This is a genomic window from Burkholderia vietnamiensis LMG 10929, assembly GCF_000959445.1.
Lineage (GTDB): Bacteria > Pseudomonadota > Gammaproteobacteria > Burkholderiales > Burkholderiaceae > Burkholderia > Burkholderia vietnamiensis.
This window is the reverse complement of the sequence record NZ_CP009632.1, coordinates 401,696-456,435: the sequence shown is the minus strand read 5'-3', so window position 1 is coordinate 456,435 and position 54,740 is coordinate 401,696. Positions and strand designations below refer to the sequence as shown.

At 66.5% G+C, this 54,740-nt stretch carries 57 protein-coding genes and 2 pseudogenes (1 of these 59 cut by a window edge); 32 read left to right on the top strand and 27 right to left on the bottom strand.

The genetic code is table 11. The features are described from left to right. Positions 1-427: the 5' portion of a response regulator transcription factor gene (locus AK36_RS26905; protein ID WP_011880051.1), read on the bottom strand. The gene continues 215 nt to the left of window position 1, outside the view; the window shows 427 of its 642 coding nt (coding positions 1-427); its start codon is at positions 425-427; its stop codon lies beyond the left edge, outside the window. 573 nt (positions 428-1,000) lie between these two features. Beyond that, entirely contained in the window at positions 1,001-1,954 is a 954-nt protein-coding gene (locus AK36_RS26900) for a GlxA family transcriptional regulator (protein WP_011880049.1), read from the bottom strand. A 393-nt stretch (positions 1,955-2,347) separates the two neighbouring features. Between AK36_RS26900 and AK36_RS26895 the strand changes: the two genes are divergently transcribed. Beyond that, positions 2,348-3,007: a carbonic anhydrase gene (locus AK36_RS26895; protein WP_011880048.1), complete on the top strand. Its 660-nt coding sequence runs from the start codon at positions 2,348-2,350 to the stop codon at positions 3,005-3,007. A gap of 141 nt (positions 3,008-3,148) precedes the next feature. Here the strand turns inward: AK36_RS26895 and AK36_RS26890 are convergent, their stop codons facing one another. Continuing rightward, entirely contained in the window at positions 3,149-3,718 is a 570-nt protein-coding gene (locus AK36_RS26890) for a lipocalin family protein (RefSeq protein WP_045579635.1), read from the bottom strand. 242 nt (positions 3,719-3,960) lie between these two features. Between AK36_RS26890 and AK36_RS26885 the strand changes: the two genes are divergently transcribed. From AK36_RS26885 to AK36_RS26825, 14 genes are all read left to right on the top strand, one after another. Further along, positions 3,961-4,572, top strand: a complete 612-nt coding sequence (locus AK36_RS26885) for a sigma-70 family RNA polymerase sigma factor (protein ID WP_045579634.1) — start codon at positions 3,961-3,963, stop codon at positions 4,570-4,572. Next, positions 4,569-5,300 carry an anti-sigma factor gene (locus tag AK36_RS26880; protein ID WP_045579633.1) on the top strand — a complete coding sequence of 244 codons (732 nt, stop codon included), beginning with the start codon at positions 4,569-4,571 and terminating at the stop codon, positions 5,298-5,300. The genes AK36_RS26885 and AK36_RS26880 overlap by 4 nt, the downstream gene beginning before the upstream one ends. A 155-nt stretch (positions 5,301-5,455) precedes the next feature. Further along, positions 5,456-6,286, top strand: a complete 831-nt coding sequence (locus tag AK36_RS26875; RefSeq protein WP_011880044.1) for a DUF1295 domain-containing protein — start codon at positions 5,456-5,458, stop codon at positions 6,284-6,286. Beyond that, the gene (locus tag AK36_RS26870; protein ID WP_011880043.1) at positions 6,286-7,386 is read left to right on the top strand and encodes an SAM-dependent methyltransferase; all 1,101 of its coding nucleotides are present in this window, start codon (positions 6,286-6,288) and stop codon (positions 7,384-7,386) included. The genes AK36_RS26875 and AK36_RS26870 overlap by 1 nt, the downstream gene beginning before the upstream one ends. 8 nt (positions 7,387-7,394) lie before the next feature. Beyond that, entirely contained in the window at positions 7,395-8,009 is a 615-nt protein-coding gene (locus tag AK36_RS26865) for a lipocalin family protein (RefSeq protein ID WP_011880042.1), read from the top strand. A 92-nt stretch (positions 8,010-8,101) separates the two neighbouring features. Next, positions 8,102-9,412, top strand: a complete 1,311-nt coding sequence (locus AK36_RS26860; RefSeq protein WP_011880041.1) for an NAD(P)/FAD-dependent oxidoreductase — start codon at positions 8,102-8,104, stop codon at positions 9,410-9,412. Continuing rightward, positions 9,409-10,263, top strand: coding sequence for a DUF1365 domain-containing protein (locus AK36_RS26855; protein ID WP_011880040.1), 855 nt, complete (start codon positions 9,409-9,411; stop codon positions 10,261-10,263). Before AK36_RS26860 ends, AK36_RS26855 begins: the two co-directional genes overlap by 4 nt. Continuing rightward, a complete protein-coding gene (locus AK36_RS26850) occupies positions 10,260-11,477 on the top strand; it encodes an SAM-dependent methyltransferase (protein ID WP_045579632.1) in 1,218 nt (405 codons plus the stop codon). Before AK36_RS26855 ends, AK36_RS26850 begins: the two co-directional genes overlap by 4 nt. A 1-nt stretch (position 11,478) precedes the next feature. Then, positions 11,479-12,015: a chalcone isomerase family protein gene (locus tag AK36_RS26845; protein ID WP_011880038.1), complete on the top strand. Its 537-nt coding sequence runs from the start codon at positions 11,479-11,481 to the stop codon at positions 12,013-12,015. Positions 12,016-12,109: 94 nt separating this feature from the next. Further along, positions 12,110-12,280, top strand: a complete 171-nt coding sequence (locus AK36_RS34680; RefSeq protein ID WP_080484387.1) for a DUF2256 domain-containing protein — start codon at positions 12,110-12,112, stop codon at positions 12,278-12,280. A gap of 543 nt (positions 12,281-12,823) precedes the next feature. Next, complete coding sequence (locus tag AK36_RS26840) at positions 12,824-13,624, top strand: hypothetical protein (protein WP_045579631.1); 801 nt, start codon at positions 12,824-12,826, stop codon at positions 13,622-13,624. Between the two features lie 93 nt (positions 13,625-13,717). Further along, positions 13,718-14,449, top strand: a complete 732-nt coding sequence (gene folE / locus AK36_RS26835; RefSeq protein ID WP_011880035.1) for a GTP cyclohydrolase I — start codon at positions 13,718-13,720, stop codon at positions 14,447-14,449. 113 nt (positions 14,450-14,562) lie between these two features. Further along, on the top strand, positions 14,563-15,270 hold the full coding sequence (locus AK36_RS26830) for a sigma-70 family RNA polymerase sigma factor (protein WP_045579630.1): 708 nt from the start codon (positions 14,563-14,565) through the stop codon (positions 15,268-15,270). Positions 15,271-15,367: 97 nt separating this feature from the next. Then, complete coding sequence (locus tag AK36_RS26825) at positions 15,368-16,414, top strand: NAD(P)/FAD-dependent oxidoreductase (protein WP_106919373.1); 1,047 nt, start codon at positions 15,368-15,370, stop codon at positions 16,412-16,414. Between the two features lie 208 nt (positions 16,415-16,622). Here AK36_RS26825 and AK36_RS26820 read toward each other — a convergent pair whose 3' ends face one another. Together AK36_RS26820 and AK36_RS33745 are read right to left on the bottom strand one after the other, a co-directional pair. After that, positions 16,623-18,152, bottom strand: coding sequence for a cryptochrome/photolyase family protein (locus AK36_RS26820; RefSeq protein ID WP_011880032.1), 1,530 nt, complete (start codon positions 18,150-18,152; stop codon positions 16,623-16,625). A gap of 66 nt (positions 18,153-18,218) precedes the next feature. After that, a complete protein-coding gene (locus AK36_RS33745) occupies positions 18,219-18,377 on the bottom strand; it encodes a hypothetical protein (protein WP_155625036.1) in 159 nt (52 codons plus the stop codon). A 26-nt stretch (positions 18,378-18,403) separates the two neighbouring features. Here AK36_RS33745 and AK36_RS26815 point away from each other — a divergent pair, with 26 nt between their 5' ends. Continuing rightward, positions 18,404-19,375, top strand: coding sequence for a MerR family transcriptional regulator (locus AK36_RS26815; protein ID WP_011880031.1), 972 nt, complete (start codon positions 18,404-18,406; stop codon positions 19,373-19,375). Positions 19,376-19,475: 100 nt separating this feature from the next. Here AK36_RS26815 and AK36_RS26810 read toward each other — a convergent pair whose 3' ends face one another. Continuing rightward, positions 19,476-20,435, bottom strand: coding sequence for an alpha/beta hydrolase (locus AK36_RS26810; RefSeq protein ID WP_043292622.1), 960 nt, complete (start codon positions 20,433-20,435; stop codon positions 19,476-19,478). A 477-nt stretch (positions 20,436-20,912) separates the two neighbouring features. On the opposite strand from AK36_RS26810, the gene AK36_RS26805 reads away from it, so the two are divergent. After that, a complete protein-coding gene (locus AK36_RS26805) occupies positions 20,913-22,430 on the top strand; it encodes a cryptochrome/photolyase family protein (protein WP_011880029.1) in 1,518 nt (505 codons plus the stop codon). 69 nt (positions 22,431-22,499) lie between these two features. Here AK36_RS26805 and AK36_RS26800 read toward each other — a convergent pair whose 3' ends face one another. Then, entirely contained in the window at positions 22,500-23,270 is a 771-nt protein-coding gene (locus AK36_RS26800; RefSeq protein ID WP_011880028.1) for a class I SAM-dependent methyltransferase, read from the bottom strand. A gap of 327 nt (positions 23,271-23,597) precedes the next feature. Here AK36_RS26800 and AK36_RS26795 point away from each other — a divergent pair, with 327 nt between their 5' ends. After that, positions 23,598-23,918: a hypothetical protein gene (locus tag AK36_RS26795; protein ID WP_011880027.1), complete on the top strand. Its 321-nt coding sequence runs from the start codon at positions 23,598-23,600 to the stop codon at positions 23,916-23,918. A gap of 140 nt (positions 23,919-24,058) precedes the next feature. Here the strand turns inward: AK36_RS26795 and AK36_RS26790 are convergent, their stop codons facing one another. Both AK36_RS26790 and AK36_RS26785 read right to left on the bottom strand, forming a co-directional pair. Further along, entirely contained in the window at positions 24,059-25,063 is a 1,005-nt protein-coding gene (locus AK36_RS26790; protein WP_011880026.1) for an SDR family oxidoreductase, read from the bottom strand. A gap of 94 nt (positions 25,064-25,157) precedes the next feature. Then, positions 25,158-25,424, bottom strand: coding sequence for a hypothetical protein (locus AK36_RS26785; RefSeq protein ID WP_011880025.1), 267 nt, complete (start codon positions 25,422-25,424; stop codon positions 25,158-25,160). 366 nt (positions 25,425-25,790) lie between these two features. On the opposite strand from AK36_RS26785, the gene AK36_RS26780 reads away from it, so the two are divergent. Next, positions 25,791-27,992: a hybrid sensor histidine kinase/response regulator gene (locus tag AK36_RS26780; RefSeq protein WP_045579628.1), complete on the top strand. Its 2,202-nt coding sequence runs from the start codon at positions 25,791-25,793 to the stop codon at positions 27,990-27,992. A gap of 72 nt (positions 27,993-28,064) precedes the next feature. After that, positions 28,065-28,202 (top strand): hypothetical protein, encoded by a 138-nt coding sequence (locus tag AK36_RS34040; protein ID WP_164716093.1) that lies wholly within the window; start codon positions 28,065-28,067, stop codon positions 28,200-28,202. Positions 28,203-28,407: 205 nt separating this feature from the next. On the opposite strand, the gene AK36_RS26775 is transcribed toward AK36_RS34040, so the two are convergent. The 3 genes from AK36_RS26775 to AK36_RS26765 all read right to left on the bottom strand — a co-directional run bounded on the left by AK36_RS26775 (position 28,408) and on the right by AK36_RS26765 (position 29,905). Continuing rightward, entirely contained in the window at positions 28,408-28,677 is a 270-nt protein-coding gene (locus tag AK36_RS26775) for a DUF2934 domain-containing protein (RefSeq protein ID WP_011880023.1), read from the bottom strand. 27 nt (positions 28,678-28,704) lie between these two features. Next, positions 28,705-29,130 carry a CBS domain-containing protein gene (locus AK36_RS26770; RefSeq protein ID WP_011880022.1) on the bottom strand — a complete coding sequence of 142 codons (426 nt, stop codon included), beginning with the start codon at positions 29,128-29,130 and terminating at the stop codon, positions 28,705-28,707. Between the two features lie 64 nt (positions 29,131-29,194). Continuing rightward, a complete protein-coding gene (locus AK36_RS26765) occupies positions 29,195-29,905 on the bottom strand; it encodes an MgtC/SapB family protein (protein ID WP_011880021.1) in 711 nt (236 codons plus the stop codon). A 197-nt stretch (positions 29,906-30,102) separates the two neighbouring features. Here AK36_RS26765 and hmpA point away from each other — a divergent pair, with 197 nt between their 5' ends. The 3 genes from hmpA to AK36_RS26750 all read left to right on the top strand — a co-directional run bounded on the left by hmpA (position 30,103) and on the right by AK36_RS26750 (position 33,212). Next, entirely contained in the window at positions 30,103-31,314 is a 1,212-nt protein-coding gene (gene hmpA / locus AK36_RS26760; protein ID WP_045579627.1) for an NO-inducible flavohemoprotein, read from the top strand. A gap of 319 nt (positions 31,315-31,633) precedes the next feature. Next, the gene (locus AK36_RS26755; RefSeq protein ID WP_011880019.1) at positions 31,634-31,918 is read left to right on the top strand and encodes a helix-turn-helix domain-containing protein; all 285 of its coding nucleotides are present in this window, start codon (positions 31,634-31,636) and stop codon (positions 31,916-31,918) included. Beyond that, positions 31,908-33,212 carry a HipA domain-containing protein gene (locus AK36_RS26750; protein WP_011880018.1) on the top strand — a complete coding sequence of 435 codons (1,305 nt, stop codon included), beginning with the start codon at positions 31,908-31,910 and terminating at the stop codon, positions 33,210-33,212. The genes AK36_RS26755 and AK36_RS26750 overlap by 11 nt, the downstream gene beginning before the upstream one ends. 201 nt (positions 33,213-33,413) lie before the next feature. On the opposite strand, the gene AK36_RS26745 is transcribed toward AK36_RS26750, so the two are convergent. Continuing rightward, on the bottom strand, positions 33,414-33,626 hold the full coding sequence (locus AK36_RS26745) for a twin transmembrane helix small protein (RefSeq protein ID WP_011880017.1): 213 nt from the start codon (positions 33,624-33,626) through the stop codon (positions 33,414-33,416). Beyond that, a complete protein-coding gene (locus AK36_RS26740; protein WP_043292619.1) occupies positions 33,623-33,973 on the bottom strand; it encodes a hypothetical protein in 351 nt (116 codons plus the stop codon). Before AK36_RS26740 ends, AK36_RS26745 begins: the two co-directional genes overlap by 4 nt. Positions 33,974-34,274: 301 nt before the next feature. On the opposite strand from AK36_RS26740, the gene AK36_RS26735 reads away from it, so the two are divergent. Together AK36_RS26735 and AK36_RS26730 are read left to right on the top strand one after the other, a co-directional pair. After that, positions 34,275-35,033: a YoaK family protein gene (locus tag AK36_RS26735; protein ID WP_045579626.1), complete on the top strand. Its 759-nt coding sequence runs from the start codon at positions 34,275-34,277 to the stop codon at positions 35,031-35,033. Between the two features lie 73 nt (positions 35,034-35,106). After that, positions 35,107-35,295 carry a CopG family transcriptional regulator gene (locus tag AK36_RS26730; protein ID WP_011880014.1) on the top strand — a complete coding sequence of 63 codons (189 nt, stop codon included), beginning with the start codon at positions 35,107-35,109 and terminating at the stop codon, positions 35,293-35,295. Between the two features lie 48 nt (positions 35,296-35,343). Here AK36_RS26730 and AK36_RS26725 read toward each other — a convergent pair whose 3' ends face one another. Continuing rightward, positions 35,344-36,180: a class I SAM-dependent methyltransferase gene (locus AK36_RS26725; protein ID WP_011880013.1), complete on the bottom strand. Its 837-nt coding sequence runs from the start codon at positions 36,178-36,180 to the stop codon at positions 35,344-35,346. 42 nt (positions 36,181-36,222) lie between these two features. Continuing rightward, a complete protein-coding gene (locus AK36_RS26720) occupies positions 36,223-36,567 on the bottom strand; it encodes a zinc ribbon domain-containing protein YjdM (protein WP_014725746.1) in 345 nt (114 codons plus the stop codon). Between the two features lie 258 nt (positions 36,568-36,825). Here AK36_RS26720 and AK36_RS26715 point away from each other — a divergent pair, with 258 nt between their 5' ends. The 3 genes from AK36_RS26715 (at position 36,826) to AK36_RS26705 (ending at position 38,436) form a co-directional block, all read left to right on the top strand. Next, complete coding sequence (locus AK36_RS26715) at positions 36,826-37,194, top strand: HPr family phosphocarrier protein (protein ID WP_011880011.1); 369 nt, start codon at positions 36,826-36,828, stop codon at positions 37,192-37,194. A 64-nt stretch (positions 37,195-37,258) separates the two neighbouring features. Beyond that, positions 37,259-37,483 (top strand): hypothetical protein, encoded by a 225-nt coding sequence (locus AK36_RS26710; protein ID WP_045579625.1) that lies wholly within the window; start codon positions 37,259-37,261, stop codon positions 37,481-37,483. Positions 37,484-37,881: 398 nt separating this feature from the next. Next, positions 37,882-38,436, top strand: a complete 555-nt coding sequence (locus AK36_RS26705) for a GNAT family N-acetyltransferase (RefSeq protein WP_172820471.1) — start codon at positions 37,882-37,884, stop codon at positions 38,434-38,436. A 10-nt stretch (positions 38,437-38,446) separates the two neighbouring features. Here the strand turns inward: AK36_RS26705 and AK36_RS26700 are convergent, their stop codons facing one another. From AK36_RS26700 to AK36_RS26690, 3 genes are all read right to left on the bottom strand, one after another. Continuing rightward, a complete protein-coding gene (locus AK36_RS26700) occupies positions 38,447-40,297 on the bottom strand; it encodes an efflux transporter outer membrane subunit (RefSeq protein WP_106919385.1) in 1,851 nt (616 codons plus the stop codon). A 50-nt stretch (positions 40,298-40,347) separates the two neighbouring features. Continuing rightward, on the bottom strand, positions 40,348-41,940 hold the full coding sequence (locus tag AK36_RS26695) for a DHA2 family efflux MFS transporter permease subunit (protein ID WP_045579623.1): 1,593 nt from the start codon (positions 41,938-41,940) through the stop codon (positions 40,348-40,350). Positions 41,941-42,025: 85 nt separating this feature from the next. After that, on the bottom strand, positions 42,026-43,435 hold the full coding sequence (locus AK36_RS26690; RefSeq protein WP_043292761.1) for an HlyD family secretion protein: 1,410 nt from the start codon (positions 43,433-43,435) through the stop codon (positions 42,026-42,028). Between the two features lie 163 nt (positions 43,436-43,598). Here AK36_RS26690 and AK36_RS26685 point away from each other — a divergent pair, with 163 nt between their 5' ends. Together AK36_RS26685 and AK36_RS26680 are read left to right on the top strand one after the other, a co-directional pair. Then, positions 43,599-43,811 carry a hypothetical protein gene (locus AK36_RS26685; protein ID WP_043292618.1) on the top strand — a complete coding sequence of 71 codons (213 nt, stop codon included), beginning with the start codon at positions 43,599-43,601 and terminating at the stop codon, positions 43,809-43,811. A 263-nt stretch (positions 43,812-44,074) separates the two neighbouring features. After that, positions 44,075-44,972: pseudogene (locus AK36_RS26680) on the top strand (manganese catalase family protein). Between the two features lie 727 nt (positions 44,973-45,699). Here AK36_RS26680 and tnpC read toward each other — a convergent pair. The 4 genes and pseudogenes from tnpC to AK36_RS32050 form a co-directional block, all read right to left on the bottom strand. After that, the gene (tnpC, locus tag AK36_RS26675) at positions 45,700-46,479 is read right to left on the bottom strand and encodes an IS66 family transposase (RefSeq protein WP_230681678.1); all 780 of its coding nucleotides are present in this window, start codon (positions 46,477-46,479) and stop codon (positions 45,700-45,702) included. Continuing rightward, positions 46,445-46,753: pseudogene (locus AK36_RS34770) on the bottom strand (transposase); the annotation flags it as partial. The gene tnpC and the pseudogene AK36_RS34770, both read right to left, overlap by 35 nt. Positions 46,754-46,916: 163 nt before the next feature. Next, complete coding sequence (locus AK36_RS26665; protein ID WP_011880000.1) at positions 46,917-48,731, bottom strand: sensor domain-containing diguanylate cyclase; 1,815 nt, start codon at positions 48,729-48,731, stop codon at positions 46,917-46,919. Between the two features lie 761 nt (positions 48,732-49,492). Then, complete coding sequence (locus AK36_RS32050) at positions 49,493-49,891, bottom strand: DsbA family protein (protein WP_224383411.1); 399 nt, start codon at positions 49,889-49,891, stop codon at positions 49,493-49,495. Here AK36_RS32050 and AK36_RS32045 point away from each other — a divergent pair. Further along, positions 49,875-50,692, top strand: a protein-coding gene (locus AK36_RS32045) for an IS5-like element IS402 family transposase (protein WP_144410680.1) whose coding sequence is annotated in 2 segments (ribosomal slippage) — positions 49,875-50,223 and positions 50,223-50,692 — 819 coding nt in all. Because the reading frame shifts where the segments join, the coding sequence is not laid out codon by codon here. The two genes, AK36_RS32050 and AK36_RS32045, sit on opposite strands and share 17 nt — an antisense overlap. An 8-nt stretch (positions 50,693-50,700) precedes the next feature. Here AK36_RS32045 and AK36_RS26660 read toward each other — a convergent pair. From AK36_RS26660 to AK36_RS26645, 4 genes are read right to left on the bottom strand one after another with little or no spacing between them, the layout of a single operon-like run. Then, entirely contained in the window at positions 50,701-51,069 is a 369-nt protein-coding gene (locus AK36_RS26660) for a DsbA family protein (protein WP_224383410.1), read from the bottom strand. Between the two features lie 29 nt (positions 51,070-51,098). Next, positions 51,099-52,010: an oxidoreductase gene (locus tag AK36_RS26655; RefSeq protein WP_011879999.1), complete on the bottom strand. Its 912-nt coding sequence runs from the start codon at positions 52,008-52,010 to the stop codon at positions 51,099-51,101. 29 nt (positions 52,011-52,039) lie between these two features. Next, positions 52,040-52,693, bottom strand: coding sequence for an NAD(P)-dependent oxidoreductase (locus tag AK36_RS26650; protein ID WP_011879998.1), 654 nt, complete (start codon positions 52,691-52,693; stop codon positions 52,040-52,042). A 4-nt stretch (positions 52,694-52,697) separates the two neighbouring features. Then, positions 52,698-53,315 (bottom strand): FMN-dependent NADH-azoreductase, encoded by a 618-nt coding sequence (locus tag AK36_RS26645; protein ID WP_011879997.1) that lies wholly within the window; start codon positions 53,313-53,315, stop codon positions 52,698-52,700. 109 nt (positions 53,316-53,424) lie between these two features. Between AK36_RS26645 and AK36_RS26640 the strand changes: the two genes are divergently transcribed. Continuing rightward, entirely contained in the window at positions 53,425-53,859 is a 435-nt protein-coding gene (locus tag AK36_RS26640; RefSeq protein ID WP_043292613.1) for a winged helix-turn-helix transcriptional regulator, read from the top strand. Positions 53,860-54,740 lie beyond the last annotated feature (881 nt).

The window sequence follows — 54,740 nt, the reverse complement described above, 5'->3', positions numbered from 1 at the left end:
GCTGCAGCCGCCGGCGCGTGCTGTCGTTCGTACGCCGAGCCGTATCGAGCGACAGCGCGAGGTTCACGGCGTCGATCAGCTCCTGGTCGGTAAACGGCTTCACCAGAAAATCGACGGCGCCGCCCTTCAGCGCCTTGCGACACACCTCGACGTCGGCGAAGCCGCTGATGACGACGATCGGCACCGGCGGCCGATCATGCGCCTGCTGGAACACCAGCCCGCTCTCGCCGCGCAGCCGGACGTCAAGCAGCAGACAACTCGACGCGTCCGCCCATTGCGTCGCGCGCAATTCGGCCGTGCTCGCAAACGTCGCGACGCGCATGCCCATCGAGCGCAACAGCGTATCGAGCGACGCGCGCACCGCGGCATCGTCGTCGACGATGTACACGACCGGCGTCGAACCGTCTTGCGTCGCTACCTCTGCCATATCCTGCGTCTCAACGGTCCATTCAGTCTTGGTTCAGTGCCGCGAATGCGGGCCGCGGCGCATCTCGCGCCGGCGTGTCCGACGGTGCTTGCGTCACCGGTGCTCGATGCTTGCCGCGGGCAATTGCGTGCGCTGCGCGGCGGACGAGCGCGTTCGCGCCCGAACCCGGCACGCGCCCGACCGACCGCGCCCCTTCGCCGCCGAACCAGCGAGCACGCCCGGCCGCAGCTCGTGCCCGACGCGCGGCCGGCCGTCGTGCGGCGAGCGTCGCGTCGAGGTTGGGGGGCCGCCATCGCTGGATCGGCGAGCACCAGCTTCGACGCCCCGTGCGCGAACGCAGCCGAGCACGGCACTGAAATCGGGTGCGGAAAGTTCGTCCAACTGGCGGGAACGATGTCGACGGGTTGAAGCGAGATCTGCTGGATGCGTCCCGTCGGCTGCGAGGCCCCGGCCGGCGGCATCCCGGAACCGATGCCATCCGGACAGCGCTCATTTTATTTATCAACGATGCGCGCGGAGGGACGCAGTTCCCTCGTTTCGCGCCATGCTGGATGCGACATCCGGCAGCACGCGTCAGTCGGAATCCACGGGCTCGGTCGCGGCCGGTCGCCGCAGCGCCTGCGGCGGCTGCCCGAACGCGCGCACGAAGGAGCGCCTCATGCGCTCCGGATCCGCGTATCCGGTTTCGCGCGCGATCGTGTCGATGGTCCATGACGAACTCGTCAGGAAATCGCGCGCCGTTTCGAGCCTGATGCGATCGACCGCCTTGGCCGGCGTCAGGCCCGTTTCGTCCTTGAAGCGACGCGTGAACTGGCGCTTGCTCATTCGCGCCACGTCGGCGAGCTTCTCTACGGTCAGTTCGGTGCCGAGATGCTGCCGGATGTAGGTGATGACCTCGTGGATCCGGTTGCTGCGCGCCGGATGCTCGAGCAGCACCGACGTCTGCGGCTGCGCGCCCGAGCGCCGCCACCGTTCGATCACGAGATCCTTGGCGACCTCCAGCGCGGCATCCGCGCCGAGATCCTCCTCGAGCATCGCGAGCGCCATGTCGATGGCCGTGCTCATCCCGGCCGAACTCCAGATCCTGCCGTCACGCACGAAGATGCAGTCCTTCTCGACGCTCACCGCCGGAAAGCGCTCCCTGAACTGGTCGACGTACGCCCAGTGCGTCGTGGCGCGGCGCCCGTCGAGCAAGCCGGCGTCGGCCAGCAGAAATGCGCCGAGGCAGATCGAGGCCATCCGCTCGACTTTGCCGGAGAGATCGAGCAGCAACTGGCGCATGCCGTCGGTCAGCGGCGGCTTCGACAACGACGCCCCGACGAATACGGTGTGCAGCTCCGCCGCGTGAGCCGGCCGGGTCGACGCGCACATGCCGAACGACGCCTCCACCGGGCCGCCATCCTCCGAGATGACGCTGACCTCGTACAGCGAGCGCCCGGCCCGCAGATTGGCGATGTCGAACACGGATAACGCTAGCAAACTCATCACCTGGAACTGCGGGACGAGGACGAGCCCAATGCGACGCATACTGACCTCATGTGAATCGGCACCGCCGGCCGACCCGGCATGACCGCGACAAACAGGAAAAAACCGGCTGGCAGCGGCGCTCGCTGCCTGCCCGCTGGCACGCCGGCGATGCTACAAGATTTTTCCGGCGCGGGAGAATGGCCATACGGCGAGCCGGGAAAACGGCGCCGAGTGCCGATCGGCACGCTTCGCGCGACCCTCTCGTTTTCGGTGCGACCCCAAAAATCCAGCGGAATCTGCGCAGCAGCATTTGCGCGCGAGCGTTCTGCCCCCACACGAAGGCTCGCGAAGGCGCGATACCACACCGGCTCGATATCGGGATAATATTGCGCGCCGCGCAGGGGCACGTGCCGCTTCTGCGCCGGCATCCGAACTTGAAGCCTTGGAGCAAGCATGCAAGACATCATCGACGGTTTTCTGCGTTTTCAGCGCGACATCTTTCCGCAACGCGAGGCGCTGTTCAAGCAACTCGCCACGTCACAGAGCCCCAAAGCGCTGTTCGTCACGTGCTCCGACAGCCGCGTCGTCCCCGAGCTGCTCACGCAGCGCGAACCCGGCGAACTGTTCGTCATCCGCAATGCCGGCAACATCGTGCCGTCGTACGGCCCCGAGCCGGGCGGCGTGTCGGCCACCGTCGAATACGCGGTCGCCGTCCTCGGCGTGCGCGACATCGTGATCTGCGGCCACTCCGATTGCGGCGCGATGGGCGCGATCTCGCGCTGCACGTGCCTCGATCATCTGCCGGCCGTCGCGAACTGGCTGCGCCATGCCGATGCCGCGAAGGTCATCAATGCCGCCCATGAATACGACACGCCGCGCGCCAAGCTCGACGGGCTGGTGCGCGAAAACGTGATCGCGCAGCTCGCGAACCTGCGCACCCACCCGTCGGTCGCACTCGCGCTCGAGCAAGGCCGCATGAACCTGCACGGCTGGGTCTACGACATCGAGAGCGGCGGCATCGACGCGCTCGACGGCGCGACGCGGCGCTTCGTCCCGCTTGCGGAATCGCCGTCGGTGGTCGCCGTGAACGCGCGCGATCGCGGGCAGGCTTAGTCGCTTACCGGCTTGCGCCGGCAGTGGCCCGGCGCGAGCCGGGTCGCAGGCCTGTCGGCACGCGCCCGCCATGCGCTTCGATCGGCCGCGTGCATGCAGCTTGCGTGTGCCGCCTCCCTGAGCCGACCTCGCGCGGCCGCCCTAATGCGCGGTGCGGCGCAACATCTTCGTGTCGTAACCGAGCGTGCGGACGCGTTCGATCAGCGCCGCGGCCTCGTCGGCAGAAGGCTTCGCGCTGCGTGTGAGGATCCACAGGAACCGGCCCGACGGCTCGCCGACGATCGACCATGCATAGTCGTCGGCGTGATCGAGCACCCAGTAATCGCCGAAGAAGAACGGCCCGAAGAACGACACCTTCAGTTTCGCGTCGCCGCTGCCGGCGACGATTCTCGCCCGCCCTTCGGAGCTCCGCACCGGGCCGTTCGGACCGCCTTCGCGGCAGCTGTTGCGCACGCCGATGAGGCCATCCTCCCGCTTCGCATAGTCGGCCGTCACGCCGTCGCATCCCCGTTCGAAGCGGTTTTCGTAGCGCGCGAATTCGTACCATCGGCCGACGTAGCGATCGAGATCGACGGGCCTGGCCGGTTGCGGCACCTGCGCATTGCCGCTCGGCCCGCCGGCCAGGCCGGTGCATCCGGCGAGCAACAGTGCTGCGCCGGCGACGACCATGCACACCGCACGCGCGGGCCTACGGACGATACTTTGCTTCATTGACTAGCTCTCCAGGCACGATGTCCGGCCATTTTGCACCCGACCGGCGGGATGCTGCAGCATCCCGCGAATGACGGCTGCATCTGCACGCGCGCGACGCTCGTATCTGACTGAAGATCCTGCGACGCCCGCCGGCCTGCACGACAGGCGGCGTGTCGACCGCGATCGCTCAACCGGTACGTCCGACAGTGCTATATTTCGCTCCACATTCAAGCCATGGCTCTGCGCGCCATTTTCTCCGCATGAACGACAGGCCGAAGGATGCCGGGCGCGTCGCTCCGTCGGCGTCTGCGCGCGACGGCGACGCGGACGCCGCGCGCCGCGAACACCTGAACCGCGTGACGTCGCAGGCGGCGCTCGGCGATCAGGCCGCTTTCGCCGAGCTTTACCGGCTGAGCGCGGCGCACCTGTTCGGCGTCATCGTGCGGATGGTGCACGATCACGGGGAAGCCGAGGATCTCCTTCAGGAGGTCTACACCGCCGCGTGGCGGCGCATCGATGCGTTCGACCCGGCGCGCGGCGGCGCGATGACATGGCTCGTCACGCTCGCGCGCAACCGGACGATCGACCGGTTGCGGCAGCATCGCGACGCGCAGCTCGACGACGAACACCGGCTGACGGTCCCCGACGACGCTCCGACGCCGGCCGCGCTCGCGGAGGCGAGTCAGCAGCGCCAACGCCTCGAGCGCTGCCTCGAGCGGCTCGATCCGCACCACGGCCGCGCGGTGCGCGAGGCGTTCTTCAGCGGTGCGACCTACAGTGAGCTGGCCGCGCAATTGCGCGTGCCGCTCGGAACCATGAAAAGCTGGATCCGGCGCAGCCTGATGCAGCTAAAGGTGTGTCTGGAGCAATGAATACGCCGCCCGATCACGATCCCGAACTGCTCTGCGCGGAATACGCCCTCGGCGTGCTCGACGCCGACGCACGCCGCGAGCTGGAGCAGTCCGCCGCACGCGATCCGATGTTGCGCGCCACGCTCGAGCGCTGGCAGCGCCGTCTCGCGCCGCTCGCCGAAGACGTCGCGCCGGTCGCGCCGCCCGCGCGCGTCTGGACGAAAATCCAGCGCGAACTCGACTTCACCGCTGCGCCGCCCGCTCACGGCGACGCACGATCAAGCGGATGGTGGAACAGCCTGCAACTGTGGCGCTGGGTCGGCATCGGCGCGAGCGCCGCGGCGCTCGGGCTGCTCGCGGTCAACGTGCTCCGCGTCGGCGAGGCGCCGCAGCGCGCCGCCGTCGGCACGCCCTACATGGCCGCCACGCTCGCGCGGCAGGACGGCGTGGCCGACTGGACGGCCACGGTCGACCTGCGGCGCGCGACGATGGTCGTCGTGCCGGCGAACACGCCGGCGATCGCCGCCGATCGCTCGACCGAACTGTGGCTGATTCCGCCGAATGCGAAGCCGATTTCGCTCGGCGTCTTCGCGCCGAACGCGCCGGCGTCGATGACGCTGCCCGATGCGATCGTCGCGCAACTCGGCGCGCGCGCGGTTCTCGCCGTGTCGCTCGAGCCGCGCGGCGGCTCGCCGACCGGTCAACCGACCGGGCCCGTGCTCGCCACCGGGCCGATGCACGCCGCATAACGCGCACCACATGACGCACGCCGCGCAACCGCGCGGCGCGCGACTACGTCTCACCCGCCCCTTCCCGACACCGCCGAACCGCGCTGCATCCTGCCTGCTGCATCCGTTCCGCCCACGGCTCCGTATATCGAAGACATCGCGTCCTCGGAGCCCGTATGCCCGCCGTCGCCGTTGCCCTGCTCGCTTTCATCGGTCTGTTCCTGTCGTTCACGGCGGTATGGATCGAACAATTGCATTCCCGCAACGCCGCAATGATCGACCCCGTCTGGGCCGCGACGCTCGGCGGCGTAGCCGTGTTCGTCGCAGCGCTCGGCACCGGCCTCGCCGCGAATCGCGCGCTCGTCGCGATCGGCGGCGGCGTCTGGGGCCTGCGGCTCGCGCAGCATCTGTGGCGGCGCAATCGCGGGCAGCCGGAAGATCCGCGCTATCGCCGGTTCCGCGAGCAATGGGGCGACGCCGCGCCGCGCAACATGTTCTGGCTGTTCCAGCTGCAAGCGCTGATCTCGATGTTGCTGTCGATCGCGTTCTTCGTCCCCGCCTATAGCGCGGAAGCGCCGTCGGGGGCGGCGCTTGCCGCCGCGGTCGCGATCTGGATCGCCGCCGTGGCAGGCGAGACGGCCGCCGACCGGCAGCTCGCGCGCTTCCTCGCCGATCCCGGCCACCGCGGCCAGGTCTGTCGCGTCGGCTGGTGGCGCTATTCGCGGCACCCCAACTACTTTTTCGAGTGCGTGCACTGGCTCGCGTACACGGCGCTGGCGATCGCGATGCCGTGGGGCTGGCTGACGCTGCTGCCGCCGCTGCTGATGGCCGTGCTGCTGGTCAAGATATCCGGCTTGCCGCTGCTCGAAGCGCGTCTCGTGCAAACCCGGCCGGGCTACCGCGACTACATGCGCACGACCAGCGCGCTCGTGCCGTGGCCGCCCAGGCCGATGCGCGGCACTTCCGCCGCGCCGACCGATCACCCCGAAGACCGGAGCTCACGCTGATGACCGCTACCACCTCGCCACCGTCGCCGGCCACGCTGCCGGCACCCGACGACTCCTGGCTGATCCGCTGTTGCGAGCGCGGCTGGCTGCCGGACCCGCTGATCCGCGCCGGAATGCGCTCGCTGATGCGCGACCGCCTGCGCGCCGAACATGCTTACGACGGCGAAGGGCGAGCGGCGGCCCATGACGCGCTGGTGCGCGAACTGAGCGCGAGCCCGATCGCGATCGACACGCAAGCAGCGAACACGCAGCACTACGAGGTGCCCGGCGCGTTCTTCGAGGCGCATCTCGGCCCGCGGCTCAAGTATTCGTGCGGCTATTACCCGCGCGGCACCGAAACGCTCCCGCAGGCCGAGGACGCGATGCTCGAGTTGTACGTGGAGCGCGCCCAGCTCGCGGACGGCCAGCGCATTCTCGACCTCGGCTGCGGCTGGGGCTCGCTGTCGCTGTGGCTCGCCGAACGCTATCCGCACGCGCAGATCGTCGGCCTGTCGAACTCGCACGGCCAACGGCTGTTCATCGAGCAATGTTCGGCGCGGCGCGGATTGACCAATCTGCGCATCGTGACCGGCGACGTGGTCGACTTCGATTTCGACGCCGACGACGCCGGCTTCGACCGCGTGCTGTCGATCGAGATGTTCGAGCACATGAAGAACTACGGGCAACTGCTCGCGAAGATCGCGCGCTGGATGCGCGACGACGGCAAGCTGTTCGTGCACATCTTCGCGCACAAGCTGCTCGCCTATCACTTCGCGGTGCGCGACGACACCGACTGGATGTCGCGCCATTTCTTCACCGGCGGCACGATGCCGTCGGCCGATCTGCTGCTGCGGTTCCAGGACGACGTGCGCATCGCCCGCCAATGGTGGCTCGACGGCACGCACTACGCGCGCACGGCGAACCAGTGGCTCGCGTCGCTCGACGCGGCGCGCGACCGGATCATGCCGATTTTCGACACCGTCTATGGCGCCGACGCGCGCGTCTGGTTCCAGCGCTGGCGAATGTTCTACATGGCCGTCGCCGAGCTGTTCGGCTATGCCGGCGGGCAGGAATGGGGCGTCGCCCATTATCTGTTCGACAAGCGCCGGGGGCACGCGTGAGGCCCGTCATGTCGCACGGCGCGGTGCGTCGCGTGGCCGTCGCGATGGCGATGGCGATGACTCTCGCGCTCGGCGCCGCAGGCTGCTCCGACGCTCCGCCGAACCCGAATCCGCGCGCCGGCGTTCCGCTGTCGACCGTTCCCGTCGACCTGCCGCGCTACATGGGCCGCTGGTACGTGATCGCGAACATTCCGTATTTCGCGGAACGCGATTTCGTCGGCAGTCGGGCCGAATGGCGGCTACGCGAAGACGGTCGGATCGACGACGCGTTCGTCGGCCGCAAAGGCGGCTTCGATCGACCCGAGACGCGCTACCGGTTCGTCGATTCGGTCAAGCCCGGCAGCGGCGGCGGCGAATGGCGCGTGCGGCTGTTCTGGCCGGTGTACGTCACGCAGCTGACGCTGTATGTCGACGCCGACTATCGCTACACGATCCTCGGCTACCCGGGCAAGACGCTCGGCTGGATCTTCTCGCGCGAGCCGACCATGGACGACGCCACCTATCGGTCGCTGCTCGCGCGGCTCGACGCGATGGGCTACGACACGTCGCGCTTCAGGCGCGTGCCGCAAACGCCCGACCAGCTCGGCCAACCCGGCTTCGCGTCGCCCGGCCGGCGCGATTGACGGCTTGCCGTGCATCCGCACGCGCGCGCGCCACGTATATCCGGACATGTCATTTCCGATTGCGCTATTGTGACTGACGGAGACCCTTCGCGATGCACCCGCAATACATCGGCTCGCTGCCGCGCGGACGACGAATCGCCGTCGTCGGCGCCGGCATCGCGGGCCTCGCAAGCGCCTATCTGCTGGCCCGCCGTCACCGCGTGACGCTGTTCGAATCCGCCGACTATCTGGGCGGCCACACGCACACGGTCGACGTCGAACTGGACGGAGCGCGCCACCCCGTCGACACGGGGTTCCTCGTATTCAACGACCGCACCTATCCGAACCTGATCGCGCTGTTCGACGAACTCGGCGTGGCGGCACATGCGACCGACATGTCGTTCTCGGTGTCGGTCGACGGCGGCCGGCTCGAATGGGCCGGCAGCAATCTCAACACGGTATTCGCGCAACGCCGCAACCTGTTTTCGCCGACGTTTCTCGGCATGCTGCGCGACATCCTGCGCTTCAACGCGGCCGCGCGCGATCATCTCGAAGCGGCGCACCGCCAGCGTCTGTCGGTCGGCGAACTGCTCACCGCCGGCCGCTACGGCGCGCCGTTCCAGCATCACTATCTGCTGCCGATGGCGGCCGCGATCTGGTCGAGCGCGGCCAACGACATCCTGCGTTTTCCGGCGGCGACGTTCCTGCGCTTCTGCCTAAATCACGCGCTGCTGCAGGTCAACAACCGCCCGCCGTGGCGCACGGTCGCCGGCGGCGCGCGGCAGTACGTCGAGCGCATCGCCGCGACGCTCGACGACGTGCGCGTCGGCACGCCGGTGCGCGCGATCCGGCGCGACGACGGCTACGTCATGGTCGCCACCGACGCGGCCGGTCACGAGCGCTTCGATGCGGTCGTGCTCGCCTGCCACGCGCCGACGAGCCTGCGGCTGCTCGCCGACCCGAGCAACGCCGAGCGCGACGTGCTGGGCGCCGTGCGCTATCAGCACAACGTCGCGGTGCTGCATACCGATACGGCGCTGCTGCCGCGCCGCAAGCGCGTGTGGTCGGCCTGGAACTACCTGAGCGGCCGCTCCGCGCCGGGCGGCGGCGACGCAGCGCCAGTGTGCGTCAGCTATCTGCTGAACCAGTTGCAGCCGCTGCCGTTCCGTTCGCCGGTGGTCGTCACGCTGAATCCGGTCGACGAGCCCGCGCCAGGCACGCAGTTGGGGCGCTACGACTACGAGCATCCGCTGCTCGATCTCGCGGCCGTCGACGCGCAGCAACGTCTGCCCGCGCTGCAGGGACGGCGCAACACGTGGTTCGCGGGCGCGTGGACGGGCTACGGATTTCATGAGGACGGGCTGAAATCGGCGTTGCGCGTCGCCGCCGACTTCGGCATCGCGCCGGTCTGGGCGCGCCCATGAACGCGCCGTTCGCCCGCGACGGCCATGCCGCGCGGCTTCTGGTCGGCCACGTGATGCACGAACGGTTACGGCCGGTGCGCCATGCGTTCACGTATCCGATCTTCCAGGTCTGCTGCGACGTCGAACGGCTCGACGAGATCGACGGCCGCTGGTTCGGCGTCGACCGCTGGCGCCCGCTCGCGCTCGCATCGCGCGACTACGGCCCGCGCGACGGGCGGCCGCTCGGGCCATGGATGCGCGATCTGCTCGCGCGGGCCGGCATTCCGGCCGACGGCCCGATCTGGCTGCAGACGATCCCGCGCATCTTCGGATACGCGTTCAACCCGGTCAGCTTCTGGTACTGCTACGACCGCGCGGGCCGGCTGCGCGCGCTCTACGCGGACGTGCGCAACACCTTCGGCGCGTACCACGGCTATCTGCTGACGGCGCTGCATCACGCGCCGATCGACGCCGGCACCGCCCTCGTCTGCCGAAAGACGTTTCACGTCTCGCCGTTTTGCGAGGTGGTCGGCAGTTATGCGTTTCGCGTGCGGCAGCGTGGCGACCGCCTGAGCGTCGCGATCGACTATCGCGACGACGACGGCCTGCTGCTGCGCACGGCGCTCGGCATGCGCGCCGAACCGCTGACCGCCGCACGCGCGTGGCGCGCGCTGGCTCGCCAGCCGCTGAACGCGGTGAACGTCGTCATCCGCATCCATTGGCATGCGCTGCGGCTGTGGCTCGCGCGCGTGCCGTTCTACGGCAAGACGCCGCCGGGCCATTCGGCCGGCGCCGATTCGTCCCTGTCCCGCTCGCCGGACGCGTCGTCACGCGGCCGCCCGGCGACGTCCGATCACGAGGCCCGCCCATGACCCTGCTGCGCCTGCTCTCTGCCGCCTCGCAAGCGGCGCTGCCGCTGTCGGCCCGGTTGTTCATCGCGCTGCTGCGACGCATCCACGACGGCCATCTCACGCTCGTGACGCCCGAAGGCGCACAACACGTGTTCGGCGATCCGCACCGCCAGCCGGCCGCGACGCTGCAGATCCGCGACTGGCGCGCCTGCCGCGCGATCCTGCGCGCCGGCGACATCGGCTTTGCCGACGCGTATCGCGCCGGCTGGGTCGACACGCCCGATCCGGTCGCGCTGCTGCGCGTCGCGATCCGCAATCAGCCGGTGATCGCCAAGACCGTGACGGGCGGCCCCTTCGCACGCGTGTGGTACGCGCTGCGCCATCGGCTGCGCGCGAATACGCGCGCGGGCAGCCGCCGCAACATCCACGCGCATTACGACCTCGGCAACGACTTCTACCGGTTGTGGCTCGACGATACGTGGACCTATTCGAGCGCATGCTTCGACGGCGACGACCGCCGCCCGCTCGCCGACGCGCAGGCGGCGAAGTATCAGCGCATCGTCGCGACGCTCGGCCTGCGCGCCGGCATGCGCGTGCTCGAGATCGGCTGCGGCTGGGGCGGCTTCGCCGTACACGCGGCGCGTCAGGGCGTCCGCGTGCACGGCGTGACGATCTCGCAGCAACAATATTCGCTGGCTCGCGAACGCGTTGCGCGCGAGGGGCTGGCCGATCTCGTCACGATCGAATTGCGCGACTATCGCGACGTCGACGGCCAATACGATGCGGCGGTGTCGATCGAAATGTTCGAAGCCGTCGGCGAAAAGTTCTGGCCCGTGTACTTCGACGTGCTCGTGCGGCGTCTGAAGCCCGGTGCACGCGCGTTGATCCAATCGATCACGATCGCCGAGTCGCAATTCGAGGCGTACCGCGCGTCGAGCGACTTCATCCGCGAATTCATCTTTCCCGGCGGGATGTTGCCGAGCGCCGAGCGCTTCGTCGACGCAGCGCGCCGCGCCGGACTCGCCGCCGCACCGGTGCACGCGTTCGGCGACGACTACGCGCGCACGCTGCGCACGTGGCGGGCGACGTTCGATGCACACGCCGATCTGGTGCGCGCGCAAGGATTCGACGAGACCTTCATTCGCACGTGGCGGCTGTACCTCGCCTATTGCGAAGCTGGATTTGCCGAGCGGCGTACCGACGTGATGCATTTCGTCGTGTCGGCGGGCCGCTGACATGACGCGCCGGTTCGCGGCCCTCGCGGCCGTTGCGGCGTGGGCGGCGTTCGCGATGCCGGGCGCCGCCGATGCAAATTGCGTCGACGATGTCGCGTCGGCGCGGCTGATCGGCTCGGGCCGCTTCTGCGTGTTCGCGATCTGTCTGTACGACGCGCAGCTGTGGGCGCGTCGCGCGCCCGGCGCGTTCGACACGCCGTTCGCGTTGTCGCTGGCCTATCGCCACGACGTGACGGGCGAGCGGCTCGTAGCGACCGGCATGGATGAAATCGAGCGCCTCGCGGCAGCGCCGCTGCCCGCCGCGACGCGCGACGCCTGGCGACGCGACATCGCCCGCGCGTTCACCGACGTGTCGCGCGGCGACGTGCTCTGCGGCGTGTATCTGCCCGAGCGCGGCGCACGCTTCTATACGAACGGTCGCCTCACCGCGGAAGTGGCCGATCCGGCGTTCGCGCGCGCGTTCTTCGAGATCTGGCTCGATCCGCGCACACGCGCGACGTCGTTGCGCCGCCAGTTGCTCGGCGACGATGCGCGCTGATTCGGCCGGCGGGCGCGGCCGGCCGAATACCGCACGCGGCCGCGTTGCCGCGTGATCGAACTTCGTGAGGATCGCTTTCAACGCGTCGTTCGCCATGGTCGACAAGATTCACTTGCCTCGAAAAACGTGTGCCGCCTGTGGGTTGCCTTTCAGCTGGAGAAAGAAGTGGAAGGCAGTGTGGGAGGACGTCCGATATTGCTCGGATCGCTGCCGGCGAAACCGGCGATCGACCGGGAGGGGGAAGTCGGTCGGTTCGCGCGATTGAGGTCGCGCTGGCTCGTCGCGCATAGCGCCGGGCCAATCAGGGATGAACCTCGTCGCGCGGTTGAGCGCTGTTGGCCCATGCGCGCCGTGCGTTCTCCACGGTTGACGCAAGTCGAAAGAGCTGCACGCCGGCTGTCCCCGTCGGTGTCCGGTCGAGATGGGCCAGCAGCAGGAGGTCGAGCGCATCACTGCGGCTGGATGAATCGAATTTGAGCTATTGACTCATCTATCTGAGTCATATCTTGAGTCAGACGCCCAACACACCCCCATCCCATTGGCTCGCATCCGTATGAATCGCATCGTTTTGCGTAGATTCATCACGAATAGCGACTCATAATTCCGCTTCAATAGACGCGAAATTGAAGCACATTCGGCTCGATAGTCCATATTACACGCATAATTTCACACGAATACCCCACACCGCAGAGGCAATGACACACTAAATTCGCATTTTCACAACTCTTGACTCGCTTTTCTGCTTCACATTCCCGAAAATTTGCATACAATCGAGCCGTGACGCAGGTATCGACCCAAGGGAGGCCCCGTGCCAACACGCAACGACCACATCAAGCTGAGCCGTCTCGCCATCCGTGCGGCCGCGGGCCGGATGCGTGCGGCCGCCGCCACCGCGCGCGCGCGCTCGCACCGTCCCGCCGCGAACGCCGACGAACCCGCTTCGCGCCAGCGGCTCGCGGCGCTGACGCGCGGGGAACGCCGTCGTCGCCCGCAACCACAGGCGATCGACCGATGCGCGCGCGCCGAAGCGACGTTCGTCCGCACTGACGGAACGACGCTCGCCGAAGCCGACCTCGGTACGCCCGCCTATCCGACGCTGCTGGTGATGGGCGACCTGTTCGCCGCCGACATGCCGGTCGCGCCGGCCGCGCCGCCCGGATTGCGCATAAGCGAGCGCGCCGAGTCGGTGTTCCAGGCGCTGCGGCATCCGGAGCTATTCGTCGATTCATTCGTCGCGCACGTCACGTGGCTGCACAGCGACGTTGCGCAGCTCCTCGTGTCGCTGGCGCACGGGCGTCGCGTCCGTGCGGCCGCGGTCGTCTACGAATACGGCAGCGTGCGCGCCGTCGAGCTGCTGCGTGTCGCCGGCTTCGATCTGTTCCGTGCGGCCGACGGTCAGGTCGACCGTCAGTTCGTGCTGGCGAAACTGAAACGCGCGGTCGCCGCCACGTTCGCGCCGGAACGAACCGACAGCGAACCGGAGTTGCCGCGCATGCGGCATCGCGACGACACGACGCCTGCCGCGCGACACCGCACATCGCACGCACGCCGCCGTCGCGAGCGCGCGGGCCGGCCCGGTCGGCAGGCACGCGCGCGCGTTCGCACCTGAGCCACGCGCGGCCGATACCTCTTCGGGCACGCACGGCATCGCACCGGATCACGATCTGCCGCACCACCATCCAACCTCGAGAAACGAACCGAAATGGGAAATGTAATCGACGCGCCCGAGCACACGTTGACCGCGATCGACGAGGGCATTCCTCTGTCGCAACTGATTCGTCGTCGGCTCGAACATGCGGGCGCGCGCTTTCATGCGAACGACAACATCGCCGCGCACCTGCGCGACGGCGAGCTCGACGCGCTGCAGAGCGAAGTCGCACAGCGGATGGAAGCGGTGCTGCGCTCGCTCGTCATCGACGTCGATCACGACCACAACACGCGCGACACCGCGCGGCGCGTCGCGAAGATGTTCGTCCGCGAAGTGTTTGCAGGCCGTTACGAGGCACCGCCGCCCGTCACCGAGTTCCCCAACGTCGAGCGGCTGGACGAACTGCTGATCGTCGGCCCGCTGCGCGTACGCAGCGCGTGTTCGCATCATCTCTGCCCGATCATGGGGCGGATATGGATCGGCGTGCTGCCGAGCGCCACGTCGAATCTGATCGGCTTGTCGAAGTATGGCCGGCTCGTGAACTGGGTCATGGCGCGCCCGCAGATTCAGGAGGAGGCGGTCAAGCAGATCGCCGACCTGCTCGAACGGCGCATCGCGCCCGACGGGCTTGCCGTCGTGCTCGAAGCCGACCACTTCTGCATGCACTGGCGCGGCACCAAGGACGACCAAGCGAAGATGACCAACAGCGTGATGCGCGGCAAGTTCCTCGCGGACGCGTCGCTTCGCCGCGAGTTCCTTGCCCTTCTGTCCGGCAAGGACGCGTAGGCCGGCACGGAACCACGCGCAATGAATCCACCGGCACGGTGTTCACTCATGATCGGCGTCCGCTCGCACCGCGACGCGCAAAAGCAGGAAGCTCACAGCATGCGGAGTTGCAGATGAACTGTTCGCACGAGTCACTCCGCCCGTCGTCGGCGCACGGGCGCGCGAAGCCGCTCCATTCGGCCAGACAGCAACGCCGCGGCGCCGCTCATTCCCAGTCGTATGCGGCAGGCGCCGACGCGTTCGCCGACGACACGGCGCAGCGCGAGCCGGACGAGCAAGCCGTCTGGCACGCGGCGCTCGACAGCCTGCTGTGTCGCGTCGCCGCCGGCGACGAGCAGGCGTTCGCGCAGCTGTACCGATTGACGTCGGCACGGCTGTACGGCCTGATCGTGCGGATGATACGTGACCGCCATGAAGCGGAAGATCTGCTTCAGGAGGTGTTCACGACGGCATGGCGGCGCGCCGGTGCGTTCGACGCCGAACGCGGCACCGCGATGACATGGCTGCTGACGCTCGCCCGCAATCGAACCATCGATCGGCTCCGGCAGCACCGTGACGCGCCGCTCGACGAAGAGCAGGCGCTGCTGATACCGGACGAAGGCCCGACGCCCGACGCGGGCGCTCAGGCAAGCCAGGAACGCCAGCGCCTGGAGCGCGGGCTCGCCCATCTCGGCGAGCGACAAGCCTACGTGCTGCGTGAAGCGTTTCACGGCGGCGCGTCGTATGCCGAGCTGGCCGAGCGCATGCAGGTTCCGCTCGGCACGATGAAGAGCTGGATTCGCCGCAGCCTGCTGCGGCTCAGGATTTACCTCGAGCAATGAGCCAGCCCGGTCGCAGAAGTTCGACGTCGAGTGCCGATGCCCATGCGGCACGCGTTGCGGCGATCTCCCGACGTACGGGGTTGCCACGATGAATCACATGCCGCCGTTTTCCGACTCATCGGCACATATCGCGATCGTCGGCGCCGGGATAGCGGGGCTGGCCTGCGCGCGCGTGCTGGCCGACGCGGGTCACCGCGTGACCGTCTACGAAAAGAGCCGCGGTGTCGGCGGACGCATGAGTACGCGCCGTACCGCGCTCTGGCAAGCCGATCACGGTGCGCCGTATTTCACCGCGCAACATCCGGCGTTCGTCGCCGAAGTAGCGCGCTGGGTGGCAAGTGGAGCAGCAGCCCCGTGGGAGGCGCGCGTGGCGTCGATCGGCTCGCTCGGCCCGCGCGCGTTGCTCGCGCCTGCGCTGCGGTACGTCGGCGTGCCGGGCATGTCGGCGCCGGCGCGGCGTCTGTCGGCCGGCATTCGAACGCTCTGCGAAACGACGATCGTCGAGTTGATTCGCGACGGAGATTGCTGGCGCGCGACGTCGGCCGAGCACGGCGTACTGGACGCGCACCACGACGCCGTGATCGTCGCCGTCCCCGCGCCGCAGGCCGTGCCGCTTCTGCGGCATGCGGAGCCGAGTCTTGCCGTCATCGCACAGCGCAGCGAGATGCGCGCGACGTGGACGGTGATGGCGCAGTGTCGCGGGCTGCCGGACCCCGGCTTCGACGCGGCCTTCGTCAACTCCGGGCCGCTCGGCTGGATCGCCAACGACACGTCCAAGCCCGGGCGCGCCGGCATCGACACGTGGGTACTGCATGCAACGCCCGACTGGAGTCACGCTCATCTGGAAGCGCGGGCCGAATGGGTGACCGACGCATTGTTGGCGGCGTTTCGGGACATCACGGGCGCGGGCGCCGAGTCGGCGACTGCCCATCGGTGGCGCTATGCGGAGCCGGCCGTTGCCACGGCCTCGACGCACGGCCGCTTTGCATGGCGGACGACGGCCGGCGTCGGACTGTGCGGGGACTGGCTGGGCGGCGGCAAGGTCGAAGGTGCATGGTTGAGCGGCAGCGGGCTCGGCGGCGCCGTGGTCGACGCGTTGGGCACACGGAGGTCGCGCCTTGAGACACCCCGGTCCGATCGTTGATCGATTCGTGAACGTCGGAGGGTGAGGCGCGCGCCAATTCCGCGATGCTCTCTGCTACTTAACGCATGCGGCGAGCGATCGCGCGGCGCCGCGGCAGTGCTCGACATGCGACACGGGCGCAACACACGGCGCCCGCGCACTTCGGCATTTCGACGCAAGCGGCGCTCCCCATCCGCCGCCCCTTCATACGCCCCGACCACAACCCGCCCTACAGCGACTCGATATCCCGCACCACGCCCTCCGCCTGCGCGCGGATCGCATCGAGCGCCTCGTCGTCGAAACGCGCGAGTTGCCGATAGACCATCGACAGCCGGTGGTTGTGTTGCAGCGCGCTGCGATGCCGGTCGAAAAAATCCCAGTACAGCGCATTGAACGGGCACGCGTGCTCGCCCGTGCGCGCACGATGGTCGTACGCGCAGCCCTTGCAGTAGTTGCTCATCCGGTTGATGTACGCGGCGCTGGAAACGTACGGCTTGGTCGCCATCGCGCCGCCATCCGCGTACTGGCTCATGCCGAGCGTGTTCGGCAGCTCGACCCATTCGAACGCATCGATGTAGACGCCGAGATACCACTGATGCACCTGACGCGGCTCGAGCCCGGCCAGCAGCGCAAAGTTGCCGATCACCATCAGTCGCTGGATATGGTGCGCATGCGCAGCGTCGAGCGATTGCGTCAGTGCATGCGCCATGCACGCCATGCGCGTGCTGCCGTTCCAGAACCAATGCGGCAACGCGCGCCGATGGCCGAACGCATTGCTGTCGGCGTAACCCGGCATGCGCGCCCAGTACACGCCGCGCACGAACTCGCGCCAGCCGAGAATCTGCCGGATGAACCCTTCGACCGCGGCCAGCGGCGCGGCGCCGGTGCGATACGCATGCTCCGCGCGCTCGACGACTTCGCGCGGATTCAACATCTTCACGTTGAGGGCGAACGACAGCATCGAGTGGAACAGGCGTCGCGCGTCGCGGTGCATCGCATCCTGAAAGCGTCCGAAGAAAGGCAGCCCATGCCGGATGAAGGACTCGAGGCACGCGAGCGCCTCGCTGCGATCGACCGGCCAGCGGAAGTCGTCGGCGGACGGCGCGCCGAAGCTGCGCACGCCGGCGGCCACGATCCGGCTCCACAGCGCGCGATGGTCGTGACGCGGACGCCAGTCGGGCGGCTCGGCAGGCGTACCGGACCACGCCTCGCGGTTTTCGGCATCGTAGTTCCATTGCCCGCCTGCGGGACGCCCTTGTGCGTCGAGCAACACGCGATGGCGTACGCGCATGCTTCGATAGAAGCGGTCCATGACCCACGTGCGGCTGTTGCCGAACAGGCTCGCGACTTCGTCGCGCGTCGTGTAGAAATGGTTCGTATCGAGCACTTGCACCGGCACGCGCGCCGACGCCGCATAAGCCTGCAGTTGCCGGTCGACGCGCCACTCGTCGGGCAGCAGATACTCGATGCGATGTGCGCCGTAGCGGTCGGCCAGCATGTCGAGGTTCGCCGCAATGGCCTGGCGATTGAGTGGATCGTCGATCTCGATGTAGTGGACGACGTGCCCCGCCTCGCGCAGCAACTCGGCGAAGCGGCGCATCGCCGCAAACACCGCAATGAGCTTCTGCGCGTGATGGAGCACGTAGTCGGTCTCCTGCCGAATCTCCATCAGCGCGTACACGATGTCGGGCTGGACCTCGGCGAACCAGGGGTGATGCGGGTCGAGCTGGTCGCCTAGAACGAGCCTCAAGGTGGTCATGGGATGCTTTGCGATCGCTTGTCGTTCATGAGGTGTCGAGGCGGGCGCATCGCGACGCCGGATGCGTCACGATCCTTCACTTACAACTTCGCGCACAACGCCCGCCGCACCGATACATTCTAGCCGCGCATGCGCTTCACGAACCATCTTTCCGACCAAAATTACGTACATTGAATCACTTTCCTGCTTCAAATTTCCGGCAAACTGCGTAAAATCCTGATACATCAGCCATCGACTTCAGGAGAGCACCGATGTCCGCTCGCAAGGATCGCGATACGCCGCACCGCTATCGCAGCGGCGAGGCCGCGCGCCTGGCACGCATGCCAGCAGCCACGCTGAGGATTTGGGAGCGGCGCTATGGCGTGGTTGCGCCGCCGAAGACGCCGTCCGGGCAGCGGATGTACTCGGACGACGACGTGCAGCGGATTCGTTTGCTGAAAGCCCTCGTCAATCAGGGTCACGCGATCGGCTCAATCGCGAGCCTGAGCCGCGACGAACTCGAGGCGTTGTCGTTGACCGATACACGCGGCGCGGCGCTGCCCGAAACGGGCGTGAGCCTAGCCGTCGTCGGCGCGCTGCCGATCTCGGCGTCCGCTATCGAGCGCATGGGCATCCATATCGCGGCGCGCATCGAATCGATCGACGAAGCGAGCCGGCACACCGGTACGTCCGCCGATGCGCTGATCGCGACGACCACGTCGCTTCATGAAGACGTCGTGTCACAACTGGCCAGCGCGGCGCAAGCGCTCAATGCACATGCGGTGGCCGTCATATACGGGTTCGGCACGGCGGAGGCCGTCGAGCTGGCGCGGCTGTCCGGGTTCGAGCTGTTCCGCTCGACGGAAGGCCAGACCAACTCCGCGTCGATCATTTCGAAACTCGCCCAGGCGGTCGTCAAGGCGCGACAGGCGAACGACACCGAGCGCGGGCTGTGGCTGCGCACGCAGCGCCGCTTCGACGAAGCGACGCTCGCGTCGCTGAGCGGCTTGTCGACGACGGTCAAATGCGAATGCCCGCGCCATCTGTCCGAACTGATCATGCAGCTCAGCGCGTTCGAGCGCTACAGCGACGAATGCGTGTCGCGCTCGCCCGCCGATGCGCTGCTGCACCGCCATCTCGGCGACGCGGCGAATCGGGCCGCCGAATTGCTCGAAACGGCACTCTCCGTCATCCTGCGCGAAGAAGGGCTGGACGCGGCCGCGCAAGCGCCGAAGTCGGTCTAGGGCGGCAATCGCCAGCCAGCGGTTGGGTTGCGTTGTGGCGTAGCGCGTCGTCGACGCGCGATGCGCGGCGACGAGCGCGCCCGTTCCATTTCACCACCGCTCACTGCGCCGAAACCGCCGACGCGACCGTCGCAGCGCGCGGCTTTGCGTCGCCGCTCGCGACTCCGGCGTTCGACACGCCGCCCGCGCGCTCGACGAATGCCGACAGATCGTCCAGCACCGACGCCGCGCGTCTGAGCGGCGCGCCCAGCACGCCGACCAGCGCGGCATGGCTCAGATGCCGGTAGCGCGTGACCACCACGCTATCGCCGGCGTTCTGCAACGCCCGCGCGAATCGATCGGTGTTGCCGGGCTCGACCACCGTATCGTTCTCGGCGACGGCCAACCACATCGGCGGCTCGCTGCCCCGCACGAAGCGGATCGGCTGGCTCGCTGCACGCTGGTCGTCGGGGAAGATCCGTTCGAGCGTCGCATCGCGCAGCGGCAGGAAATCGTATGGGCCGGCCAGCCCGATCACGCCCGCGATCTCGCTGCTGCGCATCTCGCTCGCGGCCAGATAGCGGCCGTCGGTGGCGAGCAGCGCGGCGATTTGTGCGCCGGCGGAATGCCCCATCAGGAACACGCGCCGCGGGTCGCCGCCGAACGCAGCCGCGTGCCCGCGCGCCCATGCGACCGCACGGGCCGCGTCGTCGATGAAGCCGGGAAAGGTGGTGGCCGGATAGGTGCGGTAGTCGGGCACCACGGCGACAAAGCCGCGCGACGCCAGCGCCTCGCCGACGAACAGATAGTCGTTGCGCTTGCCCGACTGCCAGCTTCCCCCGTAAAAGAACACGACGACGGGCGCGCCGGCATTCGGCTCGGTCGGCCAGTCGCGCGCCACGCGCGCCGGCAAGTAGACGTCGAGCACTTGGCGCTCGCCGGGCCCGTAGGGGATATCGGCGAAAAGGCGGAAGGTGTTGGTCGGCGTCAATGCATTCAGAAGCCGCAGCGGACTGTGCGCGGCCAGCAAAGCGGCTGCGACCAGCACGGACAGCACGGCGAGCGCGACCTTGAGGTTCATGCAAATCTCCAATTGTGACCACGCGGGTCGCACACCCGCGTATACGTAGTCAGGGCGCAGGCGGATGCAGGCGCGCGTTCCGCTCGTGTCGGCACGAGATGCATCCGTTCGCCGCGCACCGCCGTATACACATGAACCAACGAACGGAGCCCGCATGCCCGCCATCGCTCCCGATGAAGCCATCGTCCGCGAATCGCCCTATTTCTTCGGCGCTGCTCGGCTGCGCCCGCGAAGGACGTATTACGTTGCGCGCCGTGTCGAGATGCGACGTGTGCATCGCTGTGGCCACGGACGAGGTGGGCGCTCATCCTGCCGGCGGCGATCGCGATCGCAGCGCGTTGGGACGGCGTGACCGCGCCGGTCATCGCGGGCAATGGACGGCCGCGACATGAATAACGCGGCCATCGTTCGGATACGTCGCGCGGCTCGGCCCCATCCCGTTCACACCATGCAACCGCAACTCTTCACGACACACTCATGACCCGCTCCGACCTTCCGCACGAAGCTCGCCCCGTCGTCGTATGGTTCCGCGACGACCAACGGCTGGCCGACAACCCCGCGCTGACGCATGCGCTCGACACCGGGCACCCGGTCGTTTGCGTGTATGTGCACGACGCCGCGCCGAAACACGGTCGTGCGATGGGCGGCGCGCAGCGCTGGTGGCTCCATGAATCGCTGAGCAAACTCGACGACGCGCTCGCGGCGCATGGCGGCTCGCTGATTCTGCTGCGCGGCAACGAGCATGAAGCGATCACCGGTTTCGCCGCAGCGATCGGCGCGGCGATGGTCGTCTGGAACCGGCGTTACGCGAAGGCGCAGACCGGCACCGATGCGTCGATCAAGAGAGACTTGATCGACCGCGGGATCGCCGTGTCGACGTTCAACGGGCACCTGCTGCGCGAACCGTGGACGGTGACCACGCGCGAAGGCCTGCCGTTCCAGGTCTTCAGCGCGTACTGGAGAGCCGCTCGGCGCGACGATTTTTTCCCGCCGGTTCCGCTGCCGGCGCCGTCGCACATCCGGTTTTTTCCGGTTCCAGCCCACGCGACGCCACACGTCTGCACGCTTCGCGAGCTCGAGCTGCAGCCGTCGGCTCCCGACTGGGCCGGCGGGCTGCGTGAGACCTGGCAGTGCGGCGAGCAAGCCGCCAGCGATCAACTCGAAGCATTCCTGGAGAATTCGCTGTCCGACTATCCGACGCTGCGCGATTTTCCGGCCGCTCGCGCGACGAGCCGGCTGTCGCCGTATCTGCGCTTCGGCAACATATCGGTTCGGCAGGTTTGGTACGCGACGCTGTCGGCGGCCGATGCAATGCGAAGTGCGCGCATCGTGCGCGGCGTCGACTCAAAGGACGGGCCGTTGAGCAAGTTCCTCAGCGAAATCGGCTGGCGAGAATTCTCGTACCACCTCCTGTATCACTTCGCGCCGCTTCATCAGGTCAATTTCCGCCGGCAGTTCGATTCGATGCCGTGGCGCGACGACGCGAAGTCACTGCGCAAGTGGCAGACGGGCCGCACGGGCTACCCGCTCGTCGATGCCGGCATGCGCGAGCTGTGGCATACCGGCTGGATGCACAACCGCGTGCGCATGGTGGCGGCGTCGTTTCTGTCGAAACACTTGCTGATCGACTGGCGACAGGGCGAAGCATGGTTCTGGGATACGCTGGTCGATGCCGACGAGGCGAGCAATCCCGCGAGCTGGCAGTGGGTGTCGGGCAGCGGCGCCGACGCGGCGCCGTATTTCCGCATCTTCAATCCGGTTCTGCAGGCGCAGAAGTTCGATCCGCACGGCGACTACACGCGTCGCTGGGTGCCCGAGCTCGCGCAGCTTTCCGCAGACACCGTCCACGCGCCATGGGCCGCGTCGCGCGAGCAGTTGCAACGCGCGTCCGTCACGCTCGGGCGAAGCTATCCGATGCCGATCGTCGATCATCAGTGCGCGCGTGCACGCGCGCTGGAATCGGTGAAGCGGCTCGATTCGGAAAGCCATGCGTAGCATGGTCGTAGCGGCGGTGGATTGCGGTATGAACGCGGACGCCACGTAGCGCGTTGCGCGCCGCATCGTTCAGAAGAACTTCGACACCCACCGCGGCGCGGACGCGCGATCGAACACCACGTGCAGTTCCGGGCTGAACGATCCCAGTTCGAGCCCGTGCTCCGTCGCCAGCAGCGTGAGCGCCGCGCTCGTGTAGAACGAAATATGTCCGTTGCGCGGCACGCAGTACCACCACTGCTCGATGCCGCGCGCGCGAATCTCCGGCGTGATCAGCGAGGTCTGAAACAGCAGCGCGCCCGCGACGCCGCGATAGCGGACGATGTCGGCGAACAGGCGTCGCGGCTGCGGATGATGCTCGAACACCTCGAACGACAGCACCGCGTCGAACGTGCCGTGCGGCGCGACAGCCTGGCTGAACGGATCGTACGACGTGACGTCGCCGAACCCGCGCGCCGACAACTTGCGCTCGAGCAGCCCCAACCCCGAACCGAAATCGAGAATGCGGCCGTCGCGCATTTCCGGGAAGCTCGTGCAGATCAGGTCGGCATGCTGTTGCGGGCGATGCTCGAGATACTCGGGATCATGGCGCACGTAGTCGTCGTTGTAGACATGACGCGCGAAGTCGTCGTGCGTCCAATGGTCGAACGCCGGCGTGCACGTGAAGCCGCATTGCCGGCATGCGTAGTAGTAGATCGGCACACCGACGAACGGATCGACCTTGTTCCCCGCGATCATGTCGGCGCCGCAACGCGAGATATCGACCACGCCGCAGATGTCGGCTTCGGCAGCGCACACCTTGCATGCGATCGTCGTCGGATAGTGGGTGATGTCTTCGAACATGTTTCGGTCTCCCCGGGATCTTCGAGCGCGCTGCCGACAGCCGCGATGGCCGTCGAATCGGCAAGCTCGGTCATGCGTTTCGCCGAATCGAGCGGCCGACGCGCGAGCGTATTGTCGGGCCGAAGCCGCGCGCCGTCGAGTGTCGCGCGCATATGACGTCACGGCGCATCGGCGCTTTGTTAAATAGCGTGAGTCGCCGGCAACCGGCCGGAAAATTGCCTTAACATCGCGGCCACACGATCGACCACGGTCGTCGCCCGCTCGCCGCGATCGCTTTCTCATGTGACCCGAAGCGGGTGCGCAATTCCTTCGAACGGACCGACGCTCATGTTCCAAGCACCGGGAGACTCCTTCGTCGGCGGATCGCTGCTCGGCCTGTGCGTCGAGGTGCCGCTCGCCGCCGTCGTATCGCTGCTGATGCACGGCGTCAACTGGAACGCCGCTCGCATCGCGCTGCTGGTCGCGACACCGGTGCTGATCGCGTGCGCGTTGCTGCTCGCGCGCCCGCTCGTCTTCAGCACGGTATGGAAGCACAAGCGCTCGCCGTTCGAACTCGACGACAACGTGCACGCATCGATCTACGGCCGGCTGACCGGCATCGCGATCGGCGTGGTGTTCGGCATCATGATCGCGACCACGTTTTCGTAAGGGGATACGCGCGGCGTGGATGCCTGCATGTATTCAAGCCTAGGAGCCGAACTCGCCGTCGAATTCGACGCCTTGAAGATCAGTTCGAACGGCGCCTGATCGCCGGAGCGGTCCAGCCGATCGGCACTTGCGCCGCGCCGCTAAGGCTGCCCCGCGCCGCCCGACGCGCCATAGATCTGCCCCGTCACATAGCTCGCACGCGACGACGCCAGTTCGACATAGATCGACGCGAGTTCCGCCGGCTGCCCCGGCCGACCCATCGGCACCTGCTGGCCAAACGTCTCGACGTTCTTCTCGGTCTGGCCGCCGCTCACCTGCAGCGGCGTCCAGAACGGCCCCGGCGCGACGCCGTTCACGCGAATCCCGCGCTGGATCATCTGCTTCGCGAGCCCTTTCGTGAAGTTGGCGATCGCGGCCTTCGTCATCGCGTAGTCGAGCAGGTTCGCCGACGGATCGTACGCATTCACCGAGGTCGTGTTGACGATCGCCGAACCGGGCGGCATGTGCGGAATCGCGGCGCGCGTGATCCAGAACAGCGCATATAAATTGGTGCGCAGCGTCCAGTCGAACTGCTCGGTGCTGATGTCGAGGATCGAATCGTGGCTCTGCTGACGCGCCGCATTGTTCACGAGAATATCGAGCCCGCCCAAGCCTGCGACCGCCTGTTCGACGAGCTTGCCACACGCCGCTTCGGTGCGGATGTCGACGGGCAGCGGCACTGCCTTGCGGCCCGCACTGCGAATGTATTGCACCACCTCGCGCGCATCGGGCTCCTCGTCCGGCAGATAGGCGATCGCGACGTCCGCGCCCTCGCGCGCGAACGCGATCGCGGCGGCACGGCCGATCCCGGAGTCGCCGCCGGTAATCAGCGCCTTGCGGCCGTCGAGCCGGCCGCTGCCGCGGTAGCTGCGCTCACCGTGATCGGGCCGCGGCGTCATGCGCCCGGCGAGGCCCGGCCACGGCTGGTGCTGCTGCGGAAACGGCGCGTGCGGATACAGCGTGCGCGGGTCGTGCGGCGCGGTGTCGCCGACATCGGTCGCGCCGGCATTCTGCGCGACGGCCGGAATCGCGACGCTCGCGACCAGGCTGGCCGTCGTGCCCTGCATCCACTTGCGGCGCGATTCGGATACTTCGTCTGATGACATGGTGGGCTCCGGTGCGAGATCTACACGAATAGCGATGGATGCCGAAGTGCGCCGAGCCGCGGCTGCGGTGCGGCGCGTGCAACGCAACTGGCCATTACAGCGGGCGCGGCCGGTCGCCTGCGTCGTCGGGCGCGTCGTGCCCGTCGGGCCAGGGCTTGTCGGACGGATCGCGGGCGGCGGTCTGACGCGGATCGTCGGGCACGACCTTGCGCGCCTGATCGCCCGGAATCGAATCGAGCTCGCCGCCGCCGGGCGCGTGGCCTGGCGGCCGCGCCGGTTCGGCCTGCGTGCCGCCGTGCGGTTCCGGCGTGCGGGCCAGGCCGCGTGCGTCGCGATCGTTCGGTATGCTGGATTGGGTCATGGCTTTCTCCCGTGTGCGGATGGGCAGGCGCAACGCCGCTGCGGCGGTGCAGAACGCGCTCGAATCGCGGGCGCGCGGCGGCGTGCGACGACACCCGCCTTCAGCAAGCGCCATGCCGTCATGCGGCCGCGCAACATCCGTATCCATCCGACCATTGCACTGCAGAATTTACAAACGCAGCGCCGCCCGGCACCGCGCGCGCCCGCATGGCGGCGCGGCGACGCCCGCCGCACGGGAATCCGGGCGCGGCACGCAGTTTGCTCAGGCCGGCCGGGATAGGCCGGCCGTACCGGTTCGCCGGCTGCCTGCGGCGTCGTGGTGTCGTGAGATATGAAATCTGCCTCTACCCTGCTGAAATCCGCGCCGATGCGCACCGACCACTTCGTTCAGTTCTACGACTCCGACGAGCAGCTCGTGTCGGAAGTCGCATCGTTCTCGGCCGACGCGCTGCGCGACGGCGGCAGCGCGATCGTGATTGCACGGCCCGAGCGGCTGGCGGCCGTCTACGCGCGGCTCGGCACGCTCGAGCGAGCGAACGGCAGTGCGGCGCGCGACCGCGTCTTCATGTCGAGCGCGCAAGCACTGCTCGACAGCTGCATGGACGGCGGCCTGCCCGACCCCGCGCGCTTTCGCCGCTCGATCGGCACCATCGTCGAAGCGGCCGTGCGCGCGGGCCGGCCGGTACACGCGTTCGGCGAAATGGTCGCGCTGCTGTGCGCGCAGCATCGCTACGCGGGTGCGCTGCGGCTCGAAGCGCTATGGAACGAGTTAATCGAGCGATACCGCTTCTCGCTGTACTGCGGCTATCCGCACGACGCGTTTCCGGGCGCCGAGCAGTCGGAGATGTTCCGCCACGTGTGTGCGCTGCACCGGCGCATCCTGCCTTCGGCGTCGCTGCGCAGCGACGAGAACCAGCTGCATCTGACGCTCGCGCTGTCCCAGCAACGGGCGCGCGCGCTCACCGACGAGATCCGCCGCCGCGAGGATGCCGAGCAGCAACGCAACGGCGTGCTGATGCATGCGCCGCTGCCGATCGCGCTGCTGTCGGGCGCCGCGCATCGGATCGTGCTCGCGAATCACCGCTTCTCCGCGCTGTGCGGCCGAACCGACATCGTCGGCCGGCCGCTGACGTCGGTGCTGCCCGGCGGCGACACCGCGGCGATCGCGCGCGCGCTGGAAGCGGCGCGCGTGCAGGGGCGCTCGACGACGATCGGCGAGCACCACGACCGGCCCGATACCGACGATACCGACGCGGACGGCGCGCGCGTGTACCGGCTGCACTTCAATCCGCAACCGCTGGCGGACGGGCTCGGCGTGATCGTCAGCGCCGTCGAGGTGACGGAACACGTCGCGGCGCGCGAGAAGCTGGTCGCGGCCAACGCCGAGCGCGACCGGCTGCTCGGCGAGCTGCGCGACGCGAACCAGGCGAAGGACCAGTTTCTCGCGGTGCTCGGCCACGAGCTGCGCAACCCGTTGACGCCGATCTCGCTCGCGCTGGAGCTGATCCGCAATCGCGACGGCCAGGCCACGCCGAACGAGATTGCGATCATCCAGCGCCAGCTGGACCACATGGTCCGGCTGATCGACGATCTGCTCGATGTGTCGCGCATCACGCGCGGCAAGATCACGCTGAAGAAGGAAGCGGTGCGGCTCGCGGACATCGTCGACCGCGCGGTCGAGGTCGCGAGCCCGCTGCTCGAGCAGCGCCGCCACCGTCTGCACGTCGACACGGACCCCGAGGCGCGCTGCCACGGCGACCCCGTGCGCCTGTCGCAGGTCGTCGCGAACCTGCTGACAAACGCGGCGAAATACACGCTGCCGGGCGGCGACATCGCGGTGCACGCGCAACGCGGTGCGGACGGCAGCACGCTGATCGAAGTGCACGACAACGGCGCGGGCATTCCGCCCGACCGCCTTCAGAGCATCTTCGAACCGTTCTACCGGATCGACGGCGACAACAAGCAGGCGCACGGCGGCCTCGGCATCGGCCTCGCGCTGGTGCGCAGCCTCGTGAACCTGCATGGCGGCACCGTGCGCGCGGACAGCGCCGGGCCCGGCCGCGGCAGCACGTTCACGATCGTGCTGCCGGAATTCCGGCCGCGCGTCGGCGCCGCGGCCGCGCCGCAAGCGGAGCCCGGCATCCGCGTGGCCGCACCCGGCAGCGGCCGGCGCGTCATGCTCGTCGACGACAACGAGGACGCCGCATCGACGCTCGCGCAGTGGTTGCGCGACGCCGGGCACGAGGTCGCGGTCGTGCACGACCCGGTGACGGCGCTCGCCGCGTATCGCGCGTATCGTCCGGACGTCGCGATCCTCGATATCGGTTTGCCGGTGATGGACGGCTACGAACTGCTGCTGCGGCTGAAGGCGATCAACGAAGTCCCGCCGTGCATCTTTCTCGCGCTGACCGGCTATGGTCGCCACTCGGATCGCGAGCGCTGTCTCGCGACCGGATTCGCCGAGCATTTCGTGAAACCGGTCGACCCGGCCGCGCTGCATCTCGCGATGAGCCGCACCGGCGCGCAAGGCGGGACGCCCAACCACGACGGTCCGCAAGCCGGGCGCTAAGCCGCGGCACGGTCGATGCTTGAGATCGGCATGCCAGCCGCGCCGGCACCCTTGCGACCGAGGAGAACGATGATGAGCGACCCGAACGATCTGACACCCGACGACGACGAGCAAGGCGGCCATGCCGGCAAGCCGGGCCATCCGCAGCCCGAGCGTCGGAACGATCTGCCCGAGCTTCCCGATCCGACTGAAGTCGGGGAGGATGGGTGAGCGCGTCGATCGCGACGTAATGGAGGCGGCGCGGAGCCGGGCGTGCGCTGGTGAATGCGTGCTGGTGCTGCGCGGCGACTGCCGATGCTTCCGCAGCCGCCGCGCTTCTTCGAGTTCGTGCCCCCGCGCACGGCGGCGCCAGTGACGGCCACCGCCGTCGAGCAGCGCCCTTACGCCCGATGGCTGGCGCGCCCTATGCCGTGCCTTACCGCGTGCGCCGCTTCTCCCGCGCGACCTCCGCGGCCGGTACGGCATCCGTATCCTGCAGCGGCTCCCCCGGACTGCGACGCTTCGCCGACTGATCGATCGACACGTCCGCGGCAAGCTCGCCGCCGCCGTCCGTGTCGCCGCCCTCGGCGTCGAGCTGTCGTTCGGCGCGCTGCCAGTATTCGTCCGCGCGCCCTTCAGGCGCACCGTCCGCCTGCCACAGCCAGTACGCACGTTCCCTGATCTGCGTTTCCCTGTCTTCGTTCATCCGATTCTCCTGAGCTGATTGCACGTTCTATCGTTCCGGTTTCGACGGCGCCGACACCGCGCCGAGCGTCGACGACATCCCGCCGTCGGCCGACGTGGCCAGATCGCCCAGCGCGACGATGCCGACCAGCCGCTTGTCGCGATCGACCACCGGAACGCGACGAATCTGCGCTTCGGCCATCTTGTTCTGCACCGCGGAGATGTCGTCGTCCTCGTAACACCAGTTCGCCGGCCCGCTGACGACGCCCTCGATCGGCTCGTCGGGCCGCACGCCCATCGAGACGGCCCGCACGACGATGTCGCGGTCCGTCAGCATGCCGATGAGGCGCGTGCCGTCGCACACGGGCAGCGCGCCGACGTTCAGCGCGTCCATCATTTGCGCCGCTTCGCGCAGCGTCTGGGTCGGCGCGATGGTCGCCGCATCGCGTGTCATCACTTCAGATACAGAGGTCATGCTTCGCTCCTGTTCAAGCCGCCCACGGCGGCCTGCTGCCGGAGCATCGCGCGTTCCGCGCTGCTCAGCTCTGCGCCCAGCAGCGCGCGGACCCCAGGCCGGCCGAGGCAACGATCCGCATCAACTGCTGCAGCATCGCGTCGCTCGAAGCGGCTTCGCGCCACTGCACGATCAACTCTTCCTCGCGCACGTCGCGCCCCACCGTTTCGCAAAAGCCGTGCGTACGGCAGGTGAAGCCGGCCGCGCGCAGTTTCTCGTTCAGCTGTTCGCGAGCGGCCGAGTCGGGCGGATATTCGACCGTGACGCGTGCGGTCATGACGCGCCGCAGACGCTGCTCGACGAAGCGCAGCGGCCACACGACCAGCAGCGCGAGCACGAGCCCGAGCGCGCCGAGCAGCAGCTGGCCGCCGCCGATGCACAGACCGATGACGGTCACGAACCACAGCGTCGCGGCCGTGGTGACGCCCGACACTAGGCCGTCGCGATGCAGGATCGCGCCGCCGCCGATGAAGCCCATTCCGGTCAGGATGCCGAGCGGCAGCCGCATCAGGTCGAGCACCGAGAACGCGCCTTGCGGCTTGCCGGCCTGCAGCAGCAGCGCATTGACCTGCAGCATCGACAGGCACGCGGCCAGACACACGAGGATCGTCGTGCGCAGCCCGGCCGTCTTGCCCGACTCGCTGCGATCGAGCCCGACCAGCCCGCCCGCGACGAGCGCGAGCACGATCCTGGCGACGACGTCGCCCCACTGAAGTACGACGGGCATCGGCTCCATGCGCGCCTCCTTGCAAATCGTCGAGCGTCATGCGTCGCGGCGCGGCCGCCAGCGACGCCGCGTACGTCGCAAGGTTCGGACCCGCTATGCGCGTACCGGCCCGAGCACGCGGACCGTGTAGTGCGGCAAGCGCAATTGTAGAAACGGGCATCGGGCGCGCGGCGCTCGCCCGCACCTCGTCACGAAGGAGTTCGACCATGCTCACGCAGAAAACCAAGGACATCGTCAAGGCGACGGCTCCGGTCCTCGCCCAACACGGCTACGACATCATCACGTGCTTCTACAGGAAGCTGTTCGACGCGCATCCGGAACTGCGCAACGCGTTCAACATGGCGCATCAGGAGCAAGGGCAACAGCAGCAGGCGCTGGCGCGCGCGGTGTACGCGTACGCGGAGAACATCGAAGACCCCGGCAGCCTCGCCGCCGTGCTGAAGAACATCGCGAACAAGCACGCGAGCCTCGGCGTGCGGCCGGAGCACTATCCGATCGTCGGCGAGAACCTGCTCGCGGCGATCAAGGAAACGCTCGGCGACGCGGCGACCGACGACATCGTTTCCGCGTGGGCGCAGGCGTACGGCAACCTCGCCGACCTGTTGATGGGGATGGAGAGCACGCTGTACGAACGGTCGTCCGAGCGGCTCGGCGGCTGGACCGGCTGGCGCACCTTCGTCGTGCGCGAGAAGCGCCCCGAGAGCAGCGTCATCACGTCGTTCGTGCTCGAACCGGCCGACGGCGAACCGGTCGCGAACTTCGAGCCGGGCCAGTACGTCAGCGTCGCGATGGACGTGCCCGAACTCGGCTTGCAGCAGATTCGCCAGTACAGCCTGTCGGACATGCCCAACGGACGCACGTACCGCATTTCGGTGAAGCGGGAAAGCGGCGGCGACTATCCGCCCGGCTACGTATCGTGCCTGCTGCACGACTACGTCGAGGTCGGTCAGACGCTCGCGCTCGCGGCGCCCTACGGCAGCTTCCATATCGACGTCGAGGCGAAAACGCCGATCGTGCTGATCAGCGGCGGCGTGGGCCTGACGCCGATGATCAGCATGCTCACGCGCGCGATCCAGGATTCGCACCGGCAAGTCGTGTTCGTGCACGGCGCGCGCAACAGCGGCGTGCATGCGATGCGTGACCGGCTGCGCGAGACGGCCAGCACCCATGCGAACTTCAAGCTCGTCGTGTTCTACGACGACCCGCTGCCGCAAGATGTGGAAGGCGTCGACTACGACCTGAAAGGGCTGGTCGACGTGAATGCGATCAAGGACGCGCTCCTGCTGCCCGATGCCGATTACTACATTTGCGGCCCGGTGCCGTTCATGCGGTTGCAGCACGACGCGTTGAAGCAGCTCGGCGTTCCCGAGACGCGGATTCATTACGAGGTGTTCGGGCCTGATCTGTTCGCCGAATGAGGTGGCGCAACGGCTCGCGTGGGGATTCGGCGCGCGGCGGCCAGCGGCGCTGATGCGCTGATGCACGGCGCACGATGCCGATGGCCGCGCTCGCCGGCCCGATGCCGGCCGGGCCAGCGCCGCGCGAACGCGCGTACCCGAGCGGATACGGGCATCACCGTATAGGCATTCTTTGCTGTTGTTCCGTATTCGACCGGATACGAAACCTCGATTCAACTCCCGCAAATCGCCTTTTCGTTTCCGACTGGATACGAACCGCGGTTGCACGCCCGAATTGTGCAATACTGTTCCCGATCAGATACGAAGCACGGAGAACGTCATGTCGGAGTCCCAGTCCGTCGACACGCTCGGCGCGCTCGCCCATCTCATCCGCGCGGCCCGGTTGCAGCAGGGCTTCACGCGCGACGAGCTGGCGAATGCGACCGGGCTGTCGCCGAAATTCATCAGCCAGGTCGAAGCCGGCAAGCCGACCGCGCAGATCGGCAAGGTGATGCTGCTGCTCGGCGAGCTGGGCGTGCGGCTGTATGCCGAGTCGTCGGTCGAGATTTCGGAGGCGACGGCGCTGAAGGCCGCGCAACGCCGCAGGAGCAGCCATGGCGGCTAGAACGCTGGTCGTGTCCGCCAACGGCGTGCGCATGGGCACGCTCGCCGACGACAAGGGAATCTGGTCGTTCGAATACAATGCGCAATGGCTCGCGAGCGCGGCCGCGTGTCCGTTGTCGCCGGCGTTCGCGTTGCGCGGCGGCGCCTTCACCGACACGTCGAGCGATCGTCCGGTCCAGTGGTTCTTCGACAACCTGCTGCCCGAGGAAGGCATGCGCACGTCGCTCGCGCGCGAAGCGAACGTCGCCGCCGCCGACGCATGGGGCCTGCTCGCGTACTTCGGGCGCGAATCGGCCGGCGCGCTGACGCTGCTGGCCGACGGCGAGCACGAAGCGCCCGGCGCCCTGCAACCGCTGCCGCTCGACGAGCTCGAGCGACGCATCCGCGCGATGCCCGAGCGCGCGCTGACGGCCACCGCGCCCAAGCGCATGTCGGCGGCCGGCGCGCAGCAGAAGCTGCTGGTGGTGCTGCGCGGCGACGCGCCCGATTACGCGCTGTACGAGCCGATCGGCAGCGAGCCGTCGATGCACCTGCTCAAGCCCGACATGCGCGCGGCCGGCTATCCGCATTCGGCGATCAACGAATTCTTCTGCATGAAGCTCGCGGGCAGAATGGGCCTCGACGTGCCGGACGTGCACTTCCTGCGCGCACCGTCCGCGTGCTACGTGATCGACCGGTTCGATCGCGACGTCGCCGCGCAGCCGGCCCGGCGGCTGCACACGATCGACGCGATGCAGCTGCTCAATTACGACCGCGGCTTCAAGTATCAGCGCGCGAACGCGCAAGAGCTCGCGCGCGCGATCGACCGCACCAGCACACGGGCGCTTGCGCGTCTGTCGGTGTTCCGCTGGACGGTGTTCAACGTCGTGGTCGGCAATGCCGATGCGCATCTGAAGAACCTGTCGTTCTTCGTCGACGCGCGCGGCTACCGGCTCGCGCCGTTCTACGACATCGTCAGCACGGTCGTCTATCAGACGCCGACGCACCGGCCCGATCAGCGCGGCGATCACTGGCCCGACTGCGAGCTGACGATGCCGCTCGGCGCGGCGACGCGGTTTGCGGATATCGACGCGAACGCGCTGATGGCGTTCGGTCAGGCGCTGGGGCTCAGGGAGAGGGCGGCTGCGAGCGAACTCCAGCGCTTTCTGGAGCCGCTCGACCGTCATGTCGCGCAGACGCTCGACGAGGTGCGCGAGCTGGCGAAGCCGGATGCCGGCGAGATGCGGCTGCTGAATTCGATCGTCGCGATGCCGATCGCGGAGATGGGGCGGGCGTTACGCGGTGGGCGCGGCTAGGCTACCGACGATGGGCGGATGGCGGCAACGCGCCGCGCATTGAACCAAACTGCCGTGTGATGCGTGGCGAGCCGACGCGTCGCATGACCGACTTCGCACCACGGCTTCGATCGGACGGCCAGCGGCTCGCGCGCTCTTCTCGCCACGCCGCTGCCGACACATACGGAACTCCGACGGCGCAGAAACCCGCCGCAGCGCCCGTCACCGCCCGATCGGCAACCCGGTCGGCTCGATCCACCCGAGCTTGTACGCGATCAACAGCGACAGGAACAGCGTGACCGACAAGCCCACGCGCGCCGCGAGCGACCACGCCATCCGTTTGCTCTTGCCGCGGTCGTGGTTCATGAAATACAGCGCGAAGATCAGGCTTCCGATGATCAGCACGAAAGCCGTTGAAACAAGTGCAACCTTCATTGTCGATGGTCCTCCAGGCCGGGATCGGCCTTCAGCAGTTCGGCGAGTTTTTGCCGCTCGGCCGCGACGTCGCCGACGCCCGATGCCGGCCAGTCCAGCGCGACGCCATTGCCGAGCGAATCGCGCACGAGCGCTTGATAACGCCCGTCGCTGATCCGCCCGTCGGCCATCGATTCCGAGATCTCATGCCGCAACGGTAGCGGAAAGTTCGCGTATCCGCGCGACAGCGCCGCATATTGCCGCGCGTCGATTTCCTTCGACGACGGCACGACCGCCCACAGGACGACGGCCACGATGGCCACGAACGGAATCGCCGTGTAGCGGAGAACGAACTTGATGGGGGTCATGATGCGGATATCGAGCGAACTGCGAACGGGTGGCGGGTGCGGCCGGATCGATCCGGAAGCAGCCGGCGACCGGCTGCGCGAACGATGCCGGCCGAAAAACACGCTCTGTCGGCATCGCGAGACATTGTACTTAAAGTGCGGTCTGACTAACAGAGTATGATAATGTAATTATCATGTGTCGCAGATGATGCAAGCGATCCGGCACCGTTTGCCGCCGGCCCGCAGGTCCGGGGCCGGCACCGGCGCGTGCCGCCCTGTCCGTGCCCGGCGATCCGGGCGATCGAGCGAACCCCGTACCCATATGCCAGCGCAGTACTTCCTGAGTCTGACCGGAAAACACCGGAGCGCACCCGCCAATCGCCAGCTGGGCTTCTCGCTGGCGTTCGTGGCCGGCGCGGCCAACGCCGGCGGCTACCTCGCGGTCAAGCAATACACGTCGCACATGAGCGGCATCGTGTCGGCGATCGCCGATCAGACCGCGCTCGGCGACATCCCGCTCGCGCTGGCCGGCGTCAGCTCGCTGGCGTCGTTCCTGGTGGGCGCCGGCTGCTCGGCGATTCTGGTCAACTGGGGGCGGCGGCGCGGGCTGCAGAGCCAGTTCGTGCTGCCGCTGCTGGTCGAAGCCGTGCTGCTGCTGGTGTTCGGGCTGCTCGGCAGCCATCTCGCGCTGTGGGAAGGGCTGTTCGTGCCGGCGACCGTCACGCTGCTCTGTTTCATCATGGGGCTGCAGAACGCGACGATCACGAAGATGTCGGGCGCCGAAATCCGCACGACGCACATGACCGGCATCGTCACCGATCTCGGCATCGAGCTGGGCAAGCTGTTCTACTGGAACCGCTCGGCCATGGTCGTCGACGCGCATGCGGTGATCGCCAACCGGTCGAAGCTGAAGATTCACGCGACGATGCTCTCGTCGTTCTTCATCGGCGGGCTGATGGGCGCGATCGGCTTCAAGCATGTCGGCTACGTGTCGACCGTGCCGCTCGCCGGCGTGCTGGTCATGCTCGCCGCGATGCCCGTGATCGACGATCTGCTCACATGGTTCGAACGCCGGCGTTGAGCGCGGCCCCGGCCCGGCCGCCAATGCCGACGAATTTCAATCCGATCAACCTATCGAATACGCACGCCTGACGATGGAAACGAAAACCGCCCGCCTGACCGTCCTGATCGATCCCGCGAAGAAGGAAGCCTTCGAAATACTGTGCGCCGAGCAGGATCTCACGCCGTCGCAAGTCGTGCGTCAGCTGATCCGCGAATATCTCGACACGCACGGCATCAGCTACAAGACCAAGAGCGCGGTCGCGAAGCGGGTACGGAAATAACGCTGCGCGCATGGCGGCGGCGCCGTCACGCGCCACGCCGTCACGCCGTCACATGCAGATTTCCCAGCGGGGATGTTCGCGCGCGCGCCACACCAGCCGCGCCGGGTCGATACCCTCGCCCGCCTTCATGCGCCGCGCGGTGGACGCGAGCTTGAGCTCGCCGGCCGAACCGAACGCGAGCGCACGCTCGAGCAGCACGCGCAACGACGGCAACGGGTTGCCGTTCTTCCACGCGAACGCGATGAAATTGTTGTCGTCGCCGCACGGCACCAGCGAGTACGAATCGTCGAACACCGCGCGCAGCTGTTCGAGATGCCGCGGCAGCGCCGGATCGTCGTTCATGAAGTTGATCGCCAGCACACCCGTTTCACTGAGCCGCGCACGGCACGCGTCGAGGAATTCGGCGCCGGTGCAGCGGCCGGCCGTGCCGTCGGCGACGAACGCGTCGTGCAGGATCACGTCCGCTCGCACGTCGGGACGCGCGACGTAGTCGGCGCCGTCCGCACACACCACCGCGAAGCGCGCATCGTCGTGCGGAATCCGGAACACGTCGCGCAACGCAATCACCTGCGGATTGATCTCGACCGCCTCCATCGCGCTGTCGGGCAAGTGGCGGTAACAGTACTTCGCGAGCGATCCGCCGCCGAGCCCGAGCATGCTGATGCGCGCGGGCGCCGGCTGCAGCAGCAGGAAGCCCATCATCACGCGCGTGTAGCCGAGTTCGAGCCGGACCGGATCCTTCAGCGACATGAAGCTCTGCGTGCCGAAATGATCGAAATGCAGCGACACCGCGTGCTTCGTCTCGAGCACGAACGGACGCCCGTCGCTCAACGGCGTCGCCAGAAAACGCAGGAATGCATCGTACGATGCCCGATCGTCGCTCATGTTCGGCAAGCCTTGCGATTGGCGCTCCGCGCCATTACGCGCTCAGACCTTCTTCAGGTAGCAGGCCTTCAGCATGAAGCCGCCCATGTCGGTCTTGCAATCGACTTCGTGATCGCCGCCGACGAGCCGGATGCTCTTCACCTTGGTGCCCATCTTCAACGTGATCGACGAACCTTTCACGCGCAGGTCCTTGATCAGGACGACCGAATCGCCGTCCGACAGCACGTTGCCGTTCGCATCCTTCACGACGTCGCCCGCCGGCTCGTCGCCCGCTTCGGCGCCGGCGCCGGCCGACCATTCGTGGCCGCAGTCGGGGCACACGTACAGCGTGCCGTCCGGGTAAGTGTTTTCCATCGCGCATTGCGGGCAGGCGGGGGCGGCGTTCATTGCAGCTTCCATTCGGTGGGGGTTCGGGTCAATCGACAAAAAAATACCGGCGCGCAAACCGGCGCCGGGATCGCATGTCGCAGCGGCCCGCCGACGTTCGACAGGCCGCAGATCATGCGCACGACATTATAATGCCATACACATAAACTGGTGTACGTATTATAATCTCCCACTCCGATCGTTCGCCGGACTTGATCGCCGCTTAACCGAGGATGCCGACATGTTCGAGATAGATGATGCAGCCAGGCTGGTCGCACGATGCAGCGACGCAAGCACCCGAGCCAGAGGCCGCGCGGTCGCGACGCCGAGCCTGCCGGCCGCCGCGCGCCGTTCCGGCCGCGCGCTTCGCCGCTGATCCGCATCGTGGCAACCGTCGTCTACGTCCAAATCGGTGCGGCATGGAACCGCAAGCGCGCGAGCCATGCGCGCGATGCGCTGGTCGCGGCGGCTCGCCGCTTCGAAAGCGACATCCTGCTGATCGCCAACGGCGTCAGCGCCGCCGCCAAGGACGCCGCCGCGATCGCGGCGCTGCAGTTGCACGGCGGCACGTCCGCCCAGTTGCTGGCCACCGGCCGCGACGAGGACACCGCGCTGCAGGCGCTGCTGCCGTTGCTGCAGGCCGGCTGACGCTGCGTCGTCCGGCCCCACGGCCCCGTGCCGTCCACCCCGAATCACCCAGCCAGAGGAAGCGATGAACGACAACGCCACGTCCACCAACACCCCCAACCTGTCGGCCGCCGCACTGTGGGCGCTCGAGCGCCTCGCCGACGTGCGCTATGGCCGCGATGCGCCGGCGCTCGGCTGGTCGGTCGAGCACGAACTCGTCGGCGCCGGTTTCGTCAGCCATTCGGCGAACGGCCGCTCCGGCGCGTCGATCACCACGCACGGGCGCAATTTTCTGAAAAGCCGCAAGTAGTCGGCGGCCGGCATGCGGCTGCTGACGCGTCGCGCCAGTACGCGGGCGGGCCGTACGTGGGCATGAGCAGGGTCTCGTTGGCGACGCTCCGCGGGGCGTCGCCGCGCGAGTCTGCGGGTCTCTGGGTCTGTGAGTTGCAAGCCCACCAGTCAGCAAGTCCGCAAGTCCGCGGTCCGCACGCCTCGCGTGACGGGCAAGCGAGCGGCACTCGATGAGCGCCTGCGCGATCGCACGCGACAGCGTCGCGAGAACGACGGGTAGCGACGGCCGTCGACACGCGCGGATTCCACGATACAGGCGGGGCTTTGCGCATCCGCAGCGCGTTCCGCGGTATCGTACGGCAGCCCGAAGGCGACGCCGCGTGCCGCCTTCGCCCGTCCTTCCCGATGGAACGCCCGATGACATCCAGCGCCCTGCCGCCCGTCACGTCCCCGCCCATTCTCGACACCCCGCGCCTGATACTCGAAGGCCATCCGCTCGGCGACTTCGACGCGCTCGCCGCAATGTGGACCGAGCCGACCGTCGTCGCGCACATCTTCAACGGCAAGCCGTCGGCGTCGCGCGACTCGTGGATGCGGCTGCTCGCGTATCGCGGACTGTGGCCGCTGCTCGGCTACGGCTACTGGGCGATTCGCGAGAAGGCGTCGGGCCGCTACGTCGGCGATCTCGGTTTCGCGGACTTCCACCGCGCGGTCGAGCCGTCGATCCGCGGCGTGCCGGAGGCCGGCTGGGCGCTCGCGAGCTGGGCGCACGGCAAAGGCTATGCAACCGAAGCGCTCACGCACGCGCTGCACTGGCTCGATGCGCAGCAGCGCTTCGAGCGCAGCGTCTGCCTGATCGCGCCGACCAACACCGCGTCGATCCGCGTGGCGCAGAAGGCCGGCTATGCCGATCCGGTGCGCATCCGCTTCAACGACGCCGATTCGCTGCTGTTCTCGCGCGCGTGCCTGTGAGGGCCGCGCGCTATTGAAACGCGGCTGATGTGGCCGCGCGTGACGGCGACGCCGCATCGCTCGGTGTCGCCGTACCCGGTGTCGAATCCTTCGGTGCCACATCCCTCGACACCACATCCCTCGATGCCGCATCGCTTGACGCCGTATCCCTCGACGCCGCATCGCCCGGTATCGCACCCCTCGGTGCCGCATCCCTCGACGCCGTATCCCTCGACGCCGTATCCCTCGGTGCCTCATCCCTCGACGCCTCATCCCTCGACGCTTCATCCCTCGGCACCACATCCCTCGACGCCACATCCCTCACCTTCGCAGCCCCAACCGTACCCGACGTCTGCCACCCACCGCCGAGCGCCTTGTACAGCGCGACGAGATCCGTCGTCGTCTGCAACGCGCCCTGCACCGCCTGTTGCCGCCCCTCCGACCATTGACGCTCCGCGTCGAGCACGTCCAGAAACGGCGACAACCCCTTGCGGTAACGGTCGCGCGCGAGCTCGAGCGCGCCCTGCTCGGCTCTGACCGCATCGTCGAGCGCGGCCGCGCGCGTCTGGTCGGTGCGGTACACCGCCAGCGCGTTGTCGACGTCGCGCAGCGCCACCAGCACGGCCTGCCGGTACGCGAGCGCGGCTTCCGCCTGGCGCGCCTGCGACAAGCGCAGGTTCGACACCAGCTGACCGCCCGCAAAGATCGGCAACGACACCGCCGGCCCGAACGAATAAAACAGGTGCGACCAGTGCGCGAGCTCGCGCACGTGCGCGGCGCGCAACCCGACCTGACCGGTCAGCGAGATATCCGGATAGAACTGCGCGACCGCCACGCCGACGTCGGCCGTCGCCGCATGCAGGTCGGCTTCCGCGCGGCGGATGTCGGGCCGCCGGCGCGCGAGCGTCGACGGCAGGCCGACCGGCACGATGGGCGGCACCTGCGGCAATGCATGCGGCGCGGCGAGCCAGTCGTCGAGCGCGCCCGGCGCGCCACCCACCAGATAGGCGAGCGCATTGCGCAACAGCACGATCTGCTGATCGAACTGCGGCAACTGCGCGCGGATCTGCGCGAGCCGTGCGTCGGCGCTGCGCACGTCGAGGTCGCTCGCCAGGCCGTGCGCCGCCTGCTCGCGCGTGAGGTCGAGCAGATCGCGCTGCGCGCGCTCCAGCTCGTCGGCCAACGCGCGCTGACTTTCGGCGCCGCGCAGTTGCAGATAGGTCTGCGCGACTTCGGCCTCGAGCGACAGCAGCGCGTCGTCGCGGCTCGCGACCGCGGCGCTCGCCTGCGCGTCGGCCGACTCGAGCGAACGGCGCACGCGCCCGAACAGGTCGAGCTCCCATGACGCGTCGAAGCCGGCCTGCCACAGGTTGACCGGCGCTTCGAGCGCGTCGATCGCACCGCGCGCGCCGGGCCCACCGAGACCGGCAATGCGCTGCTCGATGCCCTGCTCGTCGATGATGCCCCTCAGCCCGAGCTGCTCGCGCTGATAGCTGGCGCTCGCCCGTACGTTCGGCAAGCCTTGCGCGGCTGCCGCATGCACTTGTGCGCGCGCCTGCGCGATGCGCAGCACCGCAGCCTGCAGGCCGAGGTTATCGTGCGCGGCGCGCGCGACGAGCCGGTCCAGCAGCGGATCGCCGAATGTGCGCCACCAGCGCGGGTCGGGATCCGCACCGGTCACGGGCGACGAGCGCGCACGCTCGGCCGGCGGCGCAGCCGCCGACGCACCCGGCGTTGGCGTGGATGTTGGCGTCGATGCCGCCGCCCCACCCTGCACATCGTGCCAATTCGCCGGCACATCAGCCTTCGGCGCCGTGAAATCCGGTCCGACCGTACACCCGCCGAACATCGCAGCCGCAACACAAGCCGCGATCGCGTGCATGGGCACGCGCCGTCCGCCTGCGCCGCGAGATGCGCGCGTCGTCTTCATCGTCAATGCCCTCCCGCGCCGCGAGCGGCCTTCACCGGCGAGAACAGGAACGTCAGCGGAATGCTGAACGCGCAGAACACCGCGAGGATCGCGAACACGTCGATGTACGCCAGAATCGTCGCCTGTGAGATGAAGGTTTCGTACAGCCGGCCGGTCGCCGTCTGCAACGCGGCGGACGGCGGCGCGCCGGACAGCGCGGCGACCGTACGTGCCTGGTCGTGCAGCGCGTCCTGGAAGTTCTGCGATAGCGGCGACATGTGCGTCGACAGATGCGCCATCCGCGCCTGCGTGCGTTCGCGGATCAACGCGGTCGACACCGAAATGCCGATCGAGCCGGCGACGTTGCGGAACATCGTGAACAGCGCCGACGCGTCGTCGTTGAGCCGCTGCGGCACGGTCAAATATGCGAGCGTCGTGATCGGCACGAACATGAAGCCGATCGCGAGCGACTGCGCGCAGCGGATCAGCACGAGATGCGTGTAGTCGATGTCCGGCACGAGCCGGCGCGAATACACCAGCGCGGCCGACAACAGCACGAAGCCGAAGCCGACGAGATAGCGGGTCTGCACGTGCGGCATCAGCCGGCTCACGAACGGGATCTCGAGCGTGATCAGCAGCGCGCCGGGCGACAGCACGAGCCCCGCGAGCGTGGCCGTGTAGCCGAGGTGCTGTTGCGCGAGCTGCGGCACGATCACCGCGCTGCCGTACAGCACGGACGCGAAGGTCGCGATCGTCACGCAGCCGAGCGCGAAATTGCGATCGCGCAGGCACGACAGGTCGACCACCGGCTTCTTCGTGCGCAGCAGCCACAGCGTCGCGCCGACCAGCCCGAGCGCCGACAGCACCGCGAAAATGCGAATGAAGTTCGAGTCGAACCAGTCCTCGTCCTCGCCGCGATCGAGCATCACCTGCAGGCAGCCGAGGCCGATCGCGATCAGCCCGATGCCGATGTAGTCGACCGACACCCCGCGTTCGGCGCCGCGCCGCCACGGCGGATCTTCGACGAGCTGCATCACCGCGAGCACCGTCAGCGCACCGATCGGCACGTTCAGCAGAAACACCCAGCGCCACGAGAAGTGATCGGTGATCCAGCCGCCGAGCGTCGGCCCGAGCACCGGCGCGACGACGATCGCGATCGCCGAGATCGAGAACGCGCGATTGCGTTGCTCGGGCGGGAACGTGTCGAGGATGATCGACTGCTGGTTCGGCTGCAGCCCGCCGCCGAACAAACCCTGCAGCACGCGGAACACGATCAGCTCGCCGAGGTTGGTCGCGACGCCGCACAGCAACGAGCACACGGTGAACGCCGCGATGCACAGCACGAAGTAGCGCTTGCGGCCGAGCAGGCGGCCGAGGAAGCCGGAGATCGGCAGCACGATGCCGTTGGCGACGAGATACGACGTGAGCGTCCAGGTCGCCTCGTCGTAACTCGCGGACATCGTGCCCGCGATGTGCGGCAGCGCGACGTTGACGATCGTCGTGTCGAGCACCTCCATGAAGGCGGCGAGCGTGACGACGATCGCGACGACCCACGGGTTCGCGGCGGGGCGCCACCCGTTGCCGGACGAATGCGGCGCAGCGGAAGGCCGGCTCATCGGCGGCCCTCGCGGCGCGTGCAGAGTATGCGCATCAGAGACATCGCGTCGCTCCGGAGCAAGCGGGCCGCCTCACGGCAGCCGGTCATTTCAGATGGACGGTCGGTTCGACCGACAGGCCGAGACCGAGCGGCGGACGGTTCGGCAGCGGGCCGTCGAGCACGATCTTCACCGGCACGCGCTGCACGATCTTCACGAAGTTGCCGGTCGCGTTCTCGGCCGGAAACGCGGAGAACCGCGCGCCGCTGCCGAGCTGGATGCTGTCGACGTGGCCGTGCAGGTCGAGATCGGGATACGCGTCGACGGACACGTCGACGCGATCGCCGATCCGCATCCGCTCGAGTTGCGACTCCTTGAAGTTCGCGGTGATCCACATCTGCGGCGTGACGATCGAGAAGACCGACGCGCCCGCCTGCAGGTATGAGCCGAGCTGCACGTTGCGGCGCGTGACCCAGCCGTCGGACGGCGCGCGCAGCTCGCAGTACGACAGATCGAGCTCGGCCGTCGCAAGCTGCGCGCGCGCCTGCAGCACCTGCTGGCGGCGCTCCTCGACGACCGTCTCGGCCTGGCGGATCTGCTGCGGCACGAGGCTCGCGGTGCGCGCCTGCGCGCGGGCCATCGCGACGTTCGCGTCGGCACTGGCGCGCTGCGCATCGGCGGCGTCGATCGCCTGCTGGGAGGTTGCGCGCGCATCGACCGCACGCTGGCGCTCCTGGGCGGCCAGCGCCTGCCGGTAAGCGGCGTCCGCCGACTCGATCTGCGCACGCGCCTGGCGGTACTGCGCGGGATACTGCACGCGGGCGATGTCGAGCTGCACGCGCGCCGCATCGAGCTGCGCCTGCGCGAGGCCGAGCTGTGCGCGCGCCGCGTCGACCCGCGCGCGATAGTCGCGCGGATCGATTTCGACGAGCACGTCGCCGCGATGCACGAAGGTGTTGTCGTCGACGGCAAGCCGCGTCACGTAGCCGGACACGTGCGGCGCCATTGCAACCGCGTTGCCGTCGGTATAAGCGTCGTCCGTGCTCTCCTGATCGCGCGTCGCGAGCCACCACACGAGCCCGGCGATCAGCAACACCAGCAGCACCGCGCCGAGGATGATCAGCGGCTTCTTCCCCGGGCGCTTGCGTTCGCCGTCATGGCTGTCGCCGTCGCCATCGCCGCCGGTGCGGCCGCCGCGATCGTCGTGCGGATGGCCGTCACCGCCGCCGCCGCCCGGCGCGTCGGTGTCGCGCTCATCGCGTTCGTCGCGTCGGTCGCGGCCGGCATTGCCGTCGTCGCCGCCGGCCGCGTTGCCGTCTCCGGCGCGCGCAACGGCGACGCGCGGCGCCAGTCCGACCGCACCACCGGCGTAGGCCGATACCGGGACGCGGGGCAGCGCGAGCGCGCGCCACGCGCACACGGCCGCGCGTCGTGCCGGCGTAAACGTAAAAGCACGCACGAGGGAGGCAAGGACTTGCTGCGGATCGGACAGCGGGAACAGGGTCGCATCTGACATCGAACATCGCTCCAGGCAACGGCCGCGCGCGACATTGCGCGGGCCGGCCTCGAGGGCGCGGGCGAGCAAACGGCGCGCCCGGCCGTGTCGATCGCCACGCGAAGGCGCCGGCACGGGCGATGCGTGCGCGCCTTCCCCAATGTTCCGACAGGAAGCCAGCCCGATGACCCGTTCGAATTCACTCGATACCGATTCGCAAGGACAGGACCGCGGCGACAGCACGCCCGGCCCCGAAGGAAAGCCGCACGGCACGCACACGCCGCGGCCGCGCAGCGCGCACGATCCGGCCGAAGGCAAGCCGCTGTCCTCCGATGAAGGCGCACCGGCCGATGGTGCCGGGGCGCACATGCCCACACGCGACGGCGATACGCGCTGACTGCGCTTGCCCGGTGCTATCGCCGCGCAGCTGCACGCATGCTCGCGCGCTGACGGCAGAAATGACAACGCGTTGAAAAATCGCGGACGGATGCGACGCAGGGCCGTGCATCGGCCCCATCAGCAGTATGGCTTCTGCGTCCTTCCAGCACCCGAACGCCGCCCGGCAACGATGCGTGCGCCGTAGCAGCCCCGAGCACTACGTGTGCGCGTCGTGCTCGCGGCTGCGTAGCAGGTGTGCTCCCCTTCTTCAACGGAGGTTTCATGTTCATTCACAACACACGGCTTCAGTACACGGTCCGCGTCGATGCGCCCAATCCGGGGCTCGCGAACCTGCTGCTCGAACAGTTCGGCGGCCCGCAGGGCGAACTCGCCGCCGCGATGCGCTTATTTCACGCAGGCGGTCACCGAGGAGGATCCGGGCCGCAAGGACATGTTGTTCGACATCGCCACCGAGGAGCTGAGCCACCTCGAAGTGATCGGCTCGCTGGTCGCGATGCTCAATCGCGGCGCGAAGGGCGAACTCGCCGAGGCCGTCGACGAGCAGGCCGAGCTGTACCGCAAGCTGCACGGCGCAGGCAACGACAGCCACGTGACGCTGCTGCTGTACGGCGCCGGCACGCCGCTGACCAATTCGGGCGGCGTGCCCTGGACGGCCGCGTACATCGACACGATCGGCGAGCCGACCGCCGACCTGCGCTCGAACATCGCAGCCGAAGCGCGCGCGAAGATCATCTACGAGCGGCTCATCAACGTGACCGACGATCCCGGCATCCGCGACGCGCTCGGCTTCCTGATGACCCGCGAGGTATCGCATCAGAAGTCGTTCGAGAAGGCGCTGTACGCGATCACCGCGAACTTCCCGCCGGGCAAGCTGCCGCCGGTCGAGCCCTACGACCGCGTGTACTTCCGCATGCAGGACGGCGAGCCTGTGCCGGGCCCGTGGAATCGCGGCGATTCGCTGTCGTTGCGGCGCGGTGAGCCGGCCGTCGATGGCGGCGACGGCGCCGCGAAGGGCGTGGTCGAACCGCAGCAATCGCAGGCGCTCGAAGCGATGACGCGGCGTCTCGCTTCGGACCCGCGCTGCGATCCGATCACGGGCGCGGAGCTTGGTGCCGACGCACCGCGGGATACTGCGGCGGGATCGAACGGCGGGCGGTGAGCGGCAGGTGCTAACGGCAGGAGTCGGCGGCGTGGCGTTGAATGCGCCGCGCTGCCGTGAGGATGTGATGCTCTGACGGCGTGGAGCCGTGGAGCCGCGATGGCGCATCGCCGTGATGCCATCGCGCCGCGACGCGGCAACCGTCACTTCGTCAACGGCCGGGATCGACTGCGGATTCAACCCCTCTCTGCCGTTCGATACTCAACCAGCTCTGGGTCTGTTCCTAGCGTTATACGCGTCATCTGCCTGATGATTCTCCAACGAGAGCCAACACCACTATGCATCCGGAATGCAGGTGCGACCGCAATACGCACGGATAATTCGACGATGACCGACGAGAAAGTTCACTCCCACGATTTCTGGCCGCGAACCTGCGATCTCGATACTCACTATCACAGCTCGGGACAGTAAGCGTGTATCGAGCACCGTCTTGACGGGGACCGAATACCTGCGACAGTTACTTGTTCAGAACATGGCAATACCATGAATGCGCCATTAACTCGTCTAGGCGCAGATAGCGTGCAAAGGCGTGTCTGTATCGCGAGGCAAGCTCTGTGTCATGTGTTTCGTCGGGATGGCTCCATTCAGATTCACAGTCTTCGCAGGGCGCAAAGACCCCCGAACTTTTCGATTTGGCGGCTACAAGCACGCGCCCCTGGCCGCATACCGGACAGACCTCATTGACGACAGCGTAGTGCTTGTATGTCATAGGCAGAGACTTCGCGAGTTAGGTGACCAATACGTTCCAGGGCAGCAAGTTACCGATGCGATTGACTGGGTGCTCTGCGATGCGGACGAGCACGTGACGCAGATAGGCTTCGGGATCGATGCCGTTTAACTTGCACGTGCCGATCAAGCTGTAGATTGCGGCCGCTCTTTCACCTCCCGAGCCGGCGCCGGCAAACAGATAGTTCCGACGGCCAATTGCCACACCGCGCAAGGCGCGTTCGACCGGCAGGTTATCGATCTCCAGACGTCCGTCGCCGCAGTAGCGCGTGAGCGCCTCCCAGCGGTTCAGGGCATAAAGTATCGCCCGACTTGTGTCGGATTTGCGCGAGAGCGTCTCCAGTGTGGCGCTCAGCCACACATGGAGTTGATCGAGCAAGGGCTTGGTGTGAATTTGTCGGCACGACCGTCGTTCGTCGGGTGGTTTGCCTCGACTCGATTCTTCGACCTTGTACAGCGCGCCGATGCGCTCCCCCGCCTCCGTATTCAAGGCATTCGGCCGCGTAGCATGCAGTTCGTAGAACTGCCGCCGGGCATGGGCCCAGCACGCTGCTTCGGCCACTCGTCCAGTTTCGTAAATCGCCTGGTAACCACCGTAGGCATCGGCCTGCAGCGTGCCGTTGAACGATTCGAGGTGCTGCTGCGGGTGGGTAAGCCGATCATGCTGCCGATTCCGACGTGCTGCGCAACATGCGCAGCACCAACAGTAGCGTGGTTTCGCTGGGCGAGCCTTCGATGCGCACGCGGGTGTTGCCCACGCTGATCTCGATGGCGCCTGCAGCAGTTGCGCAAGTAACTGGCGCCGGGGCCGGCTGCTCCATCTCTTGCGCAGGTGTGTCCACTGTCACGGGCAGCAAATCCACCGGATCGTATTCGCCAGCACGGAGTGCTCGGCGCCATTTGAATACGAGGTTCGGATTCAACCCATGTTCCATTGCCAAACGCGCGACCGATACGCCTGCTTCGCAGGCCTGCTGAGCCGGCTTCCGCCGGAGTTCGATGGGGTGATTCGGGATGCCTTTGCGTGAACTTCTCTTCGGTGCGTCTGTTGCCACTGTGGTCCCCACTACTTTTCTGGTGGGGACTACTTTGGCAACTTCCCTTCATATCGTCGAGACGGTGCTGAGGACGCGCTTACTCGGGACACGCACGTATCGATACACCTTGGAATGCCTTTACGTCAGAGAGCGCAATGGCCGCGAACGCGAAGCTGCGCAGTCATTCGCGATAGAGCTCGACCCTGTTGCGGCCGCGCTCCTTCGCGAGATATAGCGCCTTGTCACATCGAGTGAGTGCCTGATCGACGCCGACATCCGTCGCATACATCCTGTCGACGCCGATGCTGACGGTCAGTGCGACGTGCTGTTCGCCCAGAACCAGAGGTGTTTCAGCGGCACGACGCTGCACGCGCAGCCCGAATGCGATCGCTTCCTCGGTGCCGCTGTCCGGCAGAACGGCCGCGAATTCTTCGCCGCCAATCCTCCCTACGATGTCGCCTGCGCGCGCCTCTGATCGCAGCAGCCCGGCGAAGTGTCTAAGTGCGCGGTCGCCGAGCGCGTGTCCCCAGCGATCGTTGAGCGCCTTGAAATTATCGAGGTCAAGCATAAGCACCGCAGCAATGCGACTCTCGGCGCGCCGGATCCGGACAAGTTCCGCTTCGCCTTGTGTCATGAAGTGGCGCCGATTGGCCAACTGAGTCAGGTGGTCGACCGTTGCCAGTTCATGCAGTTCTGCCTCAATACGCTTGCGCTCGGTTGTATCCGTAACAAATCCGTGCCATAACGTGCTGCCATCAGCCATACGTTGTGGCCGAGCGTCGCTCTGCCGCCAGCGAATGCCCTGCTGCGGCAATCTTACCCTGTATTCGAAGCGCCACGGCGTCAGGTTCGCCGCCGATTCGAGCAGCGACTGCCGATATCCGGCGACGTCGCGTGGATCAATTCGCGCTTCGACTACGTCCGCACTGCGAACGACCTGTTCAGGCGTCACTTCGTATATCTGTCTTACGCCATCACTCGCGTATGCGAAGACACCACGCCCATCAGCCGTTTGCCGGTATTGAAAGACGAGGCCCGGCACTTCGTTCGTCAGGTTGGTGATCAGGCTAATGGTCTCCTGCAACTGCGTGGCCATATCGCGCAAACCGGTAATGTCTGTGGTCGTGCCGACCATACGCAGCGCACGGCCGTCGCCATTGCGGCTGACTACCTTACCGCGGCTGCAGATCCACTTGTAGGTGCCATCCTTGCAACGGATGCGGTGCTCGATTTCATAGCGGTCCGTCCTGTTTTCGAAATGAGCCTGCATCGTCTCCTTGACATACTCCCGCTCGTCGGGATGCAAACGGAGGTAGGCGTCTTCAATCCGGTTGCTGATTTCATGCGACTCATAGCCGAGTATCGCCTTCCATTCCGGCGAATAGCGAATTTCACCCGTGGTGACATCGCGGTCCCAAACACCGGTCCCACTTCCGATAAGTGCAAGCGTAATCAGATCCTTTTCGGCCTGCAGTTCAGCCGCACGGCCGCGCAGTTCAGCTTCCACTTGACCTCGGGCAACCGATTGCGCGGCTATCGTCGCCAGTTCGTGCAGAAAGGCACGTTGCCCTTCGTCGAGCGTGCGAAACGCGTCATCCAGCAGGCACAGGGCGCCGAGATGGCGGCCGTCGCTGGCAGTAAGTGCGCACGCGGCAAAGAAGCGCGGCAATTTTGCAGTAACGCCGCGATCTTCGAAAAAAAAGCGCGAGTCGTCGTGCGTATCGGGGACGACGACTACCTTCTCGGATTCCTTCTCAACGTTGATACGTTTAGCGAACAGGTCAGGCGGAATCGCATGGGGAAATACGCCATCGACGGCTTGCAACCGCTGCCCTTCCGGGGCGGACAACGTGACCAGCGCAGTGACGACGCCGAAGTGCGCCCGCGCCAGACGGGTCACTGCCTCGCATTCGGGACTCGCCAGCAGAGGTGAAACTTCGCCAGCGGCAGAGCCGGCGGACGCAACCGCATCATCGTCGGAATCGGTTGTGAGCATACAAAACCGTTATTCTATGAGATCGAAAACAGCGAAGTCAGCAGGATCTATAACGGCTTAGTAAGCGCGAAGTTTAGCGCTCCGCAATGGTGAATGATCGCGTCGCGTATTGAATGTCGAAAGTTTGTCGCAGGATGGAGATCGCTCCGTCCTTGGAGCAAGATGCCCCCTGTGATGCCAACAAGTCTGGCCAAGCCAACCGAGTTCAACATTCAATCGGTAACATCAGAATAAGAAAGAAACCGATTCTCATTTATAAACTTTCCCCTTGGGTTTTACCACAGACGAGATAGTGTCTGACGTTACACTCGCAACTACGACGGATGCGAACATCGCGTCCAAGCGGGAGGTCTGCTTTCAGGGGCAGAGTGATCGCTCTAACGACCACGTCACACCGATAGCAAATGGCGCGTCATGGCCGAGGCTGTGTTAAAACGCGAAAGGACCCGGTTTTTGAGTGTCGCTTTACCCTTCCCGAGTTGCTGCCAAGCCAATACAGCGCGATCTGAAGGGTCGATCTGTGAGGAAACCATGTTCAGCATGCGTTTTCACACAGCCTTGGCCGAACGCGGCCGGCCACCGCCCTACAAAGTGCGACCAGCGCAGGTCGACCCGGAACGGTCGGTCGTAAGATCGCGCTCCCTTTGTCGCTTCTTGAGGTACTGCAGGCATCCGACCACCGGTCTTTTTGGTCGGGCATCGGCCAACACTGTCAACAGCGCCGCAGAACCTTATCGACTTGACGTACACCGAGCTCCGAGTCATTGGATGCGAGGAAGCCGCATCAGAGATGAGTTTGCACCGGAAGCCGCTCGTATTGCCGCAGCAATCTCGTCTTCGCCGCGTCCCCCATTGATGGCAATGCTTTCCCCAAAGACAAAGTGAGGAACCGAACGGACACGGGCACCGGCCGACCTGGCCGCTTCCTGCTCGACGCGGCGGTGCTGTTCAGGATCAAGTGCGATGGCACGCGCCTGGTCGCGGTCGAAACCGTAGTCGGCTGCGATGTCGGCCAATACATCCGCGTCGGAAATATTCTTCGCTTCGATGAAGTAAGAGACGGTTTCAAAAAGGCCCCGTGGGGCTGTTAACTTTCGCGGTGAGCTGTTAACCTCAGGCATCGGAACAACCGAGACTGAGGAGATGGCCAAGCCGATCATCGACGATGAATTGTGGACACTGATCGAGCCGTTACTGCCGCCACCCAAGCCGCGGCGCGAGAAGAACCCGGGCCGCCTGCCTGTTTCGAATCGCGCCGCGCTGACCGGCATCCTGTTCGTTCTCAAGACCGGACTACGCTGGCGCGACCTGCCGGCCGAGATGGGATGCGGCTCGGGCGTGACATGTTGGCGCCGGCTGCGCGATTGGCAAGCAGCCGGTGTCTGGGATCGCTTGCACGAGCTACTGCTCGCAAAGCTGCGCGCAGCGGACCAGATCGACTTCTCACGAGCCGCCGTCGATTCATCATCGATTCGCGCCGTTGGGGCAGGCCAAAAACTGGGCCAAACCCCACCGATCGCGCGCGACCCGGTTCCAAGCACCACATCGTCACCGACGCCAACGGTACGCCGCTCGCCGCGATCCTGACCGGCGCGAACGTCAACGACGTCACGCAATTGCTGCCGCTGATCGACGCGATTCCGCCGATCCGCGGATTGCGTGGCCACCCATTGCAGCGGCCGCGTGTGGTCTACGCGGATCGCGGTTACGACTCCGAGCGACATCGGCGCGCGTTGCGCGATCGCGGTATCGAGCCAGTGATCGCCAAGCGCCGTACCGAACATGGCAGCGGCCTTGGCAAATATCGCTGGGTCGTCGAACGCACGCATGCCTGGCTGCATCACTTCCGTCGTCTCCGTATTCGTTTCGAGCGCCGTGCAGACATTCACAGCGCGTTCCTCAAACTCGGTTGCTGTCTGATCTGCTGGAATACCCTTCGGCGGGCCGATCAGTCTTTATGAAACCGTCTCTAAGCGTCAGTGATTACAACGGCGAGCCTGTGCTGCGTGTCACGACCAGCGGCTGCCAGAATCACGGCATGAGCAGCTTGAGTCGGATAGGCCCAGAGCTGGCGGCCAAAATCCAGGGAGAAGTCCGAAGCGCGAGCTTCTCCCTCGGGGCGAGCAAAGGCCACCTTCGGATCGGTTATGCCGTAGCGCGAACGCAGCAAGTCGGGAATATAGAGGCCACCTGCCGACGCATCGGGCAGCAGCAGAACGGGATGCTGCCGGATATCAACGACCAGGTCGGGAAAACGCTCCGCCAGCACTTTGTCGAGACAATGATGCCCGACGATGCACCACGCGCATGTGATTTCAGTATAGATGGCTATTTGCATAACCATGTTCTGGCGGTCTGATCTGCACGCTATGCATTTGAAGGTAGCTCGACATCGATTCTGGTCAGTTGAACCGATACGTCCCACAGTCGTTTTGCGAGTTCTGGATTCCGCGCGTCCTGAGACGGAGTGCATTCACCAGAGGGACCTCGCAATTCGGAAGTTTTCGTCGGCCCGTAATAGCCGCCGGACTTTATTTGTCCGGTCGCCGCTTGCAATGCGCCCCACGCGCCCTGAGCCGGCGTGTTGAAAAACAGGCCGATCAATGACATTGCGATGTTGCCCCACCAGCTATCGCGCGCAAGGTTGGTTCCAGCAAGACCCGGGTGGCAGGCCAAAGCCGTAACCGCTATCCCCGCCGCCCGCAGTCGCCGATCCAGCTCAAAGACAAAAAGCAGATTCGCAAGCTTGCTGGCTGCATAGCGAGGCATCCACTTGTAACTCTTCTCCGCATTAAGATCGTCCCATTCGATCTTCGCGCTCTTGTGCAGACCACTGCTCGTGACAACGATGCGCGACCCAGATGTTTCCGTGAGCCTGGGCAACATGAGCACGGTGAACGCAAAGCAACCAAGATGATTGACGCCGAATGTCAGCTCGAAGCCTTGCACCGTGCGCTTCAGCTTCGGCCCTTGCACGCCCGCATTATTGATGAGCACGTCGACGCGCGGTTCCTTTTCGACCAGTTTTGCTGCGTTCCGCACGCTCGTCAGGTCTGCGAGGTCAAGCGGCAGGAATGCGAGATTCGCTTCAGGAGTCTTCAGACGAATCCGGCTAATAGCAGCTTCCGCCTTTGCCTCGTCGCGGCGCGCGAGAAGCACCCTGGCTCGCCGTGCCGCCAACGTACTCGCTATTTCAAGGCCTATGCCGGTGTTGGCGCCGGTGACGATAAAGGTCTTGCCCGATTGATCGGGTACATCAGCATTGGTGAATCCGCTCATGGCGTGAACCGTGTCGAAACGTCATTGCGTCAATGGTTAGCGATGCCTGGCGCGGCACGCACGAACTTCCTGTCGGTCACCTGGTCGACCAGGAACTTCGCAACGTTGCCTCTGGAGAGCTTCGTGCCGAGTCTGGTTTTTCCATACCAACCCACATCCACGCGGCCATCGGCGGGACCATCCTTTAGGTTCGGAATGCGTACCAGTGTCCAGTCCAGGTCCGAATTGGCGATCAATTCGCCAGTCGCCTTGATGTCCTCATACCCCTTGCTCGCGATAACCTTGAACAACAGCGCGAACGCATGAGCTTTGAAGGCAAAGCCATCCTTGGGATCACGATAGGCAGCCGTAGAAATCTGGATAAGACGGCGCACGCCCGCGCGCTTCATCGCGGCGATGATGTTGGTCAAGCCGCGCATGATCGGCTTATCGCCCTGCACCTTGAGACTGTTGGGACCAAGGGCGCTAATGACCGCATCCGCACCCTGGACGCACTTCGCAATGGCACGCTGGTCTTTGAGGTCGCCGACAACGATTTCTACCCTTCCCGCGAACGGCGCGAGTTTCTTTGCGTCGCGCGTATATACCGACAGTTTGTAGCCCTGCGTCAAGGCTTCCTCGATGATGTGCCTCCCGGTCGGCCCGGTCGCACCGAACAGCGCGATAGTTTTTTTCCCGGCCATGAGGTCACGCAGCCTTCGCCAACAAGGCTTTGATGGCCGTTTCGGTGTTGGCGATTGCGGCATGCGCCGCATCGGGGCCGAAAACCGTGCCTTCGACGCGCACTACTTCGACGTCGGTCAGGCCAATGAAACCGAGCAGGTACAGCAAATAATTGGTCTGAAAGTCGAACGGTGCCCAAGCACCTTCCGAGAACACGCCACCGGTAGCGGTAACGAGATAGGACTTCTTGCCGGCCAGCAGCCCCTTCGGCCCAGTATCGCCGTAGCCGAAGGTGACGCCCGGCCAAGTGACGTGATCGAACCAAGCCTTGAGCTGCGAGGGCAGACCGAAGTTGATCATGCCCGAACCGAGCACGATCACATCGGCGACCTTCAACTCATCGACCAATTCTTGCGCGACCTTCACCGCCTCGACCTGTTCCGGTGTGCGATCTTCGGGTTCCGTGATCCGGCCCTGGATGTAGGCTGGCGTGATGTGCGGCGGCGGATTCGCGGCAAGGTCGCGCACGGTCAGCGGACCGCCCGAGCGGGCTTGGATGCCATCGGCGATTTCGGTGGCAAAGCGAGTGGAAAGGCTGTCAGCCCCGCGCGGGCTGGAAGTGACAAGTAGGGTGTGGCTCATGGCGGCTCCAAGGTATAAAAAGAGAACTTAGTAAGGTATTGATTCTTACTTACCAATTTATACAAAGGATGGTATGGTTCCTGCCGCTTCCCCACAAGAAGGCACACGCATGTCACTTAGTCACCCCGAGCTACCTGCCGATATGCCTGCACCTGACGCTGGCGGCTGCTTGGCAACTCGTGAAATCCTGGATCGCATCGGCGACAAGTGGAGCCTCTACATTGTCGCTATGCTGGCCAATGGCCCGCGGCGCTTCAACGAATTGAAGCGCGGCATCGACGGCATTTCCCAGCGGATGCTGACACTCACCTTGCGCGGATTGGAACGCGACGGACTGATAACGCGAACGATGTATCCAACGATTCCTCCTCGCGTCGATTACGAACTCACTGACATGGGAAGAACGCTGTTGAAGCCTGTCATGGCGTTGGTCAACTGGGCGAGCGAGAATCAAGTCTCCATTGCCGAGGCGCATAAACGTTTTGACGAGGCGCCGGAGCCAGATCAGGTCTCGATTCAGGGCGTTGTCTACCAGCGTCGATAGACGGGTCCAGACCGTAGGCTTGTGCCAATACAGCGGCGAAATCCAAATGCCGGCTCCCGTTGGGACCTGTTCCAACGCGGATCTTTCGTGGGCTGAGAAGGCGCTGCATTTTCCGATCTATCCAACCATGAGTCGGCCACGACCAATCGGAAAAGTCGCATAGCCTGACTTGGGTGTCCGCTCCCTGAGCCAAACGGGACGCCTCAACGTCTCGCCGTTGACGCAAACCAATGACGCTTCATGGCCGAACCCGGAAGTCCGGCGCTGGGGGCCGGTCGTGCACTGCAACATCAGCCGCCAACTTCCGTAGCCGACCCATTGCAGCCGTTCGGGTTTCGGTCAGCAACCCGCGCCGAACGCACCGGCCGACAAACTCGGCTCGCCAGATCGCCACGTACGGGTTTCGAAGCGGTTCGGGAGGGGTAAAGCGACACTCGAAAACCGGATAGTTTCGAGTTTTCACATAGCCTCGGCCGGAAGCCGTCGGTAGCGGCCGAGCCGCCACCGCCCATGCAGTCGTCCAGGGCGTGTGAGCGATTCGCATACCGAGAATCGTATATAAATCATGCCTCTACGGTCGTGCAGGGGAGTGTGCGACGTGAATTGACGACGTTGCTTCGGACATAGACGAAGTGACGGCATTATTTCGGAGAGATTGTCGATGATGTCGTCAACTCGGGAGCCAAGAGCCACGTGCGATGGGCACCTCGAATTGACATCTTTGCTTTGCTCTACGGGTGGCAATACTGGCGAAACGGCAGGCACTGTCGACGGCGTCGTGACGACAGGAACGAATGCGATATTGGCCCTGCCGGCCAACGTTCCATGATCGAGCGTGACTACCATCTTGGCTATGCGCGTGATGCATAAGAAGCATAAAT

Coding starts and splice junctions, on each gene's coding strand:
- AK36_RS26900 (WP_011880049.1), bottom strand. CDS start 1,954: ATGCGTCGCATTGGGCTCGTCCTCGTCCCGCAGTTCCAGGTGATGAGT.
- AK36_RS26895 (WP_011880048.1), top strand. CDS start 2,348: ATGCAAGACATCATCGACGGTTTTCTGCGTTTTCAGCGCGACATCTTT.
- AK36_RS26890 (WP_045579635.1), bottom strand. CDS start 3,718: ATGAAGCAAAGTATCGTCCGTAGGCCCGCGCGTGCGGTGTGCATGGTC.
- AK36_RS26885 (WP_045579634.1), top strand. CDS start 3,961: ATGAACGACAGGCCGAAGGATGCCGGGCGCGTCGCTCCGTCGGCGTCT.
- AK36_RS26880 (WP_045579633.1), top strand. CDS start 4,569: ATGAATACGCCGCCCGATCACGATCCCGAACTGCTCTGCGCGGAATAC.
- AK36_RS26875 (WP_011880044.1), top strand. CDS start 5,456: ATGCCCGCCGTCGCCGTTGCCCTGCTCGCTTTCATCGGTCTGTTCCTG.
- AK36_RS26870 (WP_011880043.1), top strand. CDS start 6,286: ATGACCGCTACCACCTCGCCACCGTCGCCGGCCACGCTGCCGGCACCC.
- AK36_RS26865 (WP_011880042.1), top strand. CDS start 7,395: ATGTCGCACGGCGCGGTGCGTCGCGTGGCCGTCGCGATGGCGATGGCG.
- AK36_RS26860 (WP_011880041.1), top strand. CDS start 8,102: ATGCACCCGCAATACATCGGCTCGCTGCCGCGCGGACGACGAATCGCC.
- AK36_RS26855 (WP_011880040.1), top strand. CDS start 9,409: ATGAACGCGCCGTTCGCCCGCGACGGCCATGCCGCGCGGCTTCTGGTC.
- AK36_RS26850 (WP_045579632.1), top strand. CDS start 10,260: ATGACCCTGCTGCGCCTGCTCTCTGCCGCCTCGCAAGCGGCGCTGCCG.
- AK36_RS26845 (WP_011880038.1), top strand. CDS start 11,479: ATGACGCGCCGGTTCGCGGCCCTCGCGGCCGTTGCGGCGTGGGCGGCG.
- AK36_RS34680 (WP_080484387.1), top strand. CDS start 12,110: ATGGTCGACAAGATTCACTTGCCTCGAAAAACGTGTGCCGCCTGTGGG.
- folE (WP_011880035.1), top strand. CDS start 13,718: ATGGGAAATGTAATCGACGCGCCCGAGCACACGTTGACCGCGATCGAC.
- AK36_RS26830 (WP_045579630.1), top strand. CDS start 14,563: ATGAACTGTTCGCACGAGTCACTCCGCCCGTCGTCGGCGCACGGGCGC.
- AK36_RS26825 (WP_106919373.1), top strand. CDS start 15,368: ATGCCGCCGTTTTCCGACTCATCGGCACATATCGCGATCGTCGGCGCC.
- AK36_RS26820 (WP_011880032.1), bottom strand. CDS start 18,152: ATGACCACCTTGAGGCTCGTTCTAGGCGACCAGCTCGACCCGCATCAC.
- AK36_RS33745 (WP_155625036.1), bottom strand. CDS start 18,377: ATGTATCAGGATTTTACGCAGTTTGCCGGAAATTTGAAGCAGGAAAGT.
- AK36_RS26815 (WP_011880031.1), top strand. CDS start 18,404: ATGTCCGCTCGCAAGGATCGCGATACGCCGCACCGCTATCGCAGCGGC.
- AK36_RS26810 (WP_043292622.1), bottom strand. CDS start 20,435: ATGAACCTCAAGGTCGCGCTCGCCGTGCTGTCCGTGCTGGTCGCAGCC.
- AK36_RS26805 (WP_011880029.1), top strand. CDS start 20,913: ATGACCCGCTCCGACCTTCCGCACGAAGCTCGCCCCGTCGTCGTATGG.
- AK36_RS26800 (WP_011880028.1), bottom strand. CDS start 23,270: ATGTTCGAAGACATCACCCACTATCCGACGACGATCGCATGCAAGGTG.
- AK36_RS26795 (WP_011880027.1), top strand. CDS start 23,598: ATGTTCCAAGCACCGGGAGACTCCTTCGTCGGCGGATCGCTGCTCGGC.
- AK36_RS26790 (WP_011880026.1), bottom strand. CDS start 25,063: ATGTCATCAGACGAAGTATCCGAATCGCGCCGCAAGTGGATGCAGGGC.
- AK36_RS26785 (WP_011880025.1), bottom strand. CDS start 25,424: ATGACCCAATCCAGCATACCGAACGATCGCGACGCACGCGGCCTGGCC.
- AK36_RS26780 (WP_045579628.1), top strand. CDS start 25,791: ATGCGCACCGACCACTTCGTTCAGTTCTACGACTCCGACGAGCAGCTC.
- AK36_RS34040 (WP_164716093.1), top strand. CDS start 28,065: ATGAGCGACCCGAACGATCTGACACCCGACGACGACGAGCAAGGCGGC.
- AK36_RS26775 (WP_011880023.1), bottom strand. CDS start 28,677: ATGAACGAAGACAGGGAAACGCAGATCAGGGAACGTGCGTACTGGCTG.
- AK36_RS26770 (WP_011880022.1), bottom strand. CDS start 29,130: ATGACCTCTGTATCTGAAGTGATGACACGCGATGCGGCGACCATCGCG.
- AK36_RS26765 (WP_011880021.1), bottom strand. CDS start 29,905: ATGGAGCCGATGCCCGTCGTACTTCAGTGGGGCGACGTCGTCGCCAGG.
- hmpA (WP_045579627.1), top strand. CDS start 30,103: ATGCTCACGCAGAAAACCAAGGACATCGTCAAGGCGACGGCTCCGGTC.
- AK36_RS26755 (WP_011880019.1), top strand. CDS start 31,634: ATGTCGGAGTCCCAGTCCGTCGACACGCTCGGCGCGCTCGCCCATCTC.
- AK36_RS26750 (WP_011880018.1), top strand. CDS start 31,908: ATGGCGGCTAGAACGCTGGTCGTGTCCGCCAACGGCGTGCGCATGGGC.
- AK36_RS26745 (WP_011880017.1), bottom strand. CDS start 33,626: ATGAAGGTTGCACTTGTTTCAACGGCTTTCGTGCTGATCATCGGAAGC.
- AK36_RS26740 (WP_043292619.1), bottom strand. CDS start 33,973: ATGACCCCCATCAAGTTCGTTCTCCGCTACACGGCGATTCCGTTCGTG.
- AK36_RS26735 (WP_045579626.1), top strand. CDS start 34,275: ATGCCAGCGCAGTACTTCCTGAGTCTGACCGGAAAACACCGGAGCGCA.
- AK36_RS26730 (WP_011880014.1), top strand. CDS start 35,107: ATGGAAACGAAAACCGCCCGCCTGACCGTCCTGATCGATCCCGCGAAG.
- AK36_RS26725 (WP_011880013.1), bottom strand. CDS start 36,180: ATGAGCGACGATCGGGCATCGTACGATGCATTCCTGCGTTTTCTGGCG.
- AK36_RS26720 (WP_014725746.1), bottom strand. CDS start 36,567: ATGAACGCCGCCCCCGCCTGCCCGCAATGCGCGATGGAAAACACTTAC.
- AK36_RS26715 (WP_011880011.1), top strand. CDS start 36,826: ATGCAGCGACGCAAGCACCCGAGCCAGAGGCCGCGCGGTCGCGACGCC.
- AK36_RS26710 (WP_045579625.1), top strand. CDS start 37,259: ATGAACGACAACGCCACGTCCACCAACACCCCCAACCTGTCGGCCGCC.
- AK36_RS26705 (WP_172820471.1), top strand. CDS start 37,882: ATGACATCCAGCGCCCTGCCGCCCGTCACGTCCCCGCCCATTCTCGAC.
- AK36_RS26700 (WP_106919385.1), bottom strand. CDS start 40,297: ATGCACGCGATCGCGGCTTGTGTTGCGGCTGCGATGTTCGGCGGGTGT.
- AK36_RS26695 (WP_045579623.1), bottom strand. CDS start 41,940: ATGAGCCGGCCTTCCGCTGCGCCGCATTCGTCCGGCAACGGGTGGCGC.
- AK36_RS26690 (WP_043292761.1), bottom strand. CDS start 43,435: ATGTCAGATGCGACCCTGTTCCCGCTGTCCGATCCGCAGCAAGTCCTT.
- AK36_RS26685 (WP_043292618.1), top strand. CDS start 43,599: ATGACCCGTTCGAATTCACTCGATACCGATTCGCAAGGACAGGACCGC.
- AK36_RS26665 (WP_011880000.1), bottom strand. CDS start 48,731: ATGCTCACAACCGATTCCGACGATGATGCGGTTGCGTCCGCCGGCTCT.
- AK36_RS32050 (WP_224383411.1), bottom strand. CDS start 49,891: ATGATCGGCTTGGCCATCTCCTCAGTCTCGGTTGTTCCGATGCCTGAG.
- AK36_RS26660 (WP_224383410.1), bottom strand. CDS start 51,069: ATGCAAATAGCCATCTATACTGAAATCACATGCGCGTGGTGCATCGTC.
- AK36_RS26655 (WP_011879999.1), bottom strand. CDS start 52,010: ATGAGCGGATTCACCAATGCTGATGTACCCGATCAATCGGGCAAGACC.
- AK36_RS26650 (WP_011879998.1), bottom strand. CDS start 52,693: ATGGCCGGGAAAAAAACTATCGCGCTGTTCGGTGCGACCGGGCCGACC.
- AK36_RS26645 (WP_011879997.1), bottom strand. CDS start 53,315: ATGAGCCACACCCTACTTGTCACTTCCAGCCCGCGCGGGGCTGACAGC.
- AK36_RS26640 (WP_043292613.1), top strand. CDS start 53,425: ATGTCACTTAGTCACCCCGAGCTACCTGCCGATATGCCTGCACCTGAC.